Annotated in this window: 54 protein-coding genes (1 of these 54 running past the window's edge); 37 read left to right on the top strand and 17 right to left on the bottom strand. The window is 53.7% G+C overall.

Annotated features, from left to right (window positions below; translation table 11 throughout):
* The 4 genes in view from fhuA to fhuB are tightly spaced (at most 48 nt apart) and all read left to right on the top strand, a layout consistent with a single transcriptional unit that may run on beyond the window.
* Positions 1-189: the 3' end of a ferrichrome porin FhuA gene (fhuA, locus tag LZ634_RS11805; protein WP_234505188.1), read on the top strand. 1,998 nt of this gene lie to the left of the window's left edge; only the last 189 of its 2,187 coding nucleotides appear in the window; its start codon lies beyond the left edge, outside the window; its stop codon occupies positions 187-189.
* Positions 190-237: 48 nt separating this feature from the next.
* Positions 238-1,035: a Fe3+-hydroxamate ABC transporter ATP-binding protein FhuC gene (gene fhuC, locus LZ634_RS11800; protein WP_234505184.1), complete on the top strand. Its 798-nt coding sequence runs from the start codon at positions 238-240 to the stop codon at positions 1,033-1,035.
* A 2-nt stretch (positions 1,036-1,037) separates the two neighbouring features.
* Positions 1,038-1,925 carry a Fe(3+)-hydroxamate ABC transporter substrate-binding protein FhuD gene (fhuD, locus tag LZ634_RS11795; protein ID WP_234505328.1) on the top strand — a complete coding sequence of 296 codons (888 nt, stop codon included), beginning with the start codon at positions 1,038-1,040 and terminating at the stop codon, positions 1,923-1,925.
* A complete protein-coding gene (gene fhuB, locus LZ634_RS11790; protein WP_234505182.1) occupies positions 1,922-3,904 on the top strand; it encodes a Fe(3+)-hydroxamate ABC transporter permease FhuB in 1,983 nt (660 codons plus the stop codon). Before fhuD ends, fhuB begins: the two co-directional genes overlap by 4 nt.
* A gap of 82 nt (positions 3,905-3,986) precedes the next feature.
* Here the strand turns inward: fhuB and hemL are convergent, their stop codons facing one another.
* Together hemL and LZ634_RS11780 are read right to left on the bottom strand one after the other, a co-directional pair.
* Positions 3,987-5,267, bottom strand: coding sequence for a glutamate-1-semialdehyde 2,1-aminomutase (gene hemL, locus LZ634_RS11785; protein ID WP_234505179.1), 1,281 nt, complete (start codon positions 5,265-5,267; stop codon positions 3,987-3,989).
* A gap of 171 nt (positions 5,268-5,438) precedes the next feature.
* Positions 5,439-6,173: a GntR family transcriptional regulator gene (locus tag LZ634_RS11780; RefSeq protein WP_234505177.1), complete on the bottom strand. Its 735-nt coding sequence runs from the start codon at positions 6,171-6,173 to the stop codon at positions 5,439-5,441.
* Between the two features lie 465 nt (positions 6,174-6,638).
* Between LZ634_RS11780 and tkt the strand changes: the two genes are divergently transcribed.
* The 6 genes from tkt to erpA all read left to right on the top strand — a co-directional run bounded on the left by tkt (position 6,639) and on the right by erpA (position 12,970).
* Positions 6,639-8,630: a transketolase gene (tkt, locus tag LZ634_RS11775; protein WP_234505175.1), complete on the top strand. Its 1,992-nt coding sequence runs from the start codon at positions 6,639-6,641 to the stop codon at positions 8,628-8,630.
* Between the two features lie 38 nt (positions 8,631-8,668).
* Positions 8,669-9,133: a PTS sugar transporter subunit IIA gene (locus LZ634_RS11770; protein ID WP_234505173.1), complete on the top strand. Its 465-nt coding sequence runs from the start codon at positions 8,669-8,671 to the stop codon at positions 9,131-9,133.
* Positions 9,134-9,166: 33 nt separating this feature from the next.
* Complete coding sequence (locus LZ634_RS11765) at positions 9,167-9,439, top strand: PTS sugar transporter subunit IIB (RefSeq protein WP_061282391.1); 273 nt, start codon at positions 9,167-9,169, stop codon at positions 9,437-9,439.
* A gap of 38 nt (positions 9,440-9,477) precedes the next feature.
* Complete coding sequence (locus tag LZ634_RS11760; protein ID WP_234505171.1) at positions 9,478-10,842, top strand: PTS ascorbate transporter subunit IIC; 1,365 nt, start codon at positions 9,478-9,480, stop codon at positions 10,840-10,842.
* Between the two features lie 282 nt (positions 10,843-11,124).
* Positions 11,125-12,543 carry a H(+)/Cl(-) exchange transporter ClcA gene (clcA, locus tag LZ634_RS11755; RefSeq protein ID WP_234505169.1) on the top strand — a complete coding sequence of 473 codons (1,419 nt, stop codon included), beginning with the start codon at positions 11,125-11,127 and terminating at the stop codon, positions 12,541-12,543.
* Positions 12,544-12,625: 82 nt separating this feature from the next.
* The gene (gene erpA, locus LZ634_RS11750; RefSeq protein ID WP_234505168.1) at positions 12,626-12,970 is read left to right on the top strand and encodes an iron-sulfur cluster insertion protein ErpA; all 345 of its coding nucleotides are present in this window, start codon (positions 12,626-12,628) and stop codon (positions 12,968-12,970) included.
* Between the two features lie 60 nt (positions 12,971-13,030).
* On the opposite strand, the gene LZ634_RS11745 is transcribed toward erpA, so the two are convergent.
* Genes LZ634_RS11745 through mtnN form a run of 3 tightly spaced genes read right to left on the bottom strand, consistent with a single transcriptional unit; the run spans position 13,031 to position 15,160 of the window.
* A complete protein-coding gene (locus LZ634_RS11745) occupies positions 13,031-13,654 on the bottom strand; it encodes a TRIC cation channel family protein (protein ID WP_234505166.1) in 624 nt (207 codons plus the stop codon).
* A 14-nt stretch (positions 13,655-13,668) separates the two neighbouring features.
* Positions 13,669-14,469: a vitamin B12 ABC transporter substrate-binding protein BtuF gene (gene btuF / locus LZ634_RS11740; RefSeq protein WP_234505165.1), complete on the bottom strand. Its 801-nt coding sequence runs from the start codon at positions 14,467-14,469 to the stop codon at positions 13,669-13,671.
* Entirely contained in the window at positions 14,462-15,160 is a 699-nt protein-coding gene (mtnN, locus tag LZ634_RS11735; RefSeq protein ID WP_234505163.1) for a 5'-methylthioadenosine/S-adenosylhomocysteine nucleosidase, read from the bottom strand. Before mtnN ends, btuF begins: the two co-directional genes overlap by 8 nt.
* Before the next feature lie 83 nt (positions 15,161-15,243).
* On the opposite strand from mtnN, the gene dgt reads away from it, so the two are divergent.
* The 3 genes from dgt (at position 15,244) to cdaR (ending at position 19,655) form a co-directional block, all read left to right on the top strand.
* Positions 15,244-16,758: a dGTPase gene (dgt, locus tag LZ634_RS11730; protein ID WP_234505160.1), complete on the top strand. Its 1,515-nt coding sequence runs from the start codon at positions 15,244-15,246 to the stop codon at positions 16,756-16,758.
* Between the two features lie 136 nt (positions 16,759-16,894).
* Complete coding sequence (gene degP, locus LZ634_RS11725) at positions 16,895-18,340, top strand: serine endoprotease DegP (RefSeq protein WP_234505156.1); 1,446 nt, start codon at positions 16,895-16,897, stop codon at positions 18,338-18,340.
* Between the two features lie 157 nt (positions 18,341-18,497).
* Positions 18,498-19,655: a DNA-binding transcriptional regulator CdaR gene (cdaR, locus tag LZ634_RS11720; protein WP_234505153.1), complete on the top strand. Its 1,158-nt coding sequence runs from the start codon at positions 18,498-18,500 to the stop codon at positions 19,653-19,655.
* Between the two features lie 48 nt (positions 19,656-19,703).
* Here the strand turns inward: cdaR and LZ634_RS11715 are convergent, their stop codons facing one another.
* The 4 genes from LZ634_RS11715 to map all read right to left on the bottom strand — a co-directional run bounded on the left by LZ634_RS11715 (position 19,704) and on the right by map (position 24,587).
* A complete protein-coding gene (locus LZ634_RS11715; protein ID WP_234505150.1) occupies positions 19,704-20,093 on the bottom strand; it encodes a DUF3461 family protein in 390 nt (129 codons plus the stop codon).
* 107 nt (positions 20,094-20,200) lie between these two features.
* The gene (dapD, locus tag LZ634_RS11710) at positions 20,201-21,025 is read right to left on the bottom strand and encodes a 2,3,4,5-tetrahydropyridine-2,6-dicarboxylate N-succinyltransferase (RefSeq protein ID WP_052285401.1); all 825 of its coding nucleotides are present in this window, start codon (positions 21,023-21,025) and stop codon (positions 20,201-20,203) included.
* 34 nt (positions 21,026-21,059) lie between these two features.
* Complete coding sequence (gene glnD, locus LZ634_RS11705; protein ID WP_234505147.1) at positions 21,060-23,732, bottom strand: bifunctional uridylyltransferase/uridylyl-removing protein GlnD; 2,673 nt, start codon at positions 23,730-23,732, stop codon at positions 21,060-21,062.
* Positions 23,733-23,792: 60 nt separating this feature from the next.
* Positions 23,793-24,587, bottom strand: coding sequence for a type I methionyl aminopeptidase (map, locus tag LZ634_RS11700; protein ID WP_052285403.1), 795 nt, complete (start codon positions 24,585-24,587; stop codon positions 23,793-23,795).
* A 329-nt stretch (positions 24,588-24,916) separates the two neighbouring features.
* Here map and rpsB point away from each other — a divergent pair, with 329 nt between their 5' ends.
* The 20 genes from rpsB (at position 24,917) to tilS (ending at position 48,715) form a co-directional block, all read left to right on the top strand.
* The gene (gene rpsB, locus LZ634_RS11695; protein ID WP_052285404.1) at positions 24,917-25,642 is read left to right on the top strand and encodes a 30S ribosomal protein S2; all 726 of its coding nucleotides are present in this window, start codon (positions 24,917-24,919) and stop codon (positions 25,640-25,642) included.
* A 134-nt stretch (positions 25,643-25,776) separates the two neighbouring features.
* Positions 25,777-26,628, top strand: coding sequence for a translation elongation factor Ts (tsf, locus tag LZ634_RS11690; RefSeq protein ID WP_234505143.1), 852 nt, complete (start codon positions 25,777-25,779; stop codon positions 26,626-26,628).
* Between the two features lie 161 nt (positions 26,629-26,789).
* Positions 26,790-27,515 (top strand): UMP kinase, encoded by a 726-nt coding sequence (gene pyrH / locus LZ634_RS11685; protein WP_052285405.1) that lies wholly within the window; start codon positions 26,790-26,792, stop codon positions 27,513-27,515.
* Positions 27,516-27,790: 275 nt separating this feature from the next.
* Positions 27,791-28,348, top strand: coding sequence for a ribosome recycling factor (gene frr, locus LZ634_RS11680; protein WP_052285406.1), 558 nt, complete (start codon positions 27,791-27,793; stop codon positions 28,346-28,348).
* 214 nt (positions 28,349-28,562) lie between these two features.
* Positions 28,563-29,759 (top strand): 1-deoxy-D-xylulose-5-phosphate reductoisomerase, encoded by a 1,197-nt coding sequence (gene ispC / locus LZ634_RS11675; protein ID WP_234505140.1) that lies wholly within the window; start codon positions 28,563-28,565, stop codon positions 29,757-29,759.
* A 237-nt stretch (positions 29,760-29,996) separates the two neighbouring features.
* Entirely contained in the window at positions 29,997-30,755 is a 759-nt protein-coding gene (ispU, locus tag LZ634_RS11670) for a (2E,6E)-farnesyl-diphosphate-specific ditrans,polycis-undecaprenyl-diphosphate synthase (RefSeq protein WP_234505138.1), read from the top strand.
* A 12-nt stretch (positions 30,756-30,767) separates the two neighbouring features.
* Positions 30,768-31,625 (top strand): phosphatidate cytidylyltransferase, encoded by an 858-nt coding sequence (gene cdsA, locus LZ634_RS11665; protein WP_234505134.1) that lies wholly within the window; start codon positions 30,768-30,770, stop codon positions 31,623-31,625.
* Between the two features lie 11 nt (positions 31,626-31,636).
* Positions 31,637-32,989, top strand: a complete 1,353-nt coding sequence (rseP, locus tag LZ634_RS11660) for a sigma E protease regulator RseP (RefSeq protein ID WP_234505133.1) — start codon at positions 31,637-31,639, stop codon at positions 32,987-32,989.
* 31 nt (positions 32,990-33,020) lie between these two features.
* Positions 33,021-35,432, top strand: a complete 2,412-nt coding sequence (gene bamA, locus LZ634_RS11655) for an outer membrane protein assembly factor BamA (protein ID WP_234505131.1) — start codon at positions 33,021-33,023, stop codon at positions 35,430-35,432.
* A 127-nt stretch (positions 35,433-35,559) separates the two neighbouring features.
* Positions 35,560-36,045: a molecular chaperone Skp gene (skp, locus tag LZ634_RS11650; protein WP_234505129.1), complete on the top strand. Its 486-nt coding sequence runs from the start codon at positions 35,560-35,562 to the stop codon at positions 36,043-36,045.
* A gap of 3 nt (positions 36,046-36,048) precedes the next feature.
* A complete protein-coding gene (gene lpxD / locus LZ634_RS11645) occupies positions 36,049-37,074 on the top strand; it encodes a UDP-3-O-(3-hydroxymyristoyl)glucosamine N-acyltransferase (protein WP_234505127.1) in 1,026 nt (341 codons plus the stop codon).
* Positions 37,075-37,176: 102 nt separating this feature from the next.
* Positions 37,177-37,632 carry a 3-hydroxyacyl-ACP dehydratase FabZ gene (gene fabZ / locus LZ634_RS11640; RefSeq protein ID WP_052285413.1) on the top strand — a complete coding sequence of 152 codons (456 nt, stop codon included), beginning with the start codon at positions 37,177-37,179 and terminating at the stop codon, positions 37,630-37,632.
* Positions 37,633-37,635: 3 nt separating this feature from the next.
* Positions 37,636-38,424 carry an acyl-ACP--UDP-N-acetylglucosamine O-acyltransferase gene (gene lpxA, locus LZ634_RS11635; protein WP_234505125.1) on the top strand — a complete coding sequence of 263 codons (789 nt, stop codon included), beginning with the start codon at positions 37,636-37,638 and terminating at the stop codon, positions 38,422-38,424.
* Complete coding sequence (gene lpxB / locus LZ634_RS11630; protein WP_234505123.1) at positions 38,424-39,572, top strand: lipid-A-disaccharide synthase; 1,149 nt, start codon at positions 38,424-38,426, stop codon at positions 39,570-39,572. Before lpxA ends, lpxB begins: the two co-directional genes overlap by 1 nt.
* Positions 39,569-40,165 (top strand): ribonuclease HII, encoded by a 597-nt coding sequence (rnhB, locus tag LZ634_RS11625; protein ID WP_234505121.1) that lies wholly within the window; start codon positions 39,569-39,571, stop codon positions 40,163-40,165. Before lpxB ends, rnhB begins: the two co-directional genes overlap by 4 nt.
* A gap of 35 nt (positions 40,166-40,200) precedes the next feature.
* Positions 40,201-43,683 (top strand): DNA polymerase III subunit alpha, encoded by a 3,483-nt coding sequence (dnaE, locus tag LZ634_RS11620; RefSeq protein ID WP_234505119.1) that lies wholly within the window; start codon positions 40,201-40,203, stop codon positions 43,681-43,683.
* 12 nt (positions 43,684-43,695) lie between these two features.
* Entirely contained in the window at positions 43,696-44,655 is a 960-nt protein-coding gene (gene accA, locus LZ634_RS11615; protein ID WP_061282434.1) for an acetyl-CoA carboxylase carboxyl transferase subunit alpha, read from the top strand.
* Between the two features lie 104 nt (positions 44,656-44,759).
* Positions 44,760-46,910 (top strand): lysine decarboxylase LdcC, encoded by a 2,151-nt coding sequence (locus tag LZ634_RS11610; protein WP_234505117.1) that lies wholly within the window; start codon positions 44,760-44,762, stop codon positions 46,908-46,910.
* A gap of 50 nt (positions 46,911-46,960) precedes the next feature.
* The gene (locus tag LZ634_RS11605; protein WP_234505114.1) at positions 46,961-47,350 is read left to right on the top strand and encodes a VOC family protein; all 390 of its coding nucleotides are present in this window, start codon (positions 46,961-46,963) and stop codon (positions 47,348-47,350) included.
* Positions 47,351-47,407: 57 nt separating this feature from the next.
* A complete protein-coding gene (gene tilS, locus LZ634_RS11600; protein WP_234505326.1) occupies positions 47,408-48,715 on the top strand; it encodes a tRNA lysidine(34) synthetase TilS in 1,308 nt (435 codons plus the stop codon).
* A 16-nt stretch (positions 48,716-48,731) separates the two neighbouring features.
* Here the strand turns inward: tilS and rof are convergent, their stop codons facing one another.
* Both rof and LZ634_RS11590 read right to left on the bottom strand, forming a co-directional pair.
* Positions 48,732-48,992 (bottom strand): Rho-binding antiterminator, encoded by a 261-nt coding sequence (gene rof, locus LZ634_RS11595; RefSeq protein WP_234505110.1) that lies wholly within the window; start codon positions 48,990-48,992, stop codon positions 48,732-48,734.
* Positions 48,979-49,179 carry a YaeP family protein gene (locus tag LZ634_RS11590; RefSeq protein ID WP_234505107.1) on the bottom strand — a complete coding sequence of 67 codons (201 nt, stop codon included), beginning with the start codon at positions 49,177-49,179 and terminating at the stop codon, positions 48,979-48,981. The genes rof and LZ634_RS11590 overlap by 14 nt, the downstream gene beginning before the upstream one ends.
* 177 nt (positions 49,180-49,356) lie before the next feature.
* Here LZ634_RS11590 and LZ634_RS11585 point away from each other — a divergent pair, with 177 nt between their 5' ends.
* The 3 genes from LZ634_RS11585 to nlpE are packed head-to-tail and all read left to right on the top strand — an operon-like array spanning position 49,357 to position 51,047.
* A complete protein-coding gene (locus tag LZ634_RS11585; RefSeq protein ID WP_234505105.1) occupies positions 49,357-49,902 on the top strand; it encodes a YaeQ family protein in 546 nt (181 codons plus the stop codon).
* On the top strand, positions 49,899-50,312 hold the full coding sequence (gene arfB, locus LZ634_RS11580; RefSeq protein WP_234505102.1) for an alternative ribosome rescue aminoacyl-tRNA hydrolase ArfB: 414 nt from the start codon (positions 49,899-49,901) through the stop codon (positions 50,310-50,312). The genes LZ634_RS11585 and arfB overlap by 4 nt, the downstream gene beginning before the upstream one ends.
* 36 nt (positions 50,313-50,348) lie before the next feature.
* A complete protein-coding gene (nlpE, locus tag LZ634_RS11575) occupies positions 50,349-51,047 on the top strand; it encodes an envelope stress response activation lipoprotein NlpE (protein ID WP_234505100.1) in 699 nt (232 codons plus the stop codon).
* A gap of 119 nt (positions 51,048-51,166) precedes the next feature.
* On the opposite strand, the gene proS is transcribed toward nlpE, so the two are convergent.
* The 6 genes from proS to metN all read right to left on the bottom strand — a co-directional run bounded on the left by proS (position 51,167) and on the right by metN (position 56,750).
* Positions 51,167-52,885, bottom strand: a complete 1,719-nt coding sequence (gene proS, locus LZ634_RS11570) for a proline--tRNA ligase (RefSeq protein ID WP_234505098.1) — start codon at positions 52,883-52,885, stop codon at positions 51,167-51,169.
* 112 nt (positions 52,886-52,997) lie between these two features.
* Positions 52,998-53,705, bottom strand: a complete 708-nt coding sequence (gene tsaA, locus LZ634_RS11565) for a tRNA (N6-threonylcarbamoyladenosine(37)-N6)-methyltransferase TrmO (protein WP_234505096.1) — start codon at positions 53,703-53,705, stop codon at positions 52,998-53,000.
* Positions 53,702-54,106: an Rcs stress response system protein RcsF gene (gene rcsF, locus LZ634_RS11560; protein WP_234505094.1), complete on the bottom strand. Its 405-nt coding sequence runs from the start codon at positions 54,104-54,106 to the stop codon at positions 53,702-53,704. Before rcsF ends, tsaA begins: the two co-directional genes overlap by 4 nt.
* Before the next feature lie 110 nt (positions 54,107-54,216).
* The gene (metQ, locus tag LZ634_RS11555; RefSeq protein WP_234505092.1) at positions 54,217-55,032 is read right to left on the bottom strand and encodes a methionine ABC transporter substrate-binding lipoprotein MetQ; all 816 of its coding nucleotides are present in this window, start codon (positions 55,030-55,032) and stop codon (positions 54,217-54,219) included.
* Positions 55,033-55,072: 40 nt separating this feature from the next.
* The gene (locus tag LZ634_RS11550) at positions 55,073-55,726 is read right to left on the bottom strand and encodes a methionine ABC transporter permease MetI (protein ID WP_234505090.1); all 654 of its coding nucleotides are present in this window, start codon (positions 55,724-55,726) and stop codon (positions 55,073-55,075) included.
* Positions 55,719-56,750, bottom strand: coding sequence for a methionine ABC transporter ATP-binding protein MetN (gene metN / locus LZ634_RS11545; RefSeq protein ID WP_234505088.1), 1,032 nt, complete (start codon positions 56,748-56,750; stop codon positions 55,719-55,721). The genes LZ634_RS11550 and metN overlap by 8 nt, the downstream gene beginning before the upstream one ends.
* Before the next feature lie 188 nt (positions 56,751-56,938).
* Here metN and gmhB point away from each other — a divergent pair, with 188 nt between their 5' ends.
* On the top strand, positions 56,939-57,502 hold the full coding sequence (gene gmhB / locus LZ634_RS11540; RefSeq protein WP_234505086.1) for a D-glycero-beta-D-manno-heptose 1,7-bisphosphate 7-phosphatase: 564 nt from the start codon (positions 56,939-56,941) through the stop codon (positions 57,500-57,502).
* Positions 57,503-57,671 lie beyond the last annotated feature (169 nt).

Raw genomic sequence — 57,671 nt, 5'->3', positions numbered from 1 at the left:
GGTAGTGCCGCAGTGATGGATGCGGTCGTGAAATACGATTTGGCTCGCTTCGGTATGGCGGGTTCCAGCGTTGCTGTTAACGTGAATAACCTGCTCGATCGTGAATACGTTTCTAGCTGCTTCCAGACTTATGGTTGCTTCTGGGGCGCAGAGCGTCAGGTCGTTGCTACCGCAACGTTCCGTTTCTAACCACCTCCAGGGCGCGGATTTTCCGCGCCCTTTAACATGTTGACGGTTATGCAGGACAACACAACTCACTCTGATACGACCTTTTCTCTGGAACAGGTCGTTTTTCGCGTTCCAGGCCGTACTCTGCTTCATCCGCTTTCCTTAACGTTCCCTGCGGGCAAAGTGACGGGTCTTATCGGCCATAACGGTTCGGGTAAATCCACGCTACTGAAAATGCTCGGCCGCCATCAGCCACCGTCAGAAGGCGATATCCTGCTGGATAGCCAGCCGCTGGAAAGCTGGAACAGCAAAGCATTTGCCCGCAAAGTTGCCTATCTGCCGCAGCAATTACCACCGGCGGAAGGGATGACGGTGCGCGAGTTGGTGGCCATTGGCCGCTACCCGTGGCACGGCGCATTGGGGCGTTTTGGCGTCGCCGATCGCGAGAAAGTGGATGAGGCGATAGCGCTGGTAGGATTAAAACCGCTGGCGCAGCGCCTGGTTGATAGCCTCTCCGGTGGTGAGCGCCAGCGTGCGTGGATTGCCATGCTGGTGGCGCAGGACAGCCGTTGCCTGCTGCTGGATGAACCGACCTCGGCGCTGGATATTGCCCATCAGGTTGATGTCCTGGCGCTGGTACACCGCTTAAGCGAACAGCGCGGACTGACGGTCATTGCTGTGCTGCACGATATCAATATGGCGGCGCGCTATTGTGATTACCTGGTGGCGCTGCGCGGCGGTGAGATGATTGCTCAGGGCACGCCGAATGAACTGATGCGCAGCGAAACGCTGGAAAAAATCTACGGTATTCCAATGGGCATCCTGCCTCATCCAGCCGGTGCTGCACCGGTAAGTTTTGTCTATTGATGATGGTTGATAATCGGATTAGCCGCCGTCGTTTACTGACGGCAATGGCGCTGTCTCCGCTGCTGTGGCAGATGCAAAAAGCGCAGGCCGCGCCGGTGAGCGCTGAGCGTATCGTGGCGCTGGAGTGGCTGCCCGTTGAGCTGATGCTGGCGCTGGGCGTGACGCCCTACGGCGTGGCGGATATCCCCAACTACCGGATGTGGGTCAACGAACCGGCGCTGCCGGAGTCGGTGATTGACGTCGGCTTACGTACTGAACCCAATCTTGAACTGTTGACGCAGATGAAGCCCTCGATGCTCGTTTGGTCAGCCGGTTATGGCCCTTCGCCAGAAATCCTCGCAAGAATCGCCCCAGGCCGCAGCTTTGCCTTCAGCGACGGCAAACTCCCGCTGGCACAGGCGCGTCGTTCGCTGCTGGAAATGGCGGAGATGCTGGACAAACAGGCGGTGGCGCAGCGCCATCTGGCGGAGTTCGATGCTTTTATCGATGGCCTGAAGCCACGATTTAAACAACGTGGCGACCGTCCGCTGCTGATGGTTTCACTGCTGGATCCGCGCCACATGCTGGTGTTTGGCCCTAACTGCCTGTTCCAGGAAATTCTGGACCGCCTGGGAGTGAAAAACGCCTGGCAGGGTGAGACCAATTTTTGGGGCAGCACGGCGGTCGGGATCGACCGTCTTGCGGCCTATAAAGACGTCGATGTGCTGTGTTTTGATCACGGCAACGCCGCGCAAATGCGTCAGCTTGAGGCCACGCCGCTGTGGCAGGCGATGCCGTTCGTCCGCGCTAACCGTCTGCAGATTGTTCCGGCGGTATGGTTCTACGGTGCGACGCTATCGGCAATGAACTTTGCGCGGATTCTGGATAATTCTCTCGGAGGCAAGGCGTGAAAGCGAAACTGTCGCCATTTGCCGCCATCTTGCTGTTAGTGCTGTTTGTTACTGCACTGACGCTGACCTGGTTTAACTTCAACATCGCGTTACCTAATAGCCAGTGGTTTAAGGCGATGCGTCAGCCGGATATTGACGCTATCGACCAGATGCTCTTCCACTACAGCCTGCTGCCGCGCCTGACGATTTCGCTGCTGGTTGGTGCCGGATTGGGCCTTGTTGGCGTGTTGTTCCAGCAGGTGTTGCGCAATCCACTGGCGGAGCCGACCACGCTTGGCGTGGCGACCGGCGCGCAGCTCGGTATGACCGTCACCACGCTGTGGGCGCTTCCGGGCGTTCTGACTTCGCAATTCGCGGCGCTGGCGGGGGCGTGTATTGTCGGTGCGCTGGTGTTCGGCGTGGCGTGGGGCAAACGCCTTTCGCCGGTAACGCTGATTCTGGCAGGGCTGGTGGTGAGCCTGTACTGCGGGGCTATCAATCAGCTGATGGTGCTATTCCATCACGACCAACTGCAAAGCATGTTCCTGTGGAGTACCGGGACGCTGACGCAGACCGACTGGAGCGTGGTGCAGCGCCTGTGGCCGCAGCTGTTGGGCGGTGTGATGCTGACCCTGCTGCTGCTGCGTCCGCTGACCCTGATGGGGCTTGATGACGGTGTGGCCCGCAATCTGGGGCTGGCGTTGTCATTAGCGCGTTTGGGCGCGCTGACGCTGGCTATTGTGATCAGCGCCTTGCTGGTGAATGCGGTCGGGATCATTGGTTTTATCGGCCTGTTCGCGCCGCTGCTGGCGAAAATGCTCGGTGCGCGGCGTCTGCTGTCGCGCCTGCTATTAGCGCCGCTGATTGGTGCGCTGATCCTCTGGCTTTCGGATCAGTTGATTCTCTGGCTGACCCGCGTGTGGATGGAAGTCTCTACGGGCTCGGTGACGGCGCTGATTGGCGCGCCTCTGCTGCTGTGGCTGCTGCCACGCTTACGCAGCATGAGTGCGCCATCGATGAACGCCAGCGATAGCGTGGCAAATGAGCGGCATCACGTGCAGTGGTTTGCGCTGGGCGGCCTGGTCATTTTACTGGCGGGCGTCGCTGTTGCACTGGCGCTGGGGCGGGATGCACAAGGCTGGCACTGGGCAACCGGTACGCTGCTTGATGAATTGCTGCAGTGGCGCTGGCCACGTATCGCATCGGCGCTGATTGCCGGGGTGATGCTGGCGGTGGCTGGCTGTATTATTCAGCGCTTAACCGGCAACCCAATGGCCAGCCCGGAAGTGTTGGGAATAAGCTCAGGCGCTGCGTTTGGCGTGGTGTTGATGCTGTTTATGGTGCCGGGAAATGCTTTTGGCTGGCTGTTGCCCGCCGGCAGCCTTGGCGCTGCGGTTACGCTCATCGTAATCCTCGTTGCAGCCGGACGCGGCGGTTTTTCACCACAGCGCATGTTGCTGGCCGGGATGGCGCTGAGTACTGCCTTCACCATGCTGCTGATGATGCTCCAGGCCAGCGGCGATCCGCGCATGGCGCAAATTCTGACGTGGATCTCCGGCTCGACCTACAACGCCACCGGTAAGCAGGTGGTGCAATCGGCGATTGCCATGTTGCTGCTGTTGCTGCTGGTGCCGATGTGTCGTCGCTGGCTCACTATCTTACCGCTCGGCGGTGAAACGGCTCGCTCGATTGGGATGGCACTGACGCCTGCGCGCGTCGGCCTGCTGCTGCTGGCGGCATGTCTGACGGCGGCGGCAACGCTGACCATCGGGCCGCTGAGCTTCGTCGGGCTGATGGCGCCACATATTGCGCGAATGATGGGGTTCCGCCGGACGATGCCACATATCGTGATTTCGGCATTGATTGGCGGGCTGCTGCTGGTGTTCGCCGACTGGTGTGGGCGCATGCTGATGTTCCCGTATCAGATCCCGGCAGGGCTGCTGTCGACCTTTATTGGCGCACCGTACTTTATCTACCTGCTAAGAAAGCAGAGCCGATAAAAAAGCCGGATAAGCATGCGCTTATCCGGCTTTCAGAGATAACTTTCATGTCTGCCGGGCCAGACCCGGCAAGTACGCTCAATTACAGCTGGGCAAATACCCGACGCGCCGCGTCGATGGTATTGTCGATATCTTCTTCGCTGTGGGCGATGGACATAAAGCCCGCTTCAAACGCCGACGGCGCCAGATACACGCCTTCATCCAGCATCAGATGGAAGAAGCGCTTAAAGCGCTCAACGTCGCACTTCAGCACGTCCTGATAGCAGGTCACTTCTTTTGCATCGGTGAAGAAAATACCAAACATGCCGCCCACGTTGTTAACGACCAGCGGAATGCCCGCATCTTTCGCTGCATCCAGCAGGCCTTGCGCCAGCTGGTTGGTCAGCTCGGTGAGGGTTTCATGTACGCCAGGCTGTGCGACTTCAGTCAGACAGGCAAAGCCTGCCGCCATGGCGATCGGGTTACCAGAAAGCGTTCCCGCCTGGTAAACCGGGCCGGTTGGTGCCAGCGCGTCCATCACGTCACGACGACCACCGAAGGCACCCACCGGCATACCGCCACCGATGATTTTGCCAAGGCAGGTCAGATCCGGCACCACGCCGTAATAATCCTGCGCACCGGCCAGCGCCACGCGGAAGCCGGTCATCACTTCATCTATAATCAGCAGCGCGCCGAACTCGTCGCACAGGGCGCGCAGGCCTGGCAGGAACTCCGGCTGTGGCGGGATGCAGTTCATGTTGCCGGCAACAGGCTCAACGATGATACAAGCGACTTCCTGCGGGAACTGCTCGAACGCCGCGCGTACAGATGCCAGATCGTTATAGGTGCAGGTAAGGGTATGTTTGGCGAAATCAGCCGGTACGCCCGGTGAGTTCGGCTGGCCGAGGGTCAGCGCGCCGGAGCCGGCTTTCACCAGCAGGCAGTCGGCGTGGCCGTGGTAGCAGCCTTCAAATTTGATGATTTTGTCGCGACCGGTAAAACCGCGCGCCAGACGAATGGCGCTCATGGTGGCTTCGGTACCGGAGTTCACCATGCGTACCATGTCCATGGTTGGCACCAGTTCGGTCACCAGCTTGGCCATGGTCACTTCCATTTCGGTCGGCGCGCCGAAACTCAGGCCGCGCTCTGCCGCTTCAATCACCGCATTACGGATGGCGGGGTGGTTGTGGCCCAGCACCATCGGCCCCCAGGAACCGACATAATCGATATAGGCTTTGCCATCGACGTCATACAGATACGCGCCGTCCGCACGTTCGATAAACAGCGGCGTGCCGCCAACGCCGGTGAAGGCACGTACCGGCGAGTTCACGCCGCCGGGAATCAGTTCACGCGCAGCGCTATAGAGATTTTCAGATTTGCTCATTGCCAGGTTCCTGGTTCGTGAAAAAAGTTTTGCCCGGTATTCTAAATTATTACGCGGAGGTTATGAAATTTTTGGCAGTTGTAGCGTAAATGAGGCGCAGGATTGACCGCATCTGGCTTCGAGGGGCAGATTTAGCGCCGTGGGGAGATTACCGTGCAGGGAGAGCCCGCTTTATGAGCGGCTCGAATTCTGTCGCAGGGGGAAAATCCGCGTGTTAATGATGGCGATATTGACCTCACAGGGCGTGCCATCATCGAGATAAACGGTTTCATCAATTTCCATGACCGCATCATTCTCTTTGAGATTCAGTAAATTAATGATGTCTTCATCCATCAAATTAATGGACGTCAAGTTCTGATCCCTGCGCTGGACCTTTTTCCCGGTAATACTTTCGATATAACTATATTTGGAAATTTCGAGCTGACTTAATTCCATGCTGGTGAACATATTCACGGGTAAATGGATATGTTCCAGCGCCACGGGAATATCATCGAAACACATCAGTCGTAGTATTTTATAAATCTGGTCGCTGTTTTTAATGCGTAATGACTGTGCCATTTCAGGCGTAGGTACTTTCATTATGCTGAATTTAATGACTTTTCTAACGCCTTTGTGACCATTCTTCTGGGCCTGGTAATCAAAAGGCGACAGCGCATGAAACCTTCCTGAGTGATTGCTTTTGCCGATTGAGCCGACGAATAATCCAGAACCTTTCACGCGATAAATTCGCTGCTGCTCGATTAACAGGCGCGTAGCTTCGCGCACCGTCGCTCGCGTGATGCCGATATTTTTGGCAATCGCAATCTCGGTGTCTAGCTTATCTCCGGGTAAAAGGTTGTCCGTCGTTATTTTCCTGAGAATGTAATCGACTACCTCTTTTTGCTTCTCTGTGATGCCATCAACCATCGACTTTGTTCCTAACCAATGTGAGCGCGAACGCCGCTGAGTCCTATTTACATGTATGCCTGACTTTGTTTTCTATCGACTAGACAGTTCACGCCATATTGTGAGCAAGTTAACGAATTTGATCTTACAAATGCCGCATCTCGATAAAATCCATTTTTGCATATTGTATCTGGACACGTCTATGTGCATCATCAAGATGACTAGACAAGTGAAACATGTATAGACTTGTTTTTTCTGCTGGTAAGAATGCAGTAAGAAAAGAAGAAAAGTAAGCAATTAATTGTATTTTAATGTTTATTTTTTCTTTTTTTTGCCCGTGATGACGTAAGTGGCGTCGGTAGGCATGCCTGACCAACACAATGATAAAAATGAAGGTTTCGCGCGACATGTCTGTTCATGCTGCTCTGGGGAGAAAACCCAGAAACATGATTCTTGAACGTATAATCCAGGTTAAGAGAGAGACGTATGAGCAACAGAAAGCTAGCGAATGCCATTAGGATCCTGAGCGTCGACGCGATTCAAAAAGCCAACTCCGGCCACCCTGGTGCGCCTATGGGGATGGCAGACATCGCCGAGGTTATCTGGCGTCACCACCTTCGCCACAACCCTAAAAATCCGCAATGGTTCAACCGCGATCGCTACGTGCAGTCGAATGGCCATGGTTCGATGCTGGTTTATTCTCTGTTGCACCTGACCGGCTATGACCTGAGCATGGATGATATTCGCGAATTTCGTCAGCTTCACTCTCGTACGCCTGGGCACCCGGAATATGGCTATACACCGGGTGTTGAAACAACCACCGGCCCGCTGGGGCAGGGGGTCGCAAACGCCGTGGGGATGGCGATTGCTGAAAAAGCGCTGGCCGCTGAATTCAATAAACCTGGTTTTAATATCGTTGACCATCATACCTGGCTGTTCCTCGGCGACGGCTGTTTGATGGAAGGTATCTCTCATGAAGCATGCGGCCTTGCAGGAACGCTGGGGCTGGGTAATCTGATTGCCGTCTGGGACGATAATGGCATTTCTATCGACGGCCACGTGGAAGGCTGGTTCGCCGAAGATACCGCCGCCCGTTTCCGTGCCTACGGCTGGCATGTCATTGAAGGAATTGATGGCCACGATTCGCAGGCTGTTGATGCCGCCGTTCGGGAAGCCAAAAGCGTCACCGATAAGCCAAGTCTCCTATGCTGTAAAACCATTATCGGCTTCGGCTCGCCGAATAAAGCGGATAGCCACGAATGCCACGGTTCGGCGCTGGGTGCCGATGAAGTGGCGCGGGTGCGCGAGCAGCTACAATGGCCACACCCTCCTTTTGAAATTCCTGCTGATATTTATGCTGCGTGGGATGCCACAGAAAAAGGGGCTCAGATTGAGCAGGCATGGGACGACCTGTTTACCACGTATGCACAACAGTGGCCTGAATTGGCCGCCGAGTTTACTCGCCGTATGAAAGGGGAACTGCCTGCAGAGTGGGCCGGGAATATGCAGCAGTACGTGCGTGATTTGCAGGCCAATCCGGCTGCGCTGGCAACACGCCAGGTCAGCCAGAACTGTTTGAATTTCTTTGCCGATACGCTTCCGGAATTGATGGGTGGCTCAGCGGATCTGTCTCCGTCGAATCTGACCCGACATCAGAAGTCCGTCGATTTTAGCGCCGCAAATGCGGGCGGGAACTATATCTCCTACGGCGTCCGGGAGTTTGGCATGTCAGCCATTATGAATGGCCTGGCATTGCACGGTGGTTTTATCCCTTACGGTGGTACCTTCCTGATGTTTATGGAATATGCCCGTAACGCATTGCGCATGGCGGCGTTGATGAAAATCCGCTCGGTATTCGTCTATACCCACGACACGATTGGTCTCGGCGAAGATGGCCCGACGCACCAGCCGGTTGAACAACTGGCTTCACTGCGCCTGACCCCGAATATGGAAACCTGGCGCGGATGCGATCAGGTGGAAGTCGCGGTCTCCTGGCAACAGGCGATTGAGCGTCAGGATGGGCCATCGGCGCTTATTCTGACCCGCCAGCCGCTTGCTCAACAGCCGCGCAGTGAGGAACAACTCAACAATATTTCCCGCGGGGGATATGTGTTAGTGGACTGTGAAGGTGTTCCGGAATTGATATTGATATCCGCAGGTTCTGAGATTGAACTGGCCGTTGCTGCCGCTCGGACATTGCAGCAGGAAGGTCGTCGGATCCGCGTGGTTTCCATGCCTTGCACCGAACGTTTTGATAATCAGGATGAGGCATATAAAGAATCTGTCTTACCGAAGCAGGTTCGTAACCGCCTGGCCGTTGAAGCCAGTATTGAAGGGTTCTGGCAGCGATACACCGGGCTGGATGGCAAAGTTATCGGCATGAGCTCATTTGGTGAATCTGCGCCAGCCAGCGTCCTATTTAAATACTTTGGTTTTACGAAAGAGAATGTGACGCAAACTGCACGCAGCATGCTTTAGTCGCTACTTTTTATCATTGAGAACAATAGGTAATATCCATGTCAACATTATCCAACTGGCTGAATAAAGACAAAGTTCAGTATGTGAAATCAGTCGCTGACTGGAAAGAAGCGATCCAGATTGCGGCTCGCCCGCTGCTGGCAGAAGGCGCAATTTCACCGGCCTACGTTGAGTCGATCATCAAACAAAAAGAAGAGATTGGGCCGTATTTTGTCATTGCACCGCGAATTGCCATGCCGCATACGCGGCCGGAGCATGGAGCAAAGGCTCTGGGTCTGTCGATTGTGAAACTGGGTCAGGCGGTGGAATTCCAGTCTGAAGATAACGATCCGGTCGATGCGATTTTCATGTTCTCGGCACCCGACAGTAATAGCCATATTGAAATGATTTCGCAGTTAGCTGAAGTGCTCTCAGATGATGAGGTTATGCAGCAAATTTTTAGTACGCAAAGTGCAGAAGATTTACAGGCAATTTTACTCGGTGAAGCGTCAGCTTCTTGTTAAATATACCCTAATCGAAAAAATATGAGGTCTATTATGAAAATTATGGCGGTATGTGGCTCAGGTCTGGGTAGCAGCTTTATGATGGAAATGAACATCAAGAAAGTGCTGAAGAAAATTAATATCACGGCTGACGTCGAACACTCTGATTTGGGGTCAGTGACACCGGATGTTGCTGATGTATTTGTGATGGCGAAAGACATCGCTTTTAGCGCCAATTTGCCCGCAGATAAAGTTATTATTATCAATAACATTATCGACTTAAACGAAGTTGAACAAAAAATAAAAGACTACTTTGATCAGCACTAATTAAGTGGGCAATAAAATACCCTGCTACAGAGGTTAATATGTTTGTTCAAAACTTTTTACAGCTTATTGTCGATATCATGAAGGTGCCATCAATCCTCGTCGGATTGGTGGCTCTGTTTGGCTTAGTTGCCCAAAAAAAATCGTTCCCTGATGTGATTAAAGGGACCGTTAAAACGATTCTGGGCTTTTTGGTGCTATCCGGGGGGGCTTCAGTCCTGGTGGGTTCGTTATCACCACTAGGTGATATCTTTAAGCAAGCCTTTGATGTACAGGGTATTATCCCGAACAATGAAGCAATGGTATCCATTGCTCTGGAAAAATACGGTGCACCAACCACGCTAATCATGGCGTTTGGTATGGTGGCAAACATCGTTGTTGCTCGCTTCACCCGACTGAAATACATCTACCTCTCCGGGCATGTGACCTTCTACATGGCCTGTATGGTGGCCATTATTCTTTCTGTCGCCGGTTTCGAAGGCGTGCAGCTGATTTATACCGGCTCGCTGGCCCTTGGCATGCTGATGGCATTTTTCCCCGCCATTGCGCAGCCTTACATGCGTAAAATTATCGGTAGCGATCAGGTTGCTCTGGCACACACCGGTACGGTTGGCTACGTTCTTTCTGGATGGATTGGTTCCGTTGTTGGTAAAGGCTCCAAATCTACCGAAGAAATGAACATGCCTAAGAACCTGAGCTTCTTACGCGACAGCACGATCTCAATATCGCTGACCATGATGATCATTTATTTGGTCCTCTCTATTTCAGCCGGTAAAGAGTATGTCGAAAGTCATTTCAGTCATGGTCAGAACTACCTGGTTTATTCATTTATCCAGGCAATTACCTTTGCGGCTGGGGTATTTATTATCCTGCAGGGTGTGCGTTTAATCCTGGCTGAAATCGTGCCTGCGTTCACCGGCTTCTCTGAGCGCCTGGTGCCAAACGCCAGACCCGCTCTGGATTGCCCGATTGTCTTCCCGTATGCGCCTAACGCGGTGCTGGTTGGTTTTATCTCCAGCTTTGTTGGCGGTCTGGTGGGGCTGTTTATTCTTGGGCAGCTCAAATGGGTACTTATCCTTCCGGGCGTAGTTCCTCACTTCTTCTGCGGTGCAACGGCTGGTGTGTTCGGTAATGCGACTGGCGGTAAACGTGGGGCGATTATCGGGGCATTCGCGCACGGTATTCTGATTACGTTCCTGCCTGTTGCGCTGATTCCGGTACTGGGTGCGCTGGGCTTAACCAACACTACCTTCTCCGATACCGATTTCGGCGTCGTTGGGATTATCCTTGGCAACATGGCGCGTTTTATGACGCCTGGCACGATAACCATGACCATTACCGGTATTTTCGCACTCCTCGTGGTCTACAACTTCCTGGGCAAAAAGAAAGTTGTAGTAGAAGAGTAGTCAATTACGCGGGTTAAAATATGCCTCCTTCGTGGAGGCATATTTCATTTAAGCGCCTATCTTATCTGGTGCAGAGATCGAATTATTAGGGACGTCAACCGGTCGGTTCGTTCAATTGATCTTCTGCGCCGCTTTCTATTCATTCACGCTAACTGCTGATGAACTAAAATTTTACCCCGGTGCAACAAAGCACTTGCGACGCGTTTTTTTTCGCGACGACGCGCACCGGTGTGAGTAAAATGCTCTCCCTTTCCATTTGTATTACCAATTAGTGAAGACGTGATGAAAGCAGAGATAACTCCTTTAGAGGCACAACGGATCGTTCATTTACGCCGCCGCGATGTGGTGCGTAAATTATTGAACCGGGATAAAACGCCGCTGATGGTACTGCTGTCGGCTGCCGTTGTCGGTTCTCTGGTGGGGCTGGTTGGCGTGGCGTTTGAGCATGCGGTGAACTGGGTGCAAAACGCGCGTATCGCTACGCTGGCGCAGGTCGCCGATCATTGGTTTATCGTCTGGCCGCTGGCGTTTATTTTATCGGCCCTGCTGGCGATGGTGGGCTACTGGCTAGTGCGCCGCTTTGCGCCGGAAGCCGGTGGATCAGGTATTCCCGAAATTGAAGGTGCGCTGGAAGAGCTGCGTCCGGTGCGCTGGTGGCGCGTGCTGCCGGTGAAATTTGTTGGCGGCATGGGAACGCTGGGCTCGGGTATGGTGCTGGGACGCGAAGGGCCGACGGTGCAAATCGGTGGCAATATCGGCCGCATGGTGGGGGATATTTTCCGCCAGCGTGGCGAAGAGTCGCGTCATACGTTGCTGGCAACCGGTGCGGCGGCGGGGCTTTCAGCGGCCTTTAACGCGCCGCTGGCGGGCATCCTATTCATCATTGAAGAGATGCGCCCGCAGTTCCGCTACAGTTTGATCTCTATTAAGGCCGTATTCGTCGGCGTGATTATGTCCAGCGTCGTATTCCGTATCTTTAACGGTGAAACGCCGGTGATTGAAGTCGGTAAGCTGACGAATGCGCCAGTTAATACGCTGTGGCTGTATCTGGTGCTGGGGATTATCTTTGGCTGCGTTGGCCCGCTGTTCAACACGCTGGTGCTGAAAACTCAAGATATGTTCTTCCGTATTCACGGCGGCGATATTAAAAAATGGGTGCTGATTGGCGGCCTGATAGGCGGCGGATGCGGTATTCTCGGGCTGTTTCACCCGGCTGCCTCCGGCGGTGGATTTAGCCTGATCCCGATTGCCGCAGCCGGTAACTACACCGTCGGTGCGCTGCTGTTTTTGTTTGTCGCCCGCGTGGTGACGACGCTGCTGTGTTTTTCCTCCGGAGCTCCCGGTGGGATTTTCGCGCCAATGCTGGCGTTAGGCACGCTGCTGGGTACCGCATTTGGGATGGCGGCGATGAATCTTTTCCCGGCTTATCATCTGGAAGCGGGAACCTTTGCTATCGCTGGAATGGGCGCGCTGTTAGCGGCGTCCGTACGTGCACCGCTCACCGGAATCGTGCTGGTGCTGGAGATGACCGATAATTATCAGCTCATTTTGCCAATGATTATTACCGGGCTCGGTGCCACGCTATTAGCGCAGTTCCTCGGTGGACAGCCGCTCTACGCCACGATTCTGGCAAGAACCCTTGCCAAGCAGGAAGCTGAACAGGAGGCGAAAGCCCAGCGGTCAGCGCCGGAGAATACTTGAACGATTTACTCGGGTATTAGATAATGACACAAAGAGTCGGGTGAATATTAACCTGAACCTGCAGTATTAATGGGAGCAAAAAATGAGTGATGACGTAGTGCTGCCGCTGGAGTTTACCGACGCCGCAGCCAAAAAAGTAAAAGTCCTGATCGCGGATGAAGAGAATCCAAACCTGAAACTGCGCGTGTATATCACGGGCGGCGGTTGCAGCGGCTTCCAGTATGGTTTTACCTTTGATGACCAGATCAACGACGGCGATATGACCATCGAAAAACAGGGCGTAGGCCTGGTGGTCGATCCGATGAGCCTGCAGTATCTGGTGGGCGGTTCCGTTGACTATACCGAAGGGCTGGAAGGTTCACGCTTTATCGTGACCAACCCGAACGCAACCAGCACCTGTGGCTGTGGTTCTTCGTTCAGCATCTGATGTGCTTGTCCGGACTGTGATGTGAATTTTAATTGCCCGCCTTCTGGCGGGCAATTTCATTTAGCGGCCAGGCTCATCCAAAGCAAAGGTGGGCAGCTTCAGGTGCCAGCGAATCGCCGCCAGGCGAATAGCCAGCGTCACCACCATTCCCATCATACTGGCGTTTTCCAGTGGCACATCAAAGGTGTAGTAAGCCGTTGCGTGGACAATCCCGCCGACAATACAGGCCGTGGCATAGATTTCAGTCCGCAGGATCATCGGTACTTCACGCGCCAGCACGTCACGAATAATCCCGCCGCCAACGCCGGTGACGACACCCATACATATCGCAACCAGCGGCCCGGAGTGGGCGATAAACGCTTTGTTGACGCCAATGCCGACGAATACCGCGAGACCGACGGCATCCAGTACCGGCAGCACCCATTTGGGTAAACGGCGCGGCTGGCGCACCAGCACAATCGTCAGCATGCAGGTGACCATCGCCACGACCAGGTCGGTTGGGTCTTTTACCCAGAATACCGGGCCGTTGGCCAGCGCCATATCACGAATGGTACCGCCACCGACGGCGGTGACGACACCGAGCACCAACACACCGAACGGATCCATACGCAGCTTACCCGCCAGCAAAACGCCGGAGACCGCGAAAACCATGGTGCCTACAATATCCAGCCAATAAACAAGCATGACCAATTACCCAATTAATGAACCTGCTCGAGTGCAGTACAGAGTTGTTTTGCGGCGAGGATAATACGTGGGCTTGCCCGTTCAAACCAGTCACTATTGAGGGGAATGATGGGGATTGTGAGCTGACTGGCCCAGTACTGCTGAATTTTCGGAATTTGGCTCTCGTCGCCCGCGGCAACGATGACCTGCGGCTGACGCATTAGCACCTGTTCACGGCTCACCTGTGGCCAGGCGACGCGACTGTCGGCGAAGATATTTTCACCGCCACAAATCTCCAGTACCTGGTTTTGAATCGCGTTTTTGTTACTGGTGAAAATAGGGTTAAAGCCAAATTGCATAAACACCCGTTTTTTCGGTGCGTTGGCGTACTGCGCTTTGAGCTGAGTATAGTCATGCAGTAGGGCGGTTGCGGCCTGCTCGGCTTTCTCTGGCGTTGGGCTCCATTTCGCGAGCTGGCGCAGCGTGGCGGCAATCTCTTCAATGCTATGGGTATCCACCCATAAAACGTCGATCCCAAGAGCTCGCAGCTGGTTCACCTGGCGTTCGGCGTTGCCTTCTTTCCATGCCAGCACCAGGTCTGGATGGAGGGCGACAATACGTTCCAGATTAATTCCCTGCCATGAGGAAACCTGTTCAATCGCTTTGGCTTCGGCAGGATAGTCTGACCATGCGCTCACGCCAATCGGGGTGATCCCGGCGGCAAAGGCCAGTTCGGTATTGGCGGGAGAAAGGGAGATAACCCGCGGCGCGGCACACAGCCACGCCGGGACGCTAAGCAGCAGGGCCAGCAGCCCGGTGATGAGCCGCTTAGCCACGCGCCAGCTTCTGCACCAGCGTTTCAACCATCAGCGTTGACTGTTTAGCGGCAACCGCCAGGAACTCATCAAAGCTCAGATGGGACTGCTGATCGGCAACGTCGGAAATCGCGCGTACCACGACAAACGGTACGGCAAAGCTGTGGCAGACGTGGGCAATTGCCGTGGCTTCCATCTCAACCGCAATCGCCTGCGGGAAGTTGTGGCGGATTTTTGCCAGACCTACAGAACCGTTGATGAAGGCATCACCGCTGACAATCAGGCCGCGTACGGCGTTGAGGTCTAAGGATTTAATGCACTCTTCGGCAGCGGCAATCAGTTTGTCGTCTGCTTTGAAGGCCGCCGGGCAGCCGGCCATCTGGCCAATTTCGTAGCCGAATGCGGTAACGTCAGCGTCGTGGTAGCGCGCTTCGTCAGAGACCACGATGTCGCCTACTTTCAGGGTTGGCGCGAGGCCGCCTGCGGAACCGGTATTAATGATGACGTCCGGCTGGCAGCGTTCCAGCAGCAGGGTTGCGCCCATTGCCGCAGCAACTTTACCAATGCCAGATTTCAGTAACGCGACGTCAACGCCGTTAAGCTGGCCGGTATAGATCTCGCTACCGCCAATAGTGATGGTCTGACGATTTTCGATTTTGCCACGCAGCAGCGTAACTTCTTCTTCCATTGCGCCAATAATGCCGATTTTCATAGATTTACTCGCGATGTGCCATGTTTAAAGGCATAGTCTATCATGCGGTTCAGGGGAAGCGCATTTCTCGCGACGGAGAGGCTATGGCTACGATTGATTTTCGCAATAAAATTAACTGGCATCGGCGCTATCGTTCACCGCAGGGCGTCAGTTCTGAACATGAAATCCTGCGCATCTTCGAGAGCGATCGCGGGCGCATTATTAATTCTCCGGCGATTCGGCGATTACAGCAGAAAACGCAGGTCTTCCCGCTCGAGCGTAACGCAGCGGTGCGCACGCGCCTGACGCACTCAATGGAGGTGCAGCAGGTTGGCCGCTACATCGCCAAAGAGATCCTCAGCCGCCTGAAAGAGAAAAATCTGCTCGCAACCTACGGGCTGGATGAACTGACCGGGCCATTTGAAAGTATTGTTGAGATGGCGTGTTTGATGCACGACATTGGCAATCCGCCGTTTGGTCACTTTGGTGAGGCGGCAATTAACGACTGGTTCAGCCACCGTCTGGCACCCAAAGATGCTCGCCAGCAGCCGCAGAGCCACGATCGCTGCGAGGTCATCGACCTGCAACTGCGAGAAGGTGAAGAAGCGCTAAACGTGTTACGCAGTAAAGTGCGTCAGGATCTGTGTCATTTTGAAGGTAACGCGCAGGGCATCCGCCTGGTGCATACCCTAATGCGTATGAATCTGACCTGGGCGCAGGTGGGATGCATTTTAAAATACACCCGTCCGGCCTGGTGGGCGACCGACGTGCCGAAAACGCACAGCTATTTAATGAAAAAACCGGGCTATTACCTGGCCGAAGAGCACTATATTGCGCGCTTACGTAAAGAACTTGATTTGGCGCCTTACAATCGCTTCCCATTAACCTGGATTATGGAGGCGGCTGATGATATCTCTTATTGTGTCGCGGATCTTGAGGATGCGGTAGAAAAACGAATTTTCAGCGTTGAGCAACTCTATCAACATTTATATGAGGCGTGGCCTAATCATACAAAAGGTTCGCTGTTCGCGCAGGTTGTCGAAAATGCCTGGGATAAATCTCGCTCTAATTCATTAAGCCGAAGTGCGGAAGATCAGTTCTTCATGTATTTGCGGGTGAATACATTAAATAAGCTGGTGCCCTATGCGGCACAGCGATTTATAGACAATCTACAGAAGATCTATGACGGTGATTTTAATCAGGCGCTGCTGGAAGATGAAAGCAGCTACAGCGAACTGCTTGCATCATATAAAAATGTAGCTATAAAACATGTCTTTAGTCATCCTGAGGTCGAGCAGTTAGAATTACAGGGTTATCGGGTTATTGGCGGCTTACTGGATATTTATGCACCGCTACTAAAATTATCACTGAGTGATTTCAGTGAGCTGGTGGAACATGAACGTGTGCGCCACTTGCCAATAGAATCACGACTCTTTTGCAAGCTCTCAACGCGGCATCGTTTAGCTTATGTTGAGGCTGTTAATAAAATTTCGCGTGACTCCGTGGAATTTCCGGTAATGGAATATTATTATCGTTGTCGGCTGATTCAGGATTATATCAGCGGTATGACCGATCTCTACGCGTGGGATGAATATCGACGGTTGATGGCGGTGGAATAATCAGAAGTTTTGTAAAGACGCTCAATAAATTTTTACTTTTCCCAAGTGCAGTTGCAGGGAACTTAGTGCCATAAAGTGAATCTGATTAGTCACGAACATCGTAACTTTGCGTAATCTGAAATTGAGATTGAAACACATGAAAAAAACCACGTTAGCAATGAGTGCACTGGCTCTTAGTTTAAGTCTGGCTCTGTCTCCGTTGTCCGCTAGCGCGGCCGAGACGGCATCTTCCACCGCATCTGCTGCGCAGCCAATGCCAAGCCTGGCGCCGATGCTGGAAAAGGTGATGCCGTCTGTCGTCAGCATTAATGTTGAGGGCAGCACAACGGTAAATACCCCGCGTATGGGGCGTAACTTCCAGCAGTTCTTTGGCGACAACTCGCCGTTCTGCCAGGACGGTTCACCTTTCCAGAGTTCCCCATTCTGTCAGGGAGCAGGCCCGGATGGTGGTAACGGCGGCGGAAGCCCGCAGCAGCAGCAGAAATTTATGGCCCTGGGTTCCGGGGTGGTGATTGACGCGGCGAAAGGCTATGTCGTCACCAACAACCACGTGGTCGATAACGCCAACGTGATTAAGGTTCAGCTGAGCGATGGCCGTAAGTTTGATGCCAAAGTGGTGGGGAAAGACCCGCGCTCTGATATCGCGCTGATTCAGATTCAGGATCCGAAAAATCTGACGGCAATTAAGCTGGCGGATTCTGACGCTCTGCGCGTTGGCGATTATACCGTGGCTATCGGGAACCCGTTTGGTCTGGGTGAAACTGTCACCTCCGGTATCGTCTCCGCGCTGGGCCGTAGCGGCCTGAACGTCGAAAACTACGAAAACTTTATTCAGACCGATGCCGCAATTAACCGCGGTAACTCCGGTGGTGCGCTGGTTAACCTGAACGGCGAGCTTATCGGTATCAACACCGCGATCCTCGCACCGGACGGCGGTAACATCGGTATCGGCTTCGCTATCCCAAGCAACATGGTGAAAAACCTCACCGACCAGATGGTGAAATTCGGGCAGGTTAAGCGCGGTGAGCTGGGCATTATGGGTACCGAGCTGAACTCCGAACTGGCGAAAGCCATGAAGGTTGATGCTCAGCGCGGCGCTTTCGTAAGCCAGGTGATGCCGAACTCCTCTGCGGCGAAAGCGGGCATTAAAGCCGGTGACGTGATTACCGCTCTGAACGGTAAACCGATCAGCAGCTTCGCGGCGCTGCGTGCGCAGGTTGGCACTATGCCAATCGGCAGCAAAATCAGCCTTGGCCTGCAGCGTGACGGTAAACCGCTGACGGTAGAGATTGAACTGCAGCAGAGCAGCCAGAATCAGGTGGACTCCAGCTCTATCTTCAACGGTATCGAAGGTGCTGAGATGAGCAACAAAGGCCAGGATAAAGGCGTAGTAGTGAGCTCCGTGAAAGCGGGCACGCCGGCTGCGCAGATTGGCCTGAAGAAAGGGGATGTGATTGTTGGGGCTAACCAGCAGGCGGTGAAAAATATCGCCGAGCTGCGTAAAATCCTCGATAGCAAACCTTCCGTTCTGGCGCTGAACATTCAGCGTGGTGATAGCTCCATCTACCTGCTGATGCAGTAATCCCTCCTGAACCCTTTCCCTCTCGGGGAAAGGGTTTCTTTCCCCCGTTATGTGAAGCCCCCCACAACTCCACAGATCTCAATCGTGCTTTGTGCATTTGCACAGTGCGAGCCGTATACATCTTTCTTATCATGTAACCTGCTCACAGGAGGGGTTCATGGCTAGCTGGCATCTCGATACGAAAATGGCGCAGGATATCGTGGCGCGCACGATGCGGATTATCGACACCAATATCAACGTAATGGACGCCCGCGGGCGCATTATTGGCAGCGGCGACCGCGAGCGTATTGGTGAATTGCACGAAGGCGCGTTGCTGGTACTTTCTCAGGGGCGCGTGGTCGATATTGACGATGCGGTTGCCCGCCATCTGCACGGGGTACGTCAGGGGATTAACCTGCCGCTGCGGCTGGAAGGAGAAATCGTCGGCGTTATCGGTTTGACCGGTGAGCCGGAGACGCTGCGTAAGTACGGTGAGCTGGTCTGTATGACGGCGGAGATGATGCTGGAACAGTCGCGCCTGATGCACCTGCTGGCGCAGGATAGCCGTCTGCGTGAAGAGCTGGTGATGAACCTTATCCAGGCCGAAGAGAATACGCCCGCGCTGACCGAGTGGGCTCAGCGGCTGGGTATCGATCTTAATCAACCGCGCGTCGCGGCGGTGGTAGAGGTCGACAGCGGGCAGTTGGGCGTGGATAGCGCCATGGCAGAACTCCAGCAGCTACAAAATGCGCTGACTACGCCGGAGCGCAACAACCTGATAGCCATCGTGTCGCTGACCGAAATGGTGGTGCTGAAGCCGGCGCTGAACCCGTTCGGTCGCTGGGATGCGGAGGATCATCAGAAACGTGTAGAGCAGCTGATTTCACGCATGAAGGAGAATGGTCATCTGCGTTTTCGCGTGGCGCTGGGTAACTATTTTACCGGGCCGGGCAGTATCGCCCGTTCCTATCGCACCGCCCGTACCACCATGATGGTCGGCAAGCAGCGAATGCCCGACAGCCGCAGCTATTTCTACCAGGATTTGATGTTGCCGGTGCTGCTGGACAGTCTGCGCGGCGGCTGGCAGGCCAACGAGCTTTCCCGCCCGTTAACGCGTCTGAAAGCGATGGATAACAACGGTTTATTACGCCGGACGCTGGCCGCGTGGTTCCGCCACAACGTGCAGCCGCTGGCGACCTCGAAGGCGCTGTTTATTCACCGTAATACGCTGGAGTATCGATTGAACCGAATTTCGGAGCTCACGGGGCTGGATTTGGGGAATTTTGACGACCGGCTACTGCTGTATATTGCGTTGCAACTGGATGAACAGCGGTGATAAACCCGGCCAGGCGAAGCGTGGCCGGGGAAATAAAGTGCACGAGTATTATTTATTACGCGTTAGTTTTTCCAGATCGGCTTCAATTTCGCTGATCTTGTTGGTGACAACGCTTTCGAGATGACGCAGATCGTCGAGGATCTTACGCTTAAGGTCGACTTCGGTTCGATCGCGCTGGCAAATCTGATCTAACTCATCAATGATGTAGCGCAGGTTAGGGCTGATTTCCTGCACCTCTTTGAACCCCTGGCCTGCGCCGTCTGCGACAACGGTCTTACGCTGGCGTGGGTATTTGAACTTCACGCTCTTAGCGAAAAACTCACCCTTATCCTTCTGGAAATAGATTTTCAGGATATCGTTGTTGGCTTCCTGCCGGAGGCTGTAACGATCGATTTCATCAGGATTGGTAATGCCCAAACTTTTCAGATTATCGTACATAGCGGTACCCTTGATCTAAATTAACTATTGAATAATTAACGAAAAAATCATTTTCCGCCAGCGTAGAGATAAAAAAAAGCGGGGTAGCCCCCGCTTTTCATATCTTATTAATCAATTGTGCGTAGCAGTTCGTTGATGCCCACTTTACCGCGGGTTTTCGCGTCAACTTTCTTCACGATAACCGCGCAGTACAGGCTGTATTTACCGTCTTTAGACGGCAGGTTGCCGGAGACCACCACGGATCCCGCAGGGACGCGGCCATAGAATACTTCGCCGGTTTCGCGGTCGTAGATTTTGGTGCTCTGACCCAGGTAAACGCCCATGGAGATAACGGAGCCTTCTTCAACGATCACGCCTTCAACCACTTCGGAGCGTGCGCCGATGAAGCAGTTATCTTCGATGATGGTTGGATTAGCCTGCAGTGGCTCCAGTACGCCACCGATGCCGACGCCGCCGGACAGGTGAACGTTTTTACCGATCTGCGCGCAAGAACCGACGGTTGCCCAGGTATCAACCATGGACCCTTCGTCAACGTAAGCACCGATGTTGACGTAGGAAGGCATCAGTACGGTGTTGCGTGCGATGTAAGCACCCTGACGGACTGCCGCTGGTGGTACCACGCGGAAGCCTTCTTTCTGGAAACGTGCTTCGTCGTAGTCGGCGAATTTCATCGGCACTTTATCGAAGTAGCGGCTTTCCGCGCCGTCGATAACCTGGTTATCGTTAATGCGGAAAGAGAGCAGAACCGCTTTCTTCAGCCACTGGTGAGTGACCCACTGGCCGTCAATTTTTTCAGCGACACGCAGCGCGCCGGAATCCAGCAGGGAAATAACCTGGTTGACCGCTTCGCGGGTTACGGTATCCACATTTGCCGGCGTGATGTCGGCGCGACGCTCAAAAGCGGACTCAATAACGTTCTGTAATTGCTGCATTGTTTACTCTTTCCATTTACTAATAAAAAAATCGTTACCCTTTATCGTTTGGATTGAGGGCCGCTGTCAACCGTTGTTGCACTTCTTGTTGCAGCACATTATTAAGGGCACGCCGGTCTGCGGTGGCGATTATAAATAAATCTTCTACTCGTTCACCAATTGTCGTAATTCTGGCCCCGTGGAGCGAAATTCCGAGGTCAGCGAACACCTGTCCGACGCGGGCCAGAAGCCCAGGCTGATCGAGCGCAATCAGTTCAAGGAACGAGCGGCGGTCGGTATGCGTCGGCAGGAAATTCACCTCGGTATCGACGGAGAAATGGCGCAATTTTGCCGCCTGGCGACGTGGCTGAGGTGGCTGCCAGCTGTGCTGGGTAATCGCCTGTTCGAGTCCGAAACGAATGGCTTCATGGCGGTCGCCGGAAAGCGGGCTGCCATCCGGCTCAAGCACAATAAAGGAGTCCATCGCCATGCCGTCGCGGGTGGTGAAAATCTGCGCGTCGTGCACGCTGAGATTTCGACGGTCGAGTTCGGCGCAGACGGCGGCGAACAGATAAGGCCGGTCCGGGCTCCAGATAAAGATTTCAGTCCCGCCGCGCGTGGCTTGGGGACTGAGCAGGATCATCGGTTGGGTCAGATCGTGTTTCAGCAGATGGCGGGCGTGCCATGCCAGTTGGTTTGGCGTGTGGCGCACAAAGTAGTTGGCGCGACAGCGGTTCCAGATCTGATGCAGCGCCTCTTCATCAATGTTGTCCATGCGCAGCAGCGCCAGCGCCTGCATCTGATGATGGCGTACGCGCTCACGCATATCCGGCGTATTTTGCATCCCCCGCCGCAGCTGTTTTTCGGTGGCAAAGTACAGCTCACGCAGCAGGCTCTGCTTCCAGCTATTCCACAAGGTTTCGTTGGTTGCGCAGATATCGGCAACCGTCAGGCACACCAGGAAACGCAGACGATGTTCGGTCTGCACCTCTTCGGCGAACTGCTTGATCACTTCCGGGTCCTGAATATCGCGACGCTGAGCGGTGACTGACATCAACAGATGTTGGCGCACCAGCCAGGCAACCAGCTGGGTTTCTCGCGAGTTCAGGCCGTGCAGTTCGGCAAACTTGAGCACGTCCTGCGCGCCGAGAACCGAGTGATCGCCGCCTCGCCCTTTGGCGATATCGTGGAACAGGGCGGCAATCAGAATAAGCTCTGGGTGATTCAGACGCGGCCAGAGATCGACGCACAGCGGATGGCGCGGGCGTGTCTCTTCACGAGCAAAACTCTCCAGCTTCAGCAGCACGCGAATGGTGTGCTCGTCGACGGTGTAGGCGTGGAACAGGTCAAACTGCATCTGCCCGACAATATGCGACCACTGCGGCATATAGGCCCACAGTACGCTGTGGCGATGCATCGGCAGCAGACCACGGCTCACCGCACCCTGATGGCGCAACATGCTCAGGAACAGCTCGCGTGCTTCCGGGATATAGCACAGCGGCTGGCTCAGGTGGCGGCGGGCATGGCGCAGATGGCGCAGCGTGGTCGAGTAAATCCCGGTAATGCTGCTGTTACGCACCATGATGTGGAACATGCGCAGAATGGCCTGCGGCTCGCGGATAAACAGCGTGTCGTCGCGCAGGTCGATAAGCGTGCCACGTAGCTGGAAATCATCGTCAATCGCCCGCGGTTTTTCGTCTTCGGTGAGGGCGAGAATCGCCTCATCAAACAGCTGGAGCAGCATGTGATTGAGCTCGCTGACCCGACGGGTGACGCGATAGAAATCCTTCATCATGTGTTCGATAGGCTGATTGCCTTCACCGGCGTATTTCAGCCGTTGCGCGACGCTCAACTGGCGGTCGAACAGCAGACGGTTATCGTAGCGGTTAAGTTCCAGGTGCAGGGCGAAGCGAATCCGCCAAAGCAGATGCAGACATTCGTTGAGTTCGTTACGTTCGGCTTCGGTCAGAAAGCCGAAACTGACCATTTCGTCGAGCGAGGTGGCGCCAAAGTGACGGCGGGCGACCCACTGAATAGTGTGGATATCACGCAGGCCGCCGGGGCTGCTTTTAATATCCGGCTCCAGATTGTAGCTGGTGCCGTGATAGCGCTGGTGGCGTGCTTCTTGCTCTTCAACTTTGGCGGGGAAAAAGGTTTCGGACGGCCAGAAACCTTCGCTGAAGACGTTTTTTTGTAACTCCAGGAATAGCGCAACGTCGCCAATGAGCAGGCGGGACTCGATCAGGTTGGTAGCGACAGTTAAATCCGACAGCCCTTCCAGCAGGCACTCTTCCAGTGTACGCACGCTGTGGCCGACTTCCAGCTTCAGATCCCACAGCAGCGTCAGCAGTTCGCCAATTTTTTGTGCCTGATCGTCGGGCAGTTTTTTGCGGCTTAGGATCAGTAAATCAACGTCAGAGAGCGGATGCAGTTCACCGCGCCCGTAACCGCCGACGGCGACCAGCGCGGCGTCTTCCACTTCGCCAAAATCGTACAGTAGCCACAGGCGCTGTAAGAGCTGGTCGATAAACTCGGTGCGGGCTTCAATCAGCTGTTCGGCGGAGATGCCGTTATCGAAGGCTTCCCCCAGCCAGCGCTGAAAATCATCGAGACGGTTTTTGATCTCCGCGCAGTTGAGGCTGCTTTGCGGCCAATCAACCGGGTTTTCCGGCTGGCCGGGCAGGGTGGGGAGAATTGTGCATGCCAGTTCAGGTAAGGAGTTACTCATCAAACCACCCATAAGAAAAAACTATCACCGATAAAAAAGCCGGCAATCGCCGGCTTTTCATTATTCGTTGTGCGAGATTATCGCCGGGATGGTGTCATCCTTGCGTAACGTCAGTATTTCGCAGCCGTTGTCTGTTACCACAATAGTATGCTCGTACTGCGCAGACAAGCTACGGTCTTTGGTTTTTACCGTCCAGCCGTCTTTCATGGTGCGGATCTCTTTTTTGCCGGCGTTGACCATTGGTTCAATGGTGAAGGTCATGCCTTGCTTCAATACCACGTCGGTTTCGCGAGAGTCGTAATGCAGCACCTGCGGTTCTTCGTGGAAGCCGCGGCCGATACCGTGTCCGCAGTATTCGCGAACCACTGAGAAGCCTTCCGCTTCAACGAACTTCTGAATCGCTGCGCCAATTTCACGCAGGTTCACGCCTGGTTTCACCATTCGCAGCGCAACGTACAGGCTCTCTTTGGTGACGCGGCACAGACGCTCGCCCAGGATGGTTGGTTTGCCGACGATAAACATTTTTGAGGTGTCGCCGTGGAATTCATCTTTGATGACCGTGACGTCGATGTTGACGATGTCGCCATCTTTGAGATGTTTTTCGTCATCCGGGATACCGTGACACACCACTTCGTTAATCGAGATGCAGACCGATTTTGGGAAACCGTGGTAGTTCAGGCAGGCGGAAATCGCTTTCTGTTCGTTGACGATGTAGTCGTTACAAATGCGATCCAGTTCACCGGTGGTGACGCCTGGCTTCACATACGGTTCGATCATTTCCAGCACTTCGGCGGCCAGACGGCCAGCAACGCGCATTTTTTCAATATCTTCAGGGGTCTTAATAGAAATAGCCATGGAATATGTCCATCAGTGTCGATTTTTTCGACAATAATTGAGTATTAGTGATGTCAATGTTAACAGCCAGGAGCCGTCCCTGCCAAATTGAGAATCATTCTGAACTTCGCCTTTCGTGCCCCGGTGTACGATAACAACTGTTGGTATCTGCGGCGAATTTATGGTATAAAGCGCGCCGAACTTCCGCTCAATGTTTTGGCTGGAAGCGACAAATCTCACTTTGTGTAATAACACACACGTATCGACACATATTCCGGGGTGCCCTTAGGGGTCGGTAATATGGGATACGTGGAGGCTTAACCCCAACTTTATCTATAGAGGTTTTTACCATGGCAACTGTTTCCATGCGCGACATGCTCAAGGCTGGTGTTCACTTTGGTCACCAGACCCGTTACTGGAACCCGAAAATGAAGCCTTTCATCTTCGGCGCACGTAACAAAGTTCACATCATCAACCTTGAGAAAACTGTACCAATGTTCAACGAAGCTCTGGCTGAACTGAACAAGATCTCTTCTCGCAAAGGCAAAATCCTTTTCGTTGGTACTAAACGCGCTGCAAGCGAAGCTGTGAAAGAAGCTGCTAACAGCTGCGACCAGTTCTTCGTGAACCATCGCTGGCTGGGCGGTATGCTGACTAACTGGAAAACCGTTCGTCAGTCCATCAAACGTCTGAAAGATCTGGAAACTCAGTCTCAGGACGGTACTTTCGACAAGCTGACCAAGAAAGAAGCGCTGATGCGTACTCGTGAGCTTGAGAAACTGGAAAACAGCCTGGGCGGTATCAAAGACATGGGCGGCCTGCCGGACGCACTGTTCGTAATCGATGCTGACCACGAACACATTGCTATCAAAGAAGCGAACAACCTGGGTATCCCAGTATTCTCTATCGTTGATACCAACTCTGATCCAGATGGCGTTGATTTCGTTATCCCTGGTAACGACGATGCAATCCGTGCTGTGACCCTGTACCTGAGCGCAGTTGCTGCTACCGTTCGTGAAGGCCGTTCCCAGGATCTGGCTTCCCAGGCGGAAGAAAGCTTCGTAGAAGCTGAGTAATAAGGCACGCTCGTTAGAGCCCTTATAGACCAGGTAGTACACGTTTGGTTAGGGGGCCTGTCTATGGCCCCCTTTTTTACTTTTAAATCTGTGCGGTTTCGGCCGGGCAGATCAAATCTTCCGAGGATTTTAGAATGGCTGAAATTACCGCATCCCTGGTAAAAGAGCTGCGTGAGCGTACTGGCGCAGGCATGATGGATTGCAAAAAAGCACTGACTGAAGCTAACGGCGACATCGAGCTGGCAATCGAAAACATGCGTAAATCTGGCGCAATCAAAGCCGCTAAAAAAGCAGGCAACGTTGCTGCTGACGGCGTGATCAAAACCAAAATCGAAGGCAACTTCGGCGTGATTCTGGAAGTTAACTGCCAGACTGACTTCGTTGCTAAAGACGGTGGTTTCCAGGCGTTCGCAGACAAAGTTCTGGACGCAGCTGTTGCTGGTAAAGTGACTGACGTTGATGTCCTGAAAGCACAGTTCGAAGAAGAGCGTGTTGCCCTGGTTGCTAAAATCGGTGAAAACATCAACATTCGTCGCGTTGCAATCCTGGAAGGTGATGTTCTGGGTAGCTACCAGCACGGTGCACGTATCGGTGTTCTGGTTGCGGCTAAAGGCGCTGATGAAGAGCTGGTTAAACACCTGGCAATGCACGTTGCTGCAAGCAAGCCAGAATTCGTTAAGCCAGAAGACGTGTCTGCTGAAGTGGTAGAGAAAGAATACCAGGTACAGCTGGATATCGCGATGCAGTCCGGTAAGCCGAAAGAAATCGCAGAGAAAATGGTTGAAGGCCGCATGAAGAAATTCACCGGTGAAGTTTCTCTGACTGGTCAGCCTTTCGTTATGGACCCAAGCAAAAACGTTGGCCAGCTGCTGAAAGAGCACAACGCTGACGTGACTGGCTTCATCCGCTTTGAAGTGGGCGAAGGCATCGAGAAAGTTGAGGCTGACTTCGCAGCAGAAGTTGCTGCAATGTCCAAGCAGTCTTAATTGCTGTAAAGGAGCCGCCTAAGGGCGGCTCTCTTTTGTGTAGTATAGATTTAAGCAGTGAAGAAAATCGTCATGTGGAAATCAGCCTGCTCCTATTGGGGGTCACCGGCAAGGAACGCATGATGTCACTCATCCCATTCGTGACACTCTCAGGAAAGAAAATGGCTACCAACGCAAAACCTGTCTACAAACGTATTCTGCTCAAGCTTAGCGGTGAAGCATTGCAGGGGACTGAAGGCTTCGGTATTGACGCAAGTATTCTTGACCGCATGGCGCAAGAAATTAAAGAACTTGTTGAGCTGGGCATTCAAGTGGGTGTCGTTATTGGTGGTGGCAACCTGTTCCGTGGCGCGGGTCTGGCAAAAGCGGGCATGAACCGCGTTGTGGGCGACCACATGGGCATGCTGGCAACGGTAATGAACGGCCTGGCGATGCGTGACGCACTGCACCGCGCCTATGTGAACGCCCGCCTGATGTCGGCGATTCCGCTGAATGGCGTGTGTGATAACTACAGCTGGGCAGAGGCCATCAGCCTGCTGCGTAACAACCGCGTCGTGATTCTGTCCGCCGGTACCGGCAACCCGTTCTTTACCACCGACTCCGCAGCCTGCCTGCGCGGCATCGAAATCGAAGCCGACGTGGTACTGAAAGCCACTAAAGTTGACGGCGTATTCACCGCTGACCCGGCGAAAGACCCGTCTGCGACCATGTACGAACAGCTGAGCTACAGCGACGTACTGGAACAAGAACTGAAAGTCATGGATCTTGCAGCCTTCACGCTGGCCCGTGACCATAAATTGCCGATTCGCGTATTCAACATGAACAAGCCGGGCGCACTGCGTCGCGTGGTCATGGGCGAAAAAGAAGGCACTTTAATTACGGAATAATTTCCGTAGCGGCCAATTCCGGGTAAGATTCGCCTTTACCTGGCAGAATTGATTCACTCTATGGATTTTAAGTTGCGGTAAGGCGGCAATTGAGAGAACTCCGATGAGCTTACTTTAGTAAGTGATTTGGGGAAACGAATGCAGCCAATACATCCGCAGTTTGAAAGACGACGAGTATATTCGGTGGCCTGATTTAAACGAGACTATACTTAGCGCATTCTTCGCAATGTGTCATTGTCTGGTCTGACTGAGACTAGTTTTCAAGGATTCGTAACGTGATTAGCGATATCAGAAAAGATGCTGAAGTACGCATGGAAAAATGCGTAGAAGCATTCAAAAACCAAATCAGCAAAATTCGCACGGGTCGTGCTTCTCCCAGCCTGCTGGACGGCATTGTCGTTGAGTATTACGGCACCCCAACTCCGCTGCGTCAGCTGGCAAGCGTCACGGTAGAAGATACCCGTACGCTGAAAATTAACGTGTTCGACCGCTCTTTGGGCCCGGCCGTTGAAAAAGCGATTATGGCGTCTGACCTCGGTCTGAACCCAAGCTCCGCGGGTACTGACATTCGCGTTCCGCTGCCTCCGCTGACCGAAGAACGTCGTAAAGACCTGACCAAAATTGTTCGTGGTGAAGCAGAACAGGCGCGCGTATCCGTACGTAACGTCCGTCGCGATGCGAACGATAAAGTGAAGGCGCTGCTGAAAGACAAAGAGATCAGCGAAGATGACGATCGCCGTTCTCAAGAAGATGTACAGAAACTGACCGATGCGGCTATCAAGAAAGTTGAAGCGGCGCTGGCAGAGAAAGAAGCAGAGCTGATGCAGTTCTAATACTGCGTAAGTTGTGCGATGAACGCCGTACAGGGAGCATTACTGCTTCGCTGGCGGCGTTTTGCTTTGTACTCGTTGTCTTTCAAGCCGCAGGTGCGCTTACCGTGCTCCCAGAGACTACTGACCGATCTCGGTAAGCTTTCAGGAACATCGGCTTGTCGCCTTTGTGTAACTTGAAATACGTCGAGTATATTTTATCTATTCTGGATCTCTCATGAAGCGATTAGCTGTTCTGGGCTCTACGGGCTCTATTGGTTGCAATACGCTGGACGTCGTGCGCCATAACCCAGAGAAATTTACGGTAACCGCGCTGGTGGCGGGTAAAAACGTCGAGCGCATGGTTGAACAGTGCCTGGAGTTTGCTCCGCGCTATGCGGTGATGGATGACGCACCTAGCGCCCATGCCGTGATGCTTGCGCTGCGCGAGCATGGCAGCCAGACTGAGGTGCTCAGCGGTCAGCAAGCGGCCTGCGAGGTGGCGGCGCTGGATGAGGTCGATCAGGTCATGGCGGCGATTGTTGGCGCAGCCGGTCTGCTCCCAACGCTGGCAGCAATCCGCGCCGGGAAAATTATCCTGTTGGCGAATAAAGAATCACTAGTGACCTGCGGGCGTCTGTTCCTTGAGGCCGTCAAACAACATAATGCGCAGATTCTGCCCGTCGACAGCGAACATAACGCTATCTTTCAGAGTTTACCGCAAAGTTTTCAGAGCAACTTAGGGTACGCTGATCTGGCGCAGCATGGAGTGTCATCCATTCTGCTTACCGGATCAGGTGGTCCATTCCGTGAAACGCCAATCGCTGAACTGAGCGCAATGACGCCAGATCAGGCTTGTCGCCATCCGAACTGGTCGATGGGACGTAAAATTTCCGTCGACTCGGCCACCATGATGAATAAAGGTCTGGAATACATCGAAGCCCGCTGGTTGTTTAATGCATCAGCGCAGCAGATGGAAGTACTGATTCACCCTCAGTCGGTGATTCACTCAATGGTGCGATACCAGGACGGCAGCGTACTGGCACAGTTGGGTGAGCCCGATATGCGGACGCCAATTGCCAACACCATGGCATGGCCGCATCGTGTGATTTCCGGCGCGAAGCCGCTGGATTTCTGCAAGATGGGATCGTTGAGCTTTAGTGAGCCCGATTATGCGCGCTACCCTTGCCTGAAACTGGCGATGGAGGCCTTTGAACAGGGCCAGGCAGCGACTACGGCGCTAAATGCAGCCAACGAGATTGCGGTTGCCGCATTCCTCGACGGGCAAATCCGTTTCACCGATATTGCCGCTGTGAATATGGCGGTGCTGGAACACCTCGAACTCAGTGAACCACAGAGCGTTGAGGCGGTGATGGAAATTGACGTCAGGGCGCGCGAAGAAGCGTCTGCGCAGGCGAAGCATTTCGTTCGTTAATGAGAGCGGAATCAGCATACAAACCATCACGGCATTTGTGAGCATCTGGCTTCAGTGATATAGTCTGCGCCACTCGGTAGCGCCGTATTTTGGCTTTGCTATTGGGAAAGCCGTGCTTAATCACGGCTTTTTTGCGACACAAAGATACGTAAAATCATTCAGGTTTACCTGAATGATAAAGTATATAGCTGTATTCCGGGGTACCGCTCATCCCTTTTCATGGATTAAAAACGCGTTATGTTGTCTGCTAATCAACCAATCAGCGAGAATCTGCCAGCCCACGGTTGCCGTCATGTTGCGATCATTATGGATGGCAATGGCCGCTGGGCGAAGAAGCAAGGTAAGATTCGCGCCTTTGGACATAAAGCCGGGGCGAAATCCGTGCGCCGCGCTGTGGCCTACGCAGCGAGTCACGGTATCGAGGCATTAACGCTATACGCATTCAGCAGTGAAAACTGGAACCGCCCGGAACAAGAGGTGAGTGCGTTGATGGAGCTGTTCGTTTGGGCGCTGGACAGTGAAGTAAAAAGCCTGCACCGCCATAACGTTCGGCTGCGAATTATTGGCGATACCCGTCGGTTTAATTCGCGCCTGCAAGAGCGGATCCGTAAGGCGGAAACGCTGACGGAGAAAAATACGGGGTTAACATTGAACATCGCCGCAAATTACGGCGGTCGGTGGGATATTATTCAGGGAGTTCAGCGCTTAGCCGAACAGGTTCAGGAAGGGGAACTCCGCCCCGATCAAATTAGTGAAGAGCTGCTGAATCAGCAGATCTGCATGCATGAACTGGCTCCCGTAGATTTAGTGATTAGGACCGGGGGAGAACATCGGATCAGTAACTTTCTCATCTGGCAAATTGCCTATGCTGAACTTTACTTTACAGATGTTCTTTGGCCCGATTTCGATGAACAAGACTTTGAGGGTGCGCTGCATGCTTTCGCTAATCGAGAGCGACGTTTCGGCGGCACCGAGCCTGGTGGCGACAAAGCCTGATGGGGGTAGCTTTTGCTGAAGTATCGCCTGATTTCTGCATTGATTTTAATACCGGTTGTTATCGCAGCCCTTTTTTTGCTGCCGCCCGGTGGCTTTGCCATTGTGACGCTAGTGGTATGTATGCTGGCGGCGTGGGAATGGGGGCAATTTTGCGGTTTCACTTCTCGTACTCAGCGCGTGTGGCTTGCCGTACTTTGTGGCCTGCTGCTGGCGGTGATGCTCTTTTTGATACCGGAATATCACCATAATATTCATCAACCGGTTGTCGAAATATCGCTGTGGGCCTCCCTGATTTGGTGGGTTGTCGCACTGGTATTAGTTCTCTCTTATCCTGGGTCTGCTGCGCTCTGGCGTCAGTCAAAGGCGCTGCGTCTGATTTTCGGTATCGCTACGATTATACCGTTCTTCTGGGGCATGCTGGCACTCCGCTCCTGGCATTACGACGAAAACCACTACAGCGGCGCGCTGTGGTTGCTCTACGTCATGATCCTGGTTTGGGGAGCGGACTCTGGTGCCTATATGTTTGGCAAGCTGTTTGGCAAACATAAACTTGCGCCGAAGGTCTCTCCGGGGAAAACCTGGCAGGGCTTTATCGGTGGCCTGATTACGGCAGCCGTTATCTCCTGGGCTTATGGCGTATGGGCAAATCTGGACGTTGCACCGTCCATCCTGTTAACCTGTTCCATCATTGCCGCACTGGCTTCGGTATTGGGCGATCTCACTGAGAGTATGTTCAAACGCGAGGCGGGTATTAAAGACAGCGGGCATCTGATCCCGGGACACGGCGGGATACTGGACCGAATTGATAGCCTGACGGCTGCGGTTCCTGTCTTCGCCTGCCTGTTGCTGCTCGTTTTCAGGACGATTTAACGGATGAACTTATGCTGAGCATTCTCTGGAACCTGGCCGCTTTTATTATTGCGCTAGGGGTATTGATCACCGTACACGAATTTGGTCATTTCTGGGTTGCTCGGCGCTGTGGTATCCGTGTAGAGCGCTTCTCCATTGGCTTTGGTAAAGCGCTGTGGCGCCGTGTTGATAAACGCGGCACCGAATTTGTTGTCGCCCTTATCCCCCTGGGCGGCTACGTCAAAATGCTCGACGAGCGGGTTGACGCAGTGGCGCCTGAGCTGCGTCACATGGCGTTCAACAACAAAACGGTCGGCCAGCGTGCCGCCGTGATTGCCGCCGGCCCCATCGCTAACTTCCTCTTTGCCATCTTTGCCTATTGGCTGGTGTTTATCATCGGTGTCCCTGGCGTTCGTCCGGTTGTTGGTGAAATAACCGCCAATTCCATCGCGGCGGAAGCACAAATTGCACCAGGCACGGAACTAAAAGCAATAGATGGTATCGAAACGCCTGACTGGGATGCTGTGCGCATGGCGTTAGTGGCAAAAATCGGTGACGAAAGCACCACTCTCACCGTTGCCCCTTTCGGCAGTGACCAGCGACAGGATAGAATCCTCGATCTGCGTCACTGGGCGTTCGAGCCAGATAAAGAAGATCCGGTAGCCTCGCTTGGGATTCGCCCTCGTGGTGCACAGATTGAACCTGTATTAGCAGAGGTACAATCTGACTCTGCGGCACGTAAAGCTGGTTTACAAGCAGGGGATCGGATCGTTACAGTCAACGGTCAACCGCTGACGCAATGGCTGACGTTTGTTACGCTGGTGCGTGACAATCCGGGTAAAGCGTTACAGTTGGGGATCGAAAGGCAGGGGAGTCCCTTGTCTTTAACTCTGATACCGGATACAAAACACGGTAGCGGAAAGGTAGAAGGGTTCGCAGGGGTAGTACCGAAAGTTATCCCGCTGCCTGAGGAATACAAAACAGTGCGCCAGTATGGGCCTTTCAGCGCGATTGTCGAAGCCACGGAGAAAACCGGGCAGTTGATGAAGCTGACGGTCAGTATGCTGGGAAAATTGATAACCGGTGACGTCAAACTGAACAACCTCAGTGGGCCGATTTCTATCGCCCAGGGGGCTGGGATGTCTGCGGAGTTTGGGTTGATTTACTACCTGATGTTTCTTGCACTCATCAGCGTGAATTTAGGCATAATCAACCTGTTCCCGCTCCCCGTATTAGATGGGGGACATTTGCTGTTTTTGGCGATCGAAAAGCTGAAAGGCGGCCCGGTATCCGAGCGAGTTCAAGACTTTAGTTATCGCATTGGCTCGATCCTGCTGATGCTGTTAATGGGGCTTGCACTTTTCAATGATTTCTCTCGGTTGTAAGAGAGATAGTTAGGAAGAACGCATAATAACAATGGCGATGAAAAAGTTGCTCATAGCGTCGCTGCTTTTTGGCAGCGCGACCGTATACGGTGCTGACGGATTCGTGGTGAAAGACATTCATTTCGAAGGCTTGCAGCGAGTCGCTGTTGGTGCGGCCCTCCTCAGTATGCCAGTACGTCCTGGCGATACAGTCACTGATGATGACATCAGTAACACCATTCGCGCCCTGTTTGCCACGGGCAACTTTGAGGATGTTCGCGTCCTGAGAGATGGCGATGTGTTATTGGTGCAGGTCAAAGAACGCCCAACGATTGCTAGCATCACTTTCTCCGGTAATAAATCGGTGAAGGATGACATGCTCAAGCAAAACCTTGAGGCTTCTGGCGTCCGCGTTGGTGAATCCCTCGACCGTACAACACTCGGTGATATTGAAAAAGGTCTGGAAGATTTCTACTACAGCGTCGGTAAGTACAGCGCGAGCGTGAAGGCGGTTGTTACACCGTTGCCGCGTAACCGTGTCGACCTGAAGCTGGTTTTCCAGGAAGGGGTTTCCGCCAAGATCCAGCAGATTAACATCGTGGGTAACCACGCGTTCAGCACTGAAGATCTGATTTCTACTTTCCAGTTGCGCGATGAAGTGCCGTGGTGGAACGTGGTTGGCGATCGCAAATACCAGAAACAGAAGCTGGCGGGTGACCTTGAAACTCTGCGTAGCTACTACCTGGACCGCGGCTATGCCCGTTTCAACATTGATTCCACGCAGGTTAGCCTGACGCCGGATAAAAAAGGTATCTACATCACCGTTAACATCACCGAAGGCGACCAGTACAAACTGTCTGGCGTACAGGTGACAGGGAACCTTGCTGGGCACTCAGCCGAGATCGAAGGGCTGACCAAGATCGAGCCGGGCGAGCTGTATAACGGCGCGAAAGTGACCAAAATGGAAGATAACATTAAGAAACTTCTTGGTCGCTATGGCTACGCCTATCCGCGCGTTCAGTCTCAGCCGGAAATTAACGACACCGATAAAACCGTCAAGCTGCATATCAACGTGGATGCTGGTAACCGCTTCTACGTGCGTAATATCCGCTTCGAAGGTAACGACACCTCCAAAGATTCCGTACTGCGTCGCGAAATGCGCCAGATGGAAGGCGCATGGTTGGGCGGCGATTTAGTTGACCAGGGTAAAGATCGTCTGAACCGTCTGGGCTACTTTGAAACCGTCGACACCGATACTCAGCGCGTACCGGGCAGCCCGGACCAGGTAGACGTCGTCTACAAGGTTAAAGAACGTAACACCGGTAGCTTCAACTTCGGTATCGGCTACGGTACTGAAAGCGGCGTGAGCTTCCAGGCGGGCGTTCAGCAGGATAACTGGTTAGGTACCGGTTACTCTGTGGGTATCAACGGTACCAAGAACGACTACCAGACCTATACCGAGCTTTCTGTGACCAACCCGTACTTTACGGTTGATGGCGTTAGCCTTGGCGGTCGTGTCTTCTACAATGACTTTAAAGCTGACGATGCTGACCTCTCCTCCTATACCAACAAAAGTTATGGTGTAGACGGGACGTTAGGCTTCCCGATTAACGAATACAACTCACTGCGTGCGGGTCTGGGCTACGTCCATAACGACCTGTCCAACATGGAACCGCAGGTGGCGATGTGGCGTTATCTGGACTCTATCGGCCAGAAGGCGGGTACAACCAGCGACGATAACGGTTTCTCGGCAAACGACTTCACCTTCAACTACGGTTGGACGTATAACAAACTCGACCGCGGCTATTTCCCGACGGACGGTTCGCGCGTCAACCTGAATGGTAAAGTCACGATTCCGGGCTCCGATAACGAGTTCTATAAAGTGACCATGGATACGGCATCCTACTTCCCGATTGATGATGATCATCAGTGGGTGGTTCTGGGCCGTACCAAGTGGGGCTATGGTGACGGGATCGGCAGCAAAGAATTGCCGTTCTATGAAAACTTCTATGCCGGTGGTTCCAGCACCGTGCGTGGTTTCCAGTCCAACACCATCGGTCCGAAAGCGGTTTACTACGGTGCGTCCGGTCTGGATAACTGTGATAAGTCCGGCGGCTACTGTAAGTCTGACGATGCGGTGGGCGGTAACGCCATGGCCGTCGCCAGCCTGGAGCTGATTGTCCCTACGCCGTTTATCAGCGATAAATACGCGAACTCGGTCCGTACGTCCTTCTTCTGGGATGCCGGTACCGTTTGGGATACCAACTGGCAGAACACTGCAGATATGAAAAATGCGGGCGTTCCAGACTACAGCGATCCGAGCAATATCCGTATGTCCGCAGGTATCGCATTACAATGGATGTCACCATTAGGGCCGTTGGTCTTCTCCTACGCCCAGCCGTATAAGAAATACAGTGGAGATAAAGCCGAGCAGTTCCAGTTTAACATTGGTAAAACCTGGTAATTGCTCATTGCAAAGGAATGCACGTTCAGTTTAGTTTTGCTGGCATAAGGCGATAGCGTCAGGTGGCCTCCGGGCCACCAAAAGAACAGTACCTTCGGGTACATATGGGATGGTAAGGAGTATTATTGTGAAAAAGTGGTTAGTCGCAGCGGGTCTGGGTTTAGCAATGGCCGCATCTGCTCAGGCAGCAGATAAAATTGCAATTGTTAACATGGGTAGCCTGTTCCAGCAAGTTGCACAGAAAACCGGCGTTTCCAGCACCTTGGAAAACGAATTCAAAGGCCGTGCTGGCGAACTTCAGCGTATGGAAGGCGACCTGCAGTCTAAAATGCAGCGTCTGCAGTCTATGAAAGCTGGTGCTGACCGCACCAAGCTGGAAAAAGACATCACTGCACAGCGTCAGTCTTTCTCTCAGAAAGCACAGTCTTTTGAGCAGGATCGTCAGCGTCGTACTAACGAAGAACGTGGCAAACTGGTTACTCGTATCCAGACAGCTGTGAAATCCGTTGCTGCAAGCCAGAGCATCGACCTGGTGGTTGACGCTAACGCCGTTGCATTCAACAGCAGCGATGTTAAAGACATCACTTCTGATGTACTGAAACAGGTTAAATAAGTAATGCCTTCAATTCGACTGGCTGATTTAGCTCAGCAGTTGGATGCGGAATTACACGGTGATGGCGATATCGTCATCACCGCTGTCGCGTCCATGCAATCCGCTAAGGCGGGTCATGTCACGTTCCTGGTTAATCCCAAGTATCGTGAACACCTGTCCGCTTGCGAAGCGTCGGCGATTGTCCTGACGCAAGATTTACTGCCTTACGCCAAAGGCGCTGCGCTGGTAGTGAAGAACCCCTACCTGACCTACGCACGTATGGCTCAAATTTTAGATACCACGCCACAACCGGCGCAGGATATCGCACCGAGCGCGGTGGTGAGTCCGTCCGCCACGCTGGGTAACAACGTCTCGATCGGCGCAAATGCCGTGATTGAGTCCGACGTTGTTCTTGGCGATAACGTTGTGATTGGGGCGGGGTGTTTCGTCGGTAAAAAGACCAAAATTGGTGCCGGTTCACGCCTGTGGGCGAATGTAACCATTTACCACGAAGTCGAGATCGGTGAGAATTGCCTGATCCAATCCAGCACCGTTATCGGTTCTGATGGTTTTGGATATGCCAACGATCGCGGCAACTGGGTGAAGATCCCTCAGTTGGGCCGCGTGATTATTGGCGATCGCGTGGAGATCGGTGCTTGTACGACCATCGATCGTGGTGCGCTTGACGACACGCAGATCGGCAACGGTGTTATCATTGATAACCAGTGCCAGATTGCGCACAACGTGGTGATTGGCGACAATACCGCAGTTGCAGGCGGTGTTATCATGGCCGGCAGCCTCAAAATTGGTCGTTACTGCATGATTGGCGGTGCCAGCGTGATTAACGGCCATATGGAAATTTGCGACAAAGTGACCGTAACCGGTATGGGTATGGTGATGCGTCCAATTACCGAGCCTGGCGTGTACTCATCCGGCATCCCGCTCCAGCCGAACAAGGCATGGCGCAAAACGGCCGCACTGGTGATGAATATTGATGAAATGAGCAAGCGTCTCAAGGCTTTGGAACGCAAGCTGAATAATCAAGACTAGTTTTCATCTTATCGCCTTTCGTTTCCCGGCCTGTCGGCATTCTTGTAATCCGGCAGGCCGTGTTATTATTACCCCTTAGTATATTTTGACAGGAAGAGTATTTTGACAACTGACACTCATACTCTGCACATTGAAGAGATTTTAGAACTTCTGCCACACCGCTACCCGTTCTTACTGGTAGACCGCGTGCTGGATTTTGAAGAAGGTCGTTTTCTGCGCGCAGTGAAAAATGTTTCCGTAAATGAGCCGTTTTTCCAGGGACACTTCCCTGGCAAGCCGATTTTACCGGGCGTGCTGATTCTGGAAGCAATGGCGCAGGCCACCGGTATCCTGGCGTTTAAAAGCGTAGGTAAACTGGAGCCGGGCGAGCTGTATTACTTTGCTGGTATCGATGAAGCGCGCTTCAAGCGCCCAGTCGTGCCTGGCGATCAGATGATTATGGAAGTCACCTTCGAGAAAACCCGTCGTGGCCTGACTCGCTTTAAAGGCGTTGCGCTGGTCGATGGCAAAGTGGTTTGCGAAGCGACAATGATGTGTGCGCGTAGCCGGGAGTCCTAATCCGTGATTGATAAAACCGCCTTTATCCATCCTACTGCCATTGTGGAAGACGGTGCCGTTATTGGTGCTAATGCCCACATTGGCCCGTTTTGTATTGTGGGGCCAAACGTCGAAATTGGCGAAGGCACCGTACTGAAGTCTCACGTTGTTGTTAACGGCCACACTACAATTGGTCGTGATAACGAGATCTATCAGTTCGCCTCTATCGGGGAAGTTAACCAGGATCTGAAATATGCTGGTGAACCGACTCGCGTGGAAATTGGCGATCGCAACCGCATTCGCGAAAGCGTCACCATTCACCGTGGCACAGAACAGGGCGGTGGATTGACGAAGGTGGGCAGCGATAACCTGCTGATGATCAACGCCCACGTGGCGCACGATTGTACGGTAGGAAACCGCTGTATCCTGGCAAATAACGCTACCCTTGCGGGTCACGTTTCGCTGGATGATTTTGTTATCATCGGCGGCATGACCGCGGTGCACCAGTTCTGCATTATCGGTGCGCACGTGATGGTGGGCGGCTGTTCTGGCGTTGCTCAGGACGTTCCGCCATACGTTATTGCTCAGGGCAACCACGCGACACCGTTTGGCGTCAACATCGAAGGCCTGAAGCGCCGCGGCTTTAGCCGTGAAGCGATCACCGCCATCCGCAACGCCTATAAAGCGTTGTACCGCAGTGGCAAAACGTTGGAAGAAGTAAAACCGGAAATTGCCGAGCTTGCGAAGCAGCATCCGGAAGTTCAGCCATTTAGCGACTTCTTCGCCCGTTCTACGCGTGGCCTGATTCGTTAATGACTGAGCAGCGTCCCTTAACGATTGCCCTGGTCGCCGGAGAAACCTCCGGCGATATTCTTGGTGCAGGTCTCATTCGCGCCCTCAAGGCGCGAGTACCCAACGCGCGTTTCGTCGGCGTTGCAGGCCCTTTGATGCAGGCCGAAGGCTGTGAAGCCTGGTATGAAATGGAAGAGCTGGCGGTGATGGGCATTGTGGAGGTGCTGGGGCGACTACGTCGTTTGCTGCACATTCGCGCCGATCTCACCACGCGTTTTACCGATCTCAAGCCCGATGTCTTTGTCGGCATTGATGCCCCCGATTTCAATATCACCCTTGAGGGCAACCTTAAGAAGCAGGGGATCAAAACCATTCATTACGTCAGCCCGTCCGTATGGGCCTGGCGACAGAAACGCGTCTTCAAAATTGGCAGAGCCACCGATCTGGTTCTCGCTTTTCTGCCTTTTGAAAAAGCGTTTTATGACAAATTTAACGTCCCGTGCCGCTTTATCGGCCACACCATGGCGGATGCCATGCCGTTGGATCCCGATAAAAACGCCGCGCGGGATACGCTGGGTATCGCCCACGATGTCCACTGTCTGGCCATGCTGCCGGGCAGCCGCGGCGCCGAAGTGGAAATGCTCAGCGCAGACTTTTTAAAAACCGCACAGCTGTTACGCCAGCAGTACCCAGACCTTGAGGTTGTTGTACCGCTGGTGAATGCGAAACGCCGCGAGCAGTTTGAGCGTATCAAGGCTGAAGTAGCGCCCGATTTGTCAGTCCACATGCTGGACGGCATGGCCCGCGAGGCGATGATCGCCAGCGATGCCGCGCTGCTCGCATCGGGTACCGCGGCGCTCGAGTGCATGTTGGCCAAGTGCCCGATGGTTGTCGGTTATCGTATGAAGCCGTTTACCTTCTGGCTAGCCAAACGTTTGGTCAAAACCGATTATGTCTCACTGCCGAATCTGCTGGCCGGCCGCGAGCTGGTGAAAGAGCTGCTGCAGGATGAATGCCAGCCGCAGCTGCTTGCCGAAGCGCTACAGCCATTATTGGCTAACGGCCGTACCAGCCACGCCATGCATGACACCTTCCGCGAGCTGCATCTGCAAATTCGCTGTAATGCAGATGAGCAGGCGGCAGATGCGGTGCTGGAGCTAGCACGATGATTGAATTTGGTTATCCCCATACCCATTTAGTTGCCGGTGTGGATGAAGTCGGGCGTGGCCCATTGGTCGGCGCTGTCGTTACGGCTGCGGTGATCCTCGATCCTTCTCGCCCGATTGTTGGTTTGAATGACTCCAAAAAATTGAGCGAAAAGCGCCGCCTGGCGCTATTTGACGAAATCAAAGAAAAAGCGCTGTGCTGGAGCCTTGGGCGCGCAGAGCCGCATGAAATTGACGAACTCAATATTCTGCATGCCACCATGCTCGCGATGCAGCGAGCGGTCGCTGGGCTTTCAATTGTCCCGGAATATGTACTGATTGATGGTAATCGCTGCCCGGCTCTGCCGATGCCTTCTATGGCGGTTGTCAAAGGTGACAGTAGGGTTGCGGAAATCAGCGCCGCGTCGATTCTGGCGAAAGTGACGCGCGATGCCGAAATGGCTGAACTGGACAAGGTGCTACCGCAGTACGGTTTTGCCCAGCATAAAGGCTATCCAACCCCTTTTCATCTGGAAGCGCTTGCACAGCATGGCGCTACCGAGCATCACCGACGCAGTTTTGCTCCTGTCAAACGCGCGCTAGGGCTTGTGTCCTGATCCGCGTGCCGAGATAAGTAAACCGGAAATAAATAATGGCTGAACCACGTTTCGTGCACCTGCGGGTGCATAGCGACTACTCCATGATCGATGGGCTGGCAAAAACCGGGCCGCTGGTAAAAAAGGCGGCCGCATTGGGCATGCCTGCGCTGGCGATCACCGATTTTACCAACCTTTGCGGCCTGGTGAAGTTCTACGGAGCGGGGCATGGCGCCGGGATTAAGCCGATTGTCGGCGCGGATTTTCATGTCCAGAGCGAGCTGTTTGGCGACGAACTGACTCAGCTAACGGTGCTGGCGGCTAATAACGTTGGCTATCAAAACCTGACGCTACTGATTTCAAAAGCCTATCAACGTGGTTATGGTGCCGCAGGGCCGATTATCGATCGCGACTGGCTGGTCGAATTAAAAGAAGGGCTGATTTTGCTCTCCGGCGCACGGATGGGCGATGTTGGCCGCGCCTTGCTGCGTGGCAACACGGCGCTGGTTGAACAGTGTGCGGCATTTTATGAAGAGCACTTCCCCGACGCCTATTTCCTTGAGCTAATTCGTACCGGCCGACAGGATGAAGAAACCTATCTGCACGCCGCGGTCGCGCTGGCGGAAACGCGCGGCCTGCCGGTGGTGGCGACCAATGATGTTCGCTTTCTTGAACCCGGTGACTTTGACGCTCATGAAATTCGCGTGGCTATCCACGACGGCTTCACCCTGGATGACCCAAAACGCCCGCGTAACTACTCTTCGCAGCAATATATGCGCAGCGAAGACGAGATGTGCGAGCTGTTCTCCGATATTCCGGAAGCGCTGGAAAACAGCGTTGAGATTGCTAAGCGCTGTAACGTAACGGTGCGCCTGGGCGAATACTTCCTGCCGCAGTTCCCGACTGGTGACATGACCACCGAAGATTTCCTCGTGGCAAAATCGCATGAAGGTCTGGAAGAGCGTCTGGAGTTCCTGTTCCCCGATCCTGAAGTCCGTGCGCAGAAGCGTCCGCCTTATGATGAACGTCTGGAAATTGAGCTGAAAGTTATCAACCAGATGGGCTTCCCGGGCTACTTCCTGATCGTAATGGAATTTATCCAGTGGTCGAAAGATAACGGCGTGCCGGTTGGGCCTGGCCGTGGTTCCGGTGCAGGCTCGCTGGTGGCCTATGCGCTAAAAATTACCGACCTCGACCCGCTGGAATTTGACCTGCTGTTTGAACGCTTCCTTAACCCGGAACGTGTCTCGATGCCCGACTTCGACGTTGACTTCTGTATGGAGAAACGCGACCAGGTTATTGAACACGTGGCGGAGATGTACGGTCGTGATGCGGTTTCGCAGATTATCACCTTCGGTACCATGGCGGCGAAAGCGGTTATCCGCGACGTAGGCCGCGTATTGGGGCATCCGTACGGCTTCGTTGACCGTATCTCCAAGCTGGTTCCACCCGATCCGGGGATGACGCTGGCTAAAGCCTTTGAAGCTGAACCGCAGCTGCCAGAAATTTACGAAGCGGATGAAGAAGTTCGCGCGCTGATCGACATGGCGCGTAAGCTCGAAGGGGTCACCCGTAACGCCGGTAAACACGCTGGTGGCGTGGTTATCGCGCCGACCAAAATTACCGATTTTGCACCGCTGTACTGCGATGAGCAGGGGCTGCACCCGGTCACTCAGTTTGATAAGAACGACGTTGAATACGCCGGGCTAGTGAAGTTTGACTTCCTTGGCCTACGTACGCTCACCATCATCAACTGGGCGCTGGAGATGATCAACGCCCGCCGTGAGCGCAACGGCGAGCCGCCGCTGGATATCGCTGCCATCCCGCTGGATGACAAGAAAAGCTTCGACATGCTGCAACGCTCGGAAACCACGGCGGTATTCCAGCTTGAATCCCGCGGCATGAAGGATCTGATCAAACGTCTGCAGCCGGACTGCTTCGAAGATATGATCGCACTGGTGGCTCTGTTCCGTCCGGGCCCACTGCAGTCGGGGATGGTAGATAACTTTATCGACCGTAAGCACGGGCGTGAAGAGATCTCCTATCCGGACGTTCAGTGGCAGCATGAGTGCCTGAAGCCGGTGCTGGAACCTACGTACGGCATTATCCTGTACCAGGAACAGGTCATGCAGATTGCCCAGGAGCTTTCCGGCTATACTCTGGGCGGCGCGGATATGCTGCGTCGTGCGATGGGTAAGAAAAAGCCCGAAGAGATGGCCAAGCAGCGCGGCACCTTTGAAGAAGGGGCGAAAAGCCGCGGTGTAGATGGCGAACTGGCGATGAAAATCTTTGACCTAGTGGAGAAATTCGCCGGTTATGGGTTTAACAAATCTCACTCCGCAGCCTATGCTCTGGTTTCGTACCAGACGTTGTGGTTGAAAGCGCACTATCCGGCCGAGTTTATGGCGGCGGTAATGACCGCCGATATGGACAACACCGAGAAGGTGGTGGGCCTGGTGGATGAGTGTTGGCGGATGGGGTTGAAAATCTTGCCGCCTGATATCAATTCCGGTTTATATCATTTCCACGTTAATCATGACGGGGAAATCGTGTATGGTATCGGCGCGATTAAAGGCGTCGGCGAAGGCCCCATTGAAGCTATCATTGAGGCGCGCAATAACGGGGGCTATTTCCGCGAGCTTTTTGACCTCTGCGCACGCACGGATACCAAGAAACTCAACCGCCGGGTGCTGGAAAAATTGATCATGTCCGGGGCCTTCGACCGCCTTGGGCCACACCGTGCAGCGCTGATGAATTCGCTGGGAGATGCATTAAAAGCCGCTGACCAGCATGCGAAAGCAGAGGCGATTGGTCAGGCGGATATGTTCGGCGTGTTGGCCGAAGAGCCGGAGCAAATTGAGCAGTCGTACGCGAACTGCCAGCCCTGGCCTGAACACACGGTGCTGGAAGGTGAACGGGAAACGTTAGGCTTATACTTAACCGGTCACCCGATTAACCAGTACCTGAAAGAAATTGAGCGCTATGTCGGCGGCTATAGGCTAAAAGACATGCATCCGACAGAACGTGGTAAAGTGACCACGGCTGCGGGGCTCGTGATTGCTGCAAGGGTTATGGTCACCAAGCGCGGCAATCGTATCGGCATCTGTACGCTGGATGACCGCTCCGGGCGGCTAGAGGTGATGCTCTTCACCGAAGCTCTGGAAAAATACCAGCATCTGCTGGAAAACGACCGCATACTTATCGTCAGCGGACAGGTCAGCTTTGATGATTTCAGCGGCGGCCTTAAAATGATGGCCCGCGAAGTTATGGACATTGACGAAGCCCGGGAAAAATACGCTCGCGGGCTTGCTATCTCGCTGACGGACAGGCAAATTGATGACCAGCTTTTAAACCGACTCCGTCAGTCTCTGGAACCCCACCGTTCGGGAACCATTCCAGTACATCTCTACTATCAGAGGGCGGATGCACGTGCGCGGTTGCGTTTCGGTGCAACCTGGCGTGTCTCTCCGAGCGATCGTTTACTCAACGATCTGCGTAGCCTCATCGGTTCGGAGCAGGTGGAACTGGAGTTTGACTAATACAGGAATACTATGAGTCTGAATTTCCTTGATTTTGAACAGCCGATTGCAGAGCTGGAAGCAAAAATCGATTCTCTGACTGCGGTTAGCCGTCAGGATGAGAAACTGGATATTAATATCGACGAAGAAGTGCATCGTCTGCGCGAAAAAAGCGTAGAGCTGACGCGCAAAATCTTTGCCGATCTCGGCGCATGGCAGGTAGCCCAACTGGCGCGCCATCCACAGCGTCCGTACACCCTGGATTATGTCCGTCTGGCGTTTGATGAATTTGACGAACTGGCAGGCGACCGCGCGTATGCCGACGACAAAGCTATCGTTGGTGGCATCGCTCGTCTGGACGGTCGCCCAGTGATGATCATTGGTCATCAGAAAGGTCGTGAAACCAAAGAAAAAATCCGTCGCAACTTCGGCATGCCGGCACCGGAAGGTTATCGTAAAGCCCTGCGTCTGATGGAAATGGCTGAGCGCTTCAACATGCCGATTGTGACCTTCATCGACACCCCGGGTGCATACCCAGGCGTAGGCGCAGAAGAACGCGGTCAGTCTGAAGCTATCGCGCGTAACCTGCGTGAAATGTCACGTCTGAGTGTCCCGGTTATCTGCACCGTTATCGGTGAAGGTGGATCCGGTGGCGCACTGGCGATTGGCGTGGGCGATAAAGTGAATATGCTGCAGTACAGCACCTATTCTGTTATCTCTCCGGAAGGCTGTGCTTCCATTCTGTGGAAAAGCGCTGATAAAGCGCCGCTGGCGGCTGAAGCCATGGGCATCATCGCTCCGCGTCTGAAAGAACTGAAGCTTATCGATTCCATTATTCCGGAACCACTGGGCGGCGCACACCGCAACCCGGAAGCTATTGCAGCATCGCTGAAAGCGCAGCTGCTGGCTGACCTGGCAGACCTCGATGTGCTGAGCAAAGAAGACCTGCTCAACCGTCGTTACCAGCGTCTGATGACTTACGGTTACGCGTAATACCAACATAAGACGTTCCTGAAAAGGGCCACAGTTTGTGGCCCTTTTTTATTACCTGCGGTCTACCTGCGCTATGATAGGTGAAGGTTTTCCAGGAGGAACGCATGAATATTATTGCCATTATGGGACCGCACGGCGTCTACTACAAAGACGAGCCGGTAAAGGAGCTTGAGGCTGCGCTACTGTCGCAGGGCTTCAAAATCATCTGGCCGCAAAACAGTGCCGACCTGCTGAAACTGATTGAGCACAACCCGCGTATTAGCGGGGTGATTTTTGACTGGGATGAATACAGCGTCGATCTTTGCGGCGAAATTAACCAGCTTAATGAATATCTGCCGCTTTACGCTTTTATTAATGCCCACTCCACGATGGATGTCAGCGCGCATGATATGCGCATGGCGTTGTGGTTCTTTGAATATGCCCTGGGTCAGGCCGACGATATCGCCACCCGCATTCGTCAGTATACCGACGAGTATCTCGATAACATCATGCCGCCGTTTACCAAAGCGCTATTTACCTACGTCACAGAAGGCAAATACACCTTCTGTACGCCAGGGCATATGGCGGGAACGGCGTATCAGAAAAGCCCGGTCGGCTGCCTGTTTTACGATTTCTTCGGCGCCAATACGTTGAAAGCGGATGTTTCGATTTCGGTGACTGAGCTGGGATCGCTGCTAGACCACACCGGCCCGCATCTGGAAGCCGAAGAGTATATCGCTCGCACCTTTGGTGCCGAGCAGAGTTATATGGTCACCAACGGTACTTCAACGTCGAATAAGATTGTTGGTATGTACGCCGCACCTAGCGGCAGCACGTTGCTGATTGACCGTAACTGCCATAAATCTTTGGCGCATTTGCTGATGATGAACGACGTGGTGCCGTTGTGGCTGAAACCTACGCGTAACGCGCTGGGGATTCTGGGCGGCATCCCGAAGCGCGAGTTTACCCGCGACAGCCTGCAACAGAAGGTGAATGCCACCGCTAACGCGCAGTGGCCGGTGCACGCGGTGATAACCAATTCCACCTACGATGGCTTGCTGTACAACACCAACTGGATCAAACAAACCCTCGACGTACCGTCTATCCATTTTGACTCGGCCTGGGTGCCGTACACCCATTTCCACCCGATCTACCAGGGGAAAAGCGGTATGAGCGGTGAGCGGGTACCGGGAAAAGTATTCTTTGAAACCCAGTCCACTCACAAAATGCTGGCGGCGTTGTCGCAGGCGTCGCTTATTCATATTAAAGGCGACTACGATGAAGATACTTTCAACGAAGCCTTTATGATGCATACCTCCACTTCGCCGAGCTATCCGATTGTCGCCTCTATTGAGACTGCGGCGGCGATGCTGCGCGGCAATCCCGGCAAACGGCTGATTAATCGTTCGGTAGAGCGGGCGCTGCATTTCCGTAAAGAAGTCCAGCGACTGCGGGCAGAGTCAGATTGCTGGTTCTTTGACATCTGGCAGCCGGAAGAGATTGACGAGGCAGAGTGTTGGCCGGTTTCGCCTGGCGAAGACTGGCACGGCTTTAGCGACGCGGATGCCGATCATATGTTCCTCGATCCGGTGAAGGTGACGATCCTGACGCCGGGAATGGACGAGCAGGGGAATATGAGCGATGAGGGGATCCCGGCGGCGCTGGTGGCGAAATATCTCGACGAGCACGGTGTGGTGGTGGAAAAAACCGGTCCCTATAATCTGCTGTTCCTGTTCAGCATCGGGATTGATAAAACCCGGGCGATGGGGCTGCTTCGCGGGTTGACTGAGTTTAAGCGCGCCTACGATCTCAACCTACGGGTGAAGAACATGCTGCCGGCTCTCTATGCTGAAGATCCTGATTTCTATCGCAATATGCGCATTCAGGATCTGGCACAGGGGATCCATCGATTGATCCGCCAGCACGATCTTCCAAGCTTAATGCTACGGGCGTTTGATGTATTGCCAGAGATGAAATTGACGCCGCACCGGGCGTGGCAAAAGCAAATTAAAGGCGAGGTCGAAACCATCGCGCTGGAGGATTTGGTGGGGCGCATCTCCGCGAATATGATCCTGCCCTATCCACCGGGCGTGCCGCTGCTGATGCCGGGGGAGATGATCACCACCGAGAGCCGCTCTGTGCTCGACTTCCTGTTGATGCTCTGCTCTGTTGGGCGACATTATCCGGGCTTTGAAACCGATATCCATGGTGCAAAACGCGATGAAAATGGCGTTTACCGTGTGAGAGTCCTAAAAAGCCCTGAAGGGGTTGCGTGATATTGGCCTGCGCGGTTAACGTGCAGGAAAACGGTTAACGGAGAAACAGGATGCTGGGATTAAAACAGATTCATCACATTGCGATTATTGCCACCGATTATGCAAAAAGTAAGTCTTTTTACTGCGATATTCTCGGCTTTACGCTGCAAAGCGAAGTTTATCGTGAAGCGCGTGATTCGTGGAAAGGCGATCTGGCATTAAACGGCCAGTACGTGATTGAGCTGTTTTCCTTCCCGTTTCCTCCTGCGCGCCCAAGTCGTCCGGAGGCTTGCGGGCTTCGCCATCTGGCCTTCAGCGTCGATGATATTGACGCGGCCGTGGCGCACCTCACGTCTCATGGCGTAGCCTGCGAGGAGATTCGTGTCGATCCGTATACCGACAAGCGTTTTACCTTTTTCAACGATCCTGACGGCCTGCCGCTGGAGCTGTATCAGCAGTAAGGCTTGTCAGCGCTAGCCTGGACGGGTAACGTGCCGGGCAATACTCTCTTTCATGATATGACGATGACCCAACCATCACTTGTGCAACAGCTCTCCCCGCACCGCCAGTTTCTGGTGGCGTTTAGCGGTGGCCTGGATTCGACGGTGCTGCTGCATCAACTGGTCTGCTGGCGACAGCAGGATCCTTCCATTGCGCTGCGGGCGATACATATCCACCACGGAATTAGCGCCAATGCTGATAGCTGGGTGGCACACTGCCAGCAGGTCTGTGACGCCTGGCAGGTCTCGTTGGTGGTTGAGCGGGTTACACTGGCGCAACGCGGTATCGGGCTGGAGGCTGAAGCCCGAGATGCCCGCTACCGGGCGTTCCGCGATGCGCTAATGCCTGGAGAAGTGCTGGTCACGGCGCAGCATCTTGACGATCAAAGCGAAACGCTGCTGCTGGCGCTGAAGCGAGGGAGCGGGCCTGCGGGACTGGCAGCTATGCCTTTTTGCACGGCGTTTGCCAATACACAGCTCATACGTCCGCTGTTGCACGAGACGCGAAATGCCCTGCTGCAGTGGGCGAATAGCCATGGGCTGACGTGGATTGAAGACGAGAGCAATCAGGATGATACCTACGACCGCAATTTCCTGCGCCTGCGGGTATTGCCGTTACTCAATCAGCGCTGGCCGCACTTTGCGCAGGCGGCTGCGCGAAGTGCCGAGCTGTGCGGTGAGCAGGAGCAACTGCTGGATGAGCTGCTGGCGGATGAACTCTCTCAATTGGTTTCTCCCGAAGGCGCGCTGGCTATTGAACCGCTGGCGGCGATGAGTGCACCAAAGCGAGCGGCGCTTTTACGGCGCTGGCTGGCAGGGCACCATGCGCCGATGCCGTCGCGCGAAATGCTGGCTCGCCTATGGCAGGAAGTTGCGCTGGCGCGTGAGGATGCGACACCGTGTGTACGGCTGGGGAGCTTTGACGTTCGCCGTTTTCAGCAAAGACTGTGGTGGGTGAGGGCGCAGGCCGGACAAACGGAAACGATCCTGCGGTGGGCGGATCCCCGGACTTTACTAACGCTACCGGATAGTCTCGGCGAGCTACGTCTGGTTCCTGGGGGAAATATTCGCTTCGCACGAGCAGATGAAACAGTCACTGTGCGTTTTAAAGCGCCGGGGATGTTGCATATTGTTGGCCGCAATGGTGGGCGTAAGCTGAAAAAAATCTGGCAGGAGCTAGGCGTACCGCCCTGGCGGCGAGATACCACGCCGCTGCTGTTTTACGGTGAGACGTTGATTGCTGCTGCAGGGTGCTTTGTCACTCAGGACGGAGTCTGTGATGCGGAAAACGGTGTCACACTACGGTGGGAGAAAACGGGCAGCTAAGCCGCCCGTTTCTGAATTATGACTCGCTAACAACCACGGTGCCGATTTCGGGGTGGCTGAAGCTGGTTATGCGGTCAAGCCGCAGCTCGCGGAGTTCACCCGCGCTATCGACGACCAGGTATTCCACGTTCTTACGGGAGACCAGATCGTGTGCTTTGGCTTTCAGCACTTCGCCGTCTTTCAGTTCCAGCGCCAGAACGAGATGGTGCTGGCAGGCGAGCTCGAGATTGTCATAGTCATCGCAATTGATGGGTTGATAAGTATCATTCGTCGACATAATCGCTCACCAGTAAGTTTGCCGCTGCATAGGCAGCTTTGTCCCTGACTGACGCAGAAAGGGCGTCATCCGCCGCAACTTCGTTCAAAACTTTCAGTACACAGCCCAGCGCGTCCGGGATATACCCCAAATCACCGCTGGCAATTTCCGCATAGCGTTGACGAATTAATTCACAATAGTTGCCCACATGTCCTCCTGTCAGCGCTTCAATTAAGCCTATGAAGATAATCTCTGTTTAGCAAGGTGACTATATCATACTCATTTAAGCATTATCAGCGAGATGAGCGTCGGCAGATGCAATTCGGGACAGCCTTTTGCCCTTGATTTCGCTACAATGAGCCCCATTTTTCGCAGGAGTTACCCCATGGCGCTGAAAGCAACAATTTATAAAGCGGTGGTCAATGTAGCGGATATCGACCGCAACCAGTTTCTGGACGCGTCTTTAACGCTGGCCCGCCACCCGTCTGAAACCCAGGAACGCATGATGCTGCGGCTGCTGGCGTGGATCAAATACGCTGATGAGCGTCTGCAGTTCACCCGCGGCCTTTCCTCTGAGGATGAGCCGGAAGTGTGGCTGCGCAACGATCATCTGGGGATCGACCTGTGGATTGAGCTGGGCCTGCCGGATGAGCGGCGGATTAAGAAAGCCTGCAGCCAGTCGCAAGAAGTCGCGCTGTTTACCTACAATAGCCGCTCGGCAGAAATCTGGTGGCAGCAAAACCAAAGCAAAATGGCGGGCTTTAAAAACTTAAGCATCTGGTATCTGGATGATGAGCAGCTGGAAAAACTCAGCGCTTTTGCCGAGCGTACGATGACCCTGCAAGCGACGCTGCAGGAAGGCGCAATTTGGCTTTCTGACGCTCAGAATAATCTGGAAATTCATTTTACGGCGTGGCAGACGCCAGCATGATTACGCTTTCGGGGCAGGTCAGTATTTCGGATGATGAGCTCACGATCACCGCGATTCGCGCCCAGGGGGCGGGCGGTCAGCATGTGAATAAGACCTCAACGGCGATTCATTTGCGTTTTGACATCCGGGCCTCCAGCCTGCCAGAGTATTACAAAGAGCGCCTGCTGGCCGCCAGTCACCACTTAATTTCTGCTGACGGTGTGATTATCATTAAGGCGCAGGAATACCGTAGCCAGGAGATGAACCGTGAAGCGGCGGTAGCTCGTCTGGTGGCGGTCATTCAAACGCTAACGACAGAACAAAAGAGCCGGCGCCCGACGCGCCCAACGCGCGCGTCAAAAGAGCGGCGGTTGACCTCTAAAGCGCAAAAGTCTTCTGTGAAGTCGATGCGTGGCAAGGTTAGCTACTAAGCTGAATGTGGATGTAATAAGAATAAGGAATTGAGGGTGAAAAAAGCGATATTGGCCATTGCGGCCACCGGGATGCTGTTTGGGCTTTTCGGCTGTAATAATTCGGAAATGGCGGCGCTAAAACCGACTCAATCCGCAGAATTAACGCCAATGCAGCAGAGCTGGCGCGGCGTGATTCCGTGCGCCGATTGTGAAGGTATTGAAACCTCGCTGTTCCTCGGTAAGGACGGAACCTGGGTGATGAACGATCACTATCAGGGCGTAAATCGCGAGCCGTCTTCGTTCGGTTCCTACGGTACCTGGGCGCGTACTGCCGATAAACTGGTGCTGACTGACAGCCACGGCGAGAAATCTTTCTATCGCGCGAAAGGCGATAAGCTGGAGATGCTCGACCGCGAAGGCAACCCGATTGATTCTAAGCTGAACTATACGCTTGAGCCGGTGAAAGCGAGTCTGCCAACGACGCCGATGGCGATGCGTGGGATGTACTTCTATATGGCAGATGCCGCCACCTTTACCGACTGTGCCACCGGCAAACGCGTTGCCGTTGCGAATAATGCGCAGCTGGAACGTGATTACGCCGCTTCACAGGGAAGCGACAGCAAACCGGTGCTGCTGATGATGGAAGGGCACTTTACCCTCGAGCCAAATCCAGATACCGGCGCGATGGTGAAAACGCTGGTCGCCAGCAAAGAAGCGAAGTTTGTCCCTGGTAAAGACTGCACGAGCAAATAAAGGTAACAACACCGGCACCGAATTATTCGGCTACGACTCGTGACCGTTAAAGTAAAAAGCCTCGCTTAATGCGAGGCTTTTTTTGTCACCGGGGCGGTGTTAATACCGCCTTCGGATGATTAACCTTTAATGGCTTTCACCAGGTAATCAACGATATCACCGGTTTTGATCAGCTGCTTGTCACCGTTACGACGGTATTTGTATTCAATATCGTCGTTGTCGAGGTTACGGTCGCCCAGCACGATGGTGTGCGGAATACCGATAAGCTCCATGTCAGCAAACATCACGCCTGGACGCTCTTTACGGTCATCCATCAGCACTTCGATACCCTGCGCACGTAGTTCTGCGTATAGTTTCTCAGCCAGTTCCTGCACACGGTAGGACTTGTGCATGTTCATTGGCAGGATAGCGACCTGGAAAGGCGCAATAGCGTCTGGCCACAGAATGCCGCGATCGTCAAAGTTCTGCTCGATGGCTGCAGCCACCACGCGAGTCACCCCGATACCGTAGCAACCCATGGTCAGGATCTGGTTACGACCGTCTTCACCCTGTACGGAGGCTTTCATCGCTTCGGAGTACTTAGTACCCAGCTGGAAGATGTGGCCCACTTCGATACCGCGCTTAATCAGCAGGGTACCCTTACCGTCCGGGCTTGGATCGCCGGCAACGACATTACGGATATCAGCAACTTCTGGGGTTGCCACGTCTCGGTCCCAGTTGATACCGAAGTAGTGTTTACCGTCGATGTTCGCGCCCGCGGCGAAATCGCTCATTGCCGCAACGGTACGGTCGATAACTACCGGAATTGGCATGTTCACTGGACCCAGAGAACCAGGACCGGCTTCAACCAGCGCACGGATTTCAGCTTCGGTGGCGAAGGTTAGCGGGCTGGCAACCTGCGCCAGTTTTTCGGCTTTAACTTCGTTCAGCTCGTGATCGCCGCGAACCAGCAGGGCAACCAGTGGAGACTTGCTGCCTTCCACGGCTTTCACCAGCAGGGTTTTGACGGTTTTCTCGATTGGCAGATTGAACTGCTCGACCAGCTCAGCGATGGTTTTCGCGTTAGGCGTATCAACCAGCGTCATTTCCTGAGTTGCTGCAGCGCGCGGCTCTTTTGGCGCCACGGCTTCTGCAAACTCGATGTTGGCAGCGTAGTCAGAAGAATCAGAGAAGATCACATCATCTTCGCCGCTCTGCGCCAGCACCTGGAATTCATGAGAAGCGCTACCGCCGATAGAACCGGTGTCAGCCTGTACTGCGCGGAAGTCCAGACCCATACGGCTGAAGATCTTGCTGTAGGCCGCATACATCGCGTCGTAAGTTTCCTGCAGTGATTCCTGAGAGGTATGGAAAGAGTAGGCATCTTTCATCAGGAATTCACGAGAACGCATCACGCCGAAACGTGGGCGGACTTCGTCACGGAACTTGGTCTGGATCTGGAAGAAGTTCAGCGGCAGCTGTTTGTAAGAGCTCAGCTCGTTACGAATCAGGTCGGTGATCACTTCTTCGTGCGTTGGGCCAAGGACGAAAGAACGGTCGCCACGGTCAACAAAGCGCAGCAGTTCCGGGCCGTACTGTTCCCAGCGACCGCTCTCCTGCCACAGTTCAGCGGGCTGAACCACGGGCATAGACACCTCGATGGCACCGGCGTTGTTCATCTCTTCACGCACGATGTTTTCGACTTTTTTCAGGACGCGCAGACCGGTCGGCAGCCAGGCATATAACCCAGAGGCCAGTTTGCGGATCATCCCGGCGCGCAGCATCAGCTGGTGGCTGATGACCTCAGCGTCGGCAGGTGTCTCCTTCAGAGTGGAGAGCAGATATTGGCTAGTACGCATGTTGTTACGGTTCCAGTTGGACGACAAAACAGGCTCAAAACGGGCCTGGCACAAAAACAAAGTGGTTTAGTTTACCAGCGAGAAAGAGATGTCAAAAGAGAGCGCGGAGAAATTACCGGGTTTCCAGAGCAAAGACTTCAAATCCTGACGTTGTCACACGCCAGCGGACGTTAAAATCCAGCAGCCAGACGGCGTAGGTTTTTCCTTCTTCCTCATTTTTACGATAGGCCGGGCGCGGGTCTTGTGCCAGAACTTCGGTAACAAATTGACGAAGACGTGGGTAACGTTTCTCAAGCCCAATAAGCTGTTCGGCAATCTCGGCAGTAAAAGTGACATCAACGCTGGCCTGAGGCGCATCCTGAGCGTAGCTGGCGCGTGCGTCCGGCAGAGACTCGGCAAACGGTAGATAGGGTTTGATATCCACGACCGGGGTGCCGTCCACTAAATCCAACCCGCCCAACTCCAGAATGACGTGTTCTTTATGGCAGTGAATACCGCGCAGTTCAACCAGCGACATACCGATAGGGTTTGGTCGGAAGGTTGAACGGGTGGCGAAAACGCCCATCCGCGTATTACCGCCGAGCCGGGGAGGGCGCACCGTTGGGCGCCAGCCACCTTCCATCGTTTGATGGAAAACAAACAGCACCCACAGATGGCTGAACGCTTCCAGGCCGCGCACGGCGTCGGCCTGGTTATAGGGCGGCAGAAGGTGCAGCTCGCCGCTGCAACTTTTGACCAGCCCAGGCTGGCGAGGTACCGCAAACTTCTCTTTATAAGGAGAGCGGATAACGCCTATTTGTTCGAATGAGAAATGGCTCATTTCGCGCTAACGTTGAGCGCCGATCCCACGCATACCGCCTGACGGTAACAGCCTGGCGCACCGCTGGTGACTTCGCAGCTGTGTAGCAGCACGGCATTCGCTTTCATTTTAGAGGCGTTAATTTGCATGCGCTTGCGAGCGGTTGGAATATTCGGCGGGGAATCCTGATTCGTTGCCTGACATGAATCACCCGATACTTCACCTAAGTCGCGGAATGGCTTACCGACCAGGTCTTCAGCATTAGTGATAATTCTAACCGGCGTAGGGCGTGGCGCTTTCGGTTTCGCGGTCTCCGTTTTGACGGGGGTCGCAGTGCTTTGGATGGGTTCAACAGGAGATCTGTTTAGCATGGAGCAGCCACCTAACAGGAGTGCTAATAAACAGACCGGTAAAGCACGCATAGTATTTCCTCGATATAGGGTAGACCAGGGGGCTATTGAATCAGGTGCTTGCATAAATGACAAGACGGGCATGCGCCCGTCTTGAAAGATACTGCTTAGCGGTAAGGCGATTACCAGCCTTTAACAGCGCCGCCGTTGAAGATTTTGTTCGCTGCTTCGTACACTTCGTCAGACTGGTAAGCCTGAACGAATTTTTTCACGTTTTCAGCGTCTTTGTTATCTTCACGAGAAACGATCATGTTCACGTAAGGAGAGTCTTTACCTTCAACGAAGATACCGTCTTTCGCCGGAGTCAGGTTGATCTGGCTAGCGTAGGTGGTGTTGATGACGGCCAGAGCAATCTGTGCATCGTCCAGAGAACGTGGCAGCTGCGGTGCTTCCAGCTCAACAATCTTCAGGTTTTTCGGGTTTTCGGTGACGTCCAACACGGTTGGCAGCAGACCTACGTCATCTTTCAGTTTGATCAGACCTTCTTTTTGCAGCAGCAGCAGGGAACGGCCGAGGTTAGTCGGATCGTTCGGAACGGCAATCTGGGAACCCGGCTGCAGCTCGTCCAGAGATTTGATTTTCTTAGAGTAGCCAGCAATTGGGTAAACGAAGGTGTTACCGACGGAAACCAGTTTGTAGCCACGGTCTTTAATCTGCTGGTCCAGGTACGGCTTGTGCTGGAAGGCGTTAGCGTCGATGTCACCTTTGCTCAGCGCTTCGTTCGGCAGAACGTAGTCGTTGAAGGTCACCAGCTCTACGTCCAGACCGTATTTTTCTTTCGCCACTTTCTGCGCGACTTCAGCAACCTGCTGTTCCGCACCGACGATGACGCCGACTTTAATATGGTTCGGATCTTTTTCATCCTGGCCGCAACCAACAAGTGCCAGAGAACCAATCAGGGCTCCAACTGCCGCAAAGGTTTTAAACTTGAACGCCATGCTTATATCCTTAAACTTTTGAGTTGTGTTGTGTGTAACGCTATTTATGAGTGACTGCCCGAACGATACGATCGCCAGATAGTTGAATTAAATAAACCAGAACGACCAGCAATACCAGTACTGTATTCATCACGGTGGCATTATAGCCAATGTAACCGTACTGGTAGCCAATCTGACCCAGCCCGCCAGCACCTACGGCACCGCCCATTGCGGAGTAGCCAACCAGCGTAATCAGAGTAATGGTCGCCGCATTCACCAGACCCGGCATGGCTTCCGGCAGCAGGACTTTACAGACGATTTGCATCGGCGTGGCGCCCATCGCGCGTGACGCTTCAATTAAACCGGTTGGGATTTCCAGCAGGGCGTTTTCAACCATACGGGCAATAAACGGTGCTGCACCCACGGTCAGCGGCACGATGGCAGCCTGTAAACCAATTGAGGTTCCGACGATCACGCGGGTAAACGGAATCATCCATACCAGTAAGATAATGAACGGGATGGAGCGGAAGATGTTGACCAGCGCGGAGAGCACGCGATACACCTTGCCGTTCTCGATAATTTGTCCCGGACGGGTGACATATAAAAGTACGCCAACCGGCAGGCCAATCACGAAGCCGAAAAAGCCCGACACGAATGTCATCGCCAGCGTTTCCCAGACGCCGCGCGCCAGTAACCACATCATGGCCTCAGACATAACCCAGTACCTCTACTTTTACATGGTGTTGCTGCAGCCAGGCAATGGCTGCTTGCGTATCTTCCGGGGTGCCGTGCATTTCAGTCAGCATAATGCCGAACTTCACGCCGCCCGCGTAATCCATCTGCGCACTAATAATGTTGTTATTAACGTTAAAACGACGCGCGGTTTCTGACAGCAGTGGGGCATCAACCGATTGACCGGTGAATTCCATGCGCAGCATAGGCACGCTATCGGCGTTCTGCTGTTCTTTAAGACGAGCCTGGTAGTCTTCCGGAATATCCAGATGCAATGTGGCTTGAATAAACTGCTGAGCCAGCGGCGTCTTCGGATGAGAGAACATCTCGCTCACCGTATCTTGCTCAATCAGTTCACCGTTGCTGATCACCGCGACACAGTCGCAGATGCGTTTCACCACGTCCATTTCATGGGTGATGAGCAAAATGGTCAGCCCCAGACGGCGGTTAATGTCTTTCAGCAGTTCCAGGATCGAACGAGTGGTTGCTGGGTCTAATGCGCTGGTGGCTTCATCGCACAACAGCACCTTAGGGTTGCTGGCCAACGCACGGGCAATGGCCACGCGCTGTTTTTGCCCGCCGGAAAGGTTCGCCGGGTAGCTATCGTGTTTATCGCCCAGACCAACGAGATCCAGTAATTCGGTGACACGACGCTTGATTTCATCTTTTGGCGTATTGTCGAGTTCCAGCGGCAGCGCAACGTTACCAAATACGGTACGTGAAGAGAGCAGGTTAAAGTGCTGGAAGATCATGCCAATCTGACGACGAGCTTTAGTCAGTTCGGTCTCAGATAATGCAGTCAGATCCTGGCCGCCGACCTGAACGCTGCCCTCGGTTGGGCGCTCAAGCAGGTTGACGCAGCGAATCAGCGTACTTTTACCTGCACCGGATGCGCCAATGACGCCATAAATTTGTCCAGCGGGCACGTGCAGGCTAACGTTATTTAGCGCCTGTATCGTACGGTGGCCCTGCTGGAACACTTTGGTGATATTCGAAAGTTTAATCATTAGATTATTTATTATCGGTTAGGTGTTATCCACGGCATTTTGTTCTGCCAGAGACGGGCGATGACCGTCAACAAAACGGATGTTAAGGCATCTAGACGTCTAAATCAATCTTCTTTATGCGATCGTCGCTTTCTTGCTTGTTGAAACATGCGATACTAAAGACACATGCCTTATTCAGGAGCAACACGGTGGCAAAGTCCGTACCCGCAATTTTTCTCGATCGTGATGGCACGATTAATGTCGATCATGGCTACGTCCATGAAATTGATGATTTCGAATTTATCGATGGCGTCATTGACGCAATGCGTGAATTAAAAGAAATGGGCTATGCCCTGGTGCTGGTCACTAACCAATCGGGTATTGCTCGCGGGAAATTTACCGAAGCGCAGTTTGAAACGCTGACGGAATGGATGGACTGGTCACTGGCCGACCGCGGTGTGGATCTTGATGGCATCTATTTCTGTCCGCACCACCCGCAGGGAACGGTCGAAGAGTACCGTCAGGTATGCGACTGTCGTAAACCGCATCCGGGGATGTTCAAGTCGGCGCAGGAATATCTGCACATTGATATGTCTTCTTCTTATATGGTTGGTGACAAAATTGAAGACATGCAGGCAGCTGCCGCAGCGAACGTTGGTATGAAAGTGCTGGTGCGTACCGGTAAACCCGTTACTGAAGATGCAGAAAAAGCCGCGGATTGGGTGATTAATAGCCTTGCAGACCTACCGGCAGCTATCAAAAAGCAGAAATAAGCGGCAAAAAGGTGAAAAGGTGAGCGGTTGAGAAAAAAATGCATTTTTCCTCTTGTCAGCCTGAAATTACCCCCTATAATGCGGCCCCACTGAGACGGAACAACGGCAAACAAGCCGCCGGGTCAGCGGGGTTCTTCTAAGAACGCCGGCAGAGAAAAGCGAAATTAAA

The organism is Kluyvera intermedia (assembly GCF_021440345.1).
GTDB lineage: Bacteria > Pseudomonadota > Gammaproteobacteria > Enterobacterales > Enterobacteriaceae > Kluyvera > Kluyvera intermedia_A.
The sequence above is the reverse complement of the archived record's forward strand: the minus strand, read 5'-3'. Positions and strand labels throughout refer to the sequence as shown.

Bases quoted from the DNA above. Each gene is read 5' to 3' on its own strand.
- ispU (WP_234505138.1), top strand. From the start codon at position 29,997: ATGTTGTCTGCTAATCAACCAATCAGCGAGAATCTGCCAGCCCACGGT.
- accA (WP_061282434.1), top strand. From the start codon at position 43,696: ATGAGTCTGAATTTCCTTGATTTTGAACAGCCGATTGCAGAGCTGGAA.
- LZ634_RS11780 (WP_234505177.1), bottom strand. From the start codon at position 6,173: ATGGTTGATGGCATCACAGAGAAGCAAAAAGAGGTAGTCGATTACATT.
- mtnN (WP_234505163.1), bottom strand. From the start codon at position 15,160: ATGAAAATCGGCATTATTGGCGCAATGGAAGAAGAAGTTACGCTGCTG.
- dapD (WP_052285401.1), bottom strand. From the start codon at position 21,025: ATGCAGCAATTACAGAACGTTATTGAGTCCGCTTTTGAGCGTCGCGCC.
- tilS (WP_234505326.1), top strand. From the start codon at position 47,408: ATGACGATGACCCAACCATCACTTGTGCAACAGCTCTCCCCGCACCGC.
- metQ (WP_234505092.1), bottom strand. From the start codon at position 55,032: ATGGCGTTCAAGTTTAAAACCTTTGCGGCAGTTGGAGCCCTGATTGGT.
- hemL (WP_234505179.1), bottom strand. From the start codon at position 5,267: ATGAGCAAATCTGAAAATCTCTATAGCGCTGCGCGTGAACTGATTCCC.
- degP (WP_234505156.1), top strand. From the start codon at position 16,895: ATGAAAAAAACCACGTTAGCAATGAGTGCACTGGCTCTTAGTTTAAGT.
- LZ634_RS11760 (WP_234505171.1), top strand. From the start codon at position 9,478: ATGTTTGTTCAAAACTTTTTACAGCTTATTGTCGATATCATGAAGGTG.
- rpsB (WP_052285404.1), top strand. From the start codon at position 24,917: ATGGCAACTGTTTCCATGCGCGACATGCTCAAGGCTGGTGTTCACTTT.
- glnD (WP_234505147.1), bottom strand. From the start codon at position 23,732: ATGAGTAACTCCTTACCTGAACTGGCATGCACAATTCTCCCCACCCTG.
- bamA (WP_234505131.1), top strand. From the start codon at position 33,021: ATGGCGATGAAAAAGTTGCTCATAGCGTCGCTGCTTTTTGGCAGCGCG.
- rnhB (WP_234505121.1), top strand. From the start codon at position 39,569: ATGATTGAATTTGGTTATCCCCATACCCATTTAGTTGCCGGTGTGGAT.
- erpA (WP_234505168.1), top strand. From the start codon at position 12,626: ATGAGTGATGACGTAGTGCTGCCGCTGGAGTTTACCGACGCCGCAGCC.
- LZ634_RS11770 (WP_234505173.1), top strand. From the start codon at position 8,669: ATGTCAACATTATCCAACTGGCTGAATAAAGACAAAGTTCAGTATGTG.
- rseP (WP_234505133.1), top strand. From the start codon at position 31,637: ATGCTGAGCATTCTCTGGAACCTGGCCGCTTTTATTATTGCGCTAGGG.
- proS (WP_234505098.1), bottom strand. From the start codon at position 52,885: ATGCGTACTAGCCAATATCTGCTCTCCACTCTGAAGGAGACACCTGCC.
- dgt (WP_234505160.1), top strand. From the start codon at position 15,244: ATGGCTACGATTGATTTTCGCAATAAAATTAACTGGCATCGGCGCTAT.
- lpxB (WP_234505123.1), top strand. From the start codon at position 38,424: ATGACTGAGCAGCGTCCCTTAACGATTGCCCTGGTCGCCGGAGAAACC.
- arfB (WP_234505102.1), top strand. From the start codon at position 49,899: ATGATTACGCTTTCGGGGCAGGTCAGTATTTCGGATGATGAGCTCACG.
- clcA (WP_234505169.1), top strand. From the start codon at position 11,125: ATGAAAGCAGAGATAACTCCTTTAGAGGCACAACGGATCGTTCATTTA.
- lpxD (WP_234505127.1), top strand. From the start codon at position 36,049: ATGCCTTCAATTCGACTGGCTGATTTAGCTCAGCAGTTGGATGCGGAA.
- dnaE (WP_234505119.1), top strand. From the start codon at position 40,201: ATGGCTGAACCACGTTTCGTGCACCTGCGGGTGCATAGCGACTACTCC.
- LZ634_RS11585 (WP_234505105.1), top strand. From the start codon at position 49,357: ATGGCGCTGAAAGCAACAATTTATAAAGCGGTGGTCAATGTAGCGGAT.
- tsaA (WP_234505096.1), bottom strand. From the start codon at position 53,705: ATGAGCCATTTCTCATTCGAACAAATAGGCGTTATCCGCTCTCCTTAT.
- cdaR (WP_234505153.1), top strand. From the start codon at position 18,498: ATGGCTAGCTGGCATCTCGATACGAAAATGGCGCAGGATATCGTGGCG.
- fhuD (WP_234505328.1), top strand. From the start codon at position 1,038: ATGGTTGATAATCGGATTAGCCGCCGTCGTTTACTGACGGCAATGGCG.
- LZ634_RS11745 (WP_234505166.1), bottom strand. From the start codon at position 13,654: ATGCTTGTTTATTGGCTGGATATTGTAGGCACCATGGTTTTCGCGGTC.
- LZ634_RS11765 (WP_061282391.1), top strand. From the start codon at position 9,167: ATGAAAATTATGGCGGTATGTGGCTCAGGTCTGGGTAGCAGCTTTATG.
- tkt (WP_234505175.1), top strand. From the start codon at position 6,639: ATGAGCAACAGAAAGCTAGCGAATGCCATTAGGATCCTGAGCGTCGAC.
- rcsF (WP_234505094.1), bottom strand. From the start codon at position 54,106: ATGCGTGCTTTACCGGTCTGTTTATTAGCACTCCTGTTAGGTGGCTGC.
- LZ634_RS11605 (WP_234505114.1), top strand. From the start codon at position 46,961: ATGCTGGGATTAAAACAGATTCATCACATTGCGATTATTGCCACCGAT.
- rof (WP_234505110.1), bottom strand. From the start codon at position 48,992: ATGTCGACGAATGATACTTATCAACCCATCAATTGCGATGACTATGAC.
- pyrH (WP_052285405.1), top strand. From the start codon at position 26,790: ATGGCTACCAACGCAAAACCTGTCTACAAACGTATTCTGCTCAAGCTT.
- ispC (WP_234505140.1), top strand. From the start codon at position 28,563: ATGAAGCGATTAGCTGTTCTGGGCTCTACGGGCTCTATTGGTTGCAAT.
- tsf (WP_234505143.1), top strand. From the start codon at position 25,777: ATGGCTGAAATTACCGCATCCCTGGTAAAAGAGCTGCGTGAGCGTACT.
- LZ634_RS11610 (WP_234505117.1), top strand. From the start codon at position 44,760: ATGAATATTATTGCCATTATGGGACCGCACGGCGTCTACTACAAAGAC.
- metN (WP_234505088.1), bottom strand. From the start codon at position 56,750: ATGATTAAACTTTCGAATATCACCAAAGTGTTCCAGCAGGGCCACCGT.
- map (WP_052285403.1), bottom strand. From the start codon at position 24,587: ATGGCTATTTCTATTAAGACCCCTGAAGATATTGAAAAAATGCGCGTT.
- fhuC (WP_234505184.1), top strand. From the start codon at position 238: ATGCAGGACAACACAACTCACTCTGATACGACCTTTTCTCTGGAACAG.
- LZ634_RS11550 (WP_234505090.1), bottom strand. From the start codon at position 55,726: ATGTCTGAGGCCATGATGTGGTTACTGGCGCGCGGCGTCTGGGAAACG.
- LZ634_RS11715 (WP_234505150.1), bottom strand. From the start codon at position 20,093: ATGTACGATAATCTGAAAAGTTTGGGCATTACCAATCCTGATGAAATC.